Origin of the sequence: Bacillus cereus group sp. Bc061, from assembly GCF_027715825.1 — a bacterium.
Classification (GTDB): domain Bacteria; phylum Bacillota; class Bacilli; order Bacillales; family Bacillaceae_G; genus Bacillus_A; species Bacillus_A paranthracis.
Genome location: NZ_JAQFTZ010000008.1, coordinates 57,549 through 112,105, shown reverse-complemented (window position 1 = coordinate 112,105; position 54,557 = coordinate 57,549). Strand labels below are relative to the sequence as shown.

Below are 54,557 nucleotides of genomic sequence, written 5' to 3'. Positions count from 1 at the left end.
ATTAATTACACATAAAATTTTAGGACTTCCAATCTTTTTAGCAGTTATGTTTTTTATTTTTCAGGTTACGTTTACGTGGATTGGGACACCGTTATCTGATATGTTAGATGAGTTTTTTGCTGGACAGCTTACGGATTGGGTGATAGCTGGGCTTACAAGTGTTGGAGCTTCTGATTTTATTCAAGCACTCGTTACGGAAGGTATTATTGCTGGTGTTGGTGCCGTATTAGTATTCGTTCCACAAATCTTTGCACTATTCTTTTTCATTTCATTATTAGAAGACTCAGGATATATGGCGCGAATTGCAGTTGTTATGGATAGAATTATGGAGTTCTTCGGTTTAAACGGAAAAGCGTTTATTCCGATGATTATCGGTTTTGGATGTAATGTTCCAGGTATTATGGCAGCGAGAACGATTGAACAAGAAAAAGAACGTTTACTTACAGTTCTTGTAACGCCATTTATGTCTTGTTCGGCACGTTTACCTGTATATGCGTTATTTGCGGGAGTATTCTTCCCTCATAGTCAGGCAACTGTTGTGTTCTCCCTATATGTTGCAGGGATTGTCCTTGCGTTATTAGTTACAAAAATTATGTCTCTTACCATTTTAAAAGCGGAAAAATCTATTTTCGTTATTGAACTACCGCCTTACCGCGTGCCGCAAGCGAAAACGTTATGGCTAAGTACGTGGGAGAAAGGGAAAGGATTTGTTCGTAAAGCAGGTACATTTATCTTTGGTGGTTCTGTTGTCATTTGGCTATTAAATTATGCAGGGCCATCAGGATTTGGTGTTGATATGGGAGACAGTTTCTTAGCAATGATTGGTGGATTTATCGCACCACTATTTGCGCCGCTTGGCTTTGGAACGTGGCAAGCTGCAGCTTCCCTTTTAACAGGATTTTTAGCGAAGGAAGTGGTCGTTTCTACAATGGCCATTATTTATGCGGTGAAAGAAGATGTGCTTGGAAATGTAATGGGAGCACATTATACAGCATTATCAGCTTATGCATTTATGTTCTTTATTTTATTATATGTTCCGTGTTTAGCGACGGTAGCTGTTATTAAACGTGAAACAGGATCAGCGAAATGGACGATTTTCTCAGTCGTGTATCCACTCGTAGTTGCTTATGTATTAACGCTCATTATATACCAAGTTGGATCCCTACTCGGATTCTAGAAGGAGATGTATTGTGATGATGGTCAATATTATAATTGGAGCTATCATTTTTGGTTATGCAGCATACACGTTAGTTAATTTTGTAAAGAGAAGTAAAAAAGGAAAATGCGCGGCATGTTCTTTAAATAAGTCATGTCAGTCGAATACTTGTAGTCCGGATATGGAGCAAATTGCTCATAAATAGAAAAAAGCTTTTCGAATTTGAATTGAACCCAAAAAGTTAGGCAAATATATTAAGCAGCTAGCTACTAAGGATTGAACTCTGTATTGCACAGGGGGCAATCCTTTTAGTTTTGCTTTAATTCTTTTGTGATTGTAGTAATAAATATAAGTTTCTAGTTCTTGCTTAAATTGTTCCATTTACTGCTTGTATTTTATCCTTTGAAGAAAATTTAGCCGTAAAAAATGCACCTCCAATTGTTAATTATGTGTCTAACAATTGGGGTGCACTTCATTACAGGCAGTCTTTTTAATCTACTTCAATATCTCGGCCTTCTGTCATCACTTTATTTCTCCAAAGCAAAAGTAATCTCCTGAATTCTGAAGTTTCTAATTTACATTGATTATTTGGTGGGCTAATGTAATAATTAATCGCGCTTGTATATTTAGGTTCAATAAATACAGCAGCAGCATTGTATTCTAGTTCATAACTAGGGTACTTTCCTTCTACGACATGGTCTAAAACTTCTATGTATTCATCCGCTTCATCTTCATCTAGATTTTCTATAAAGTCAGATACAATAGCAATTTCTTTTGGTAAACGAATTCTTAGTCCACCAAATGGGTCACGCCAAAATTCATGTGAATAATTCATTAATACAACCTCACTATCTTCTCGTATATTTTGGATAAGCAGTGGTAATTTCTCCATTTTCAATAATCATCTCAACCTTAAATCCAGAAGAAGTTTGCCCTACGTATTTATTTGGAGCGATTTGAACACGATTGGTATATGCTTCTTTAATAGAATCAACTACCTGGACTCTATTCCAATCCTTAGGGAAAAATGAAGATTTAGCTTGTTTTACAATACCATCAATCTTTACCTCTGCAACATATAATCCTGCAGGATTTGGTGGCCTAGTAACGCGAATTATCTCTCCCCCATCATATTCTCGTGAATAGTGTCTTTTATTTTATTCACATCTTTATACGCTGCATCGATACCATGTTTAAATTTATCATATAAAGACTCATCGGAATTTTTTACTTTACTAAGATCCTCATAAGTTTCCTTGAGACCATGCCAAACCTTGTCACGTAAAAATCCATCATTTTTCTCACTATTTAACTTACCACACATTGCTCCTTCTTCAAGATTTCCATCATATGAAGCATCTGCGGTACGGAATTTTTTCGGCAATTCTTTTCAAATTCTCTTCCACTTTTATAATCGAATTGATAGATGTAAAAGCTTTTGGTCTTGCATCATTGAACATTTGAATGAACTGTTGGTTAGAGGCACCAATCCATTGAAAACATAAATGATCTATTTCATTACATAAATTATTATGTATAGTTTCTCATGCGATGCTGGTATTATTTGCACAATTAGCAACTTCTTCTAGCATTTCAGTTGTTACTTTGATTTGAACCATTTCTTTCCTCCCTTTCCCCAAATTAAAATTATGAGATAAAAAGAAAAAATGTAAATACGGAAACTTTAGATTAGCATAATAATATTTGTGTTAAATAATGTTAAAAGGTGCACTCATATTTAAGTGCACCTTTTAACATTATGTTTAATCCGCCATATTTAGAGCGTAGTCTACATTTATCTTACCATTACCATATTCAAAAGCATTACCAAGAGAAATAGCCGCTTTATTCATAATCTCTCTAACTTGTTTATTTGATAAATAAGGGTTCTTTTCAAATATTAATGAAGCAACGCCCGCAACGTGGGCTGCTGCCATAGATGTTCCGCTATCTAATCTGTAATTTCCATCTTTCCATGTACTTAAAATATCAACACCAGGTGCCATTAATTCAAGTTCATCACCTTTACTTGAAAGAAAACCGCGTGCATCATTTTTATCTAAAGCTCCGACAGCAACTACTGATTGGAATTTTGCAGGATAAGAAATTGTATTTCCGTCCTTATACCCCTCATTACCAGCTGAGGCAATTAATAAGATACCCTTTTGATAAGCCTTGTCCATAGCTTCTTTAAAAAATGCTGACTCTTTCTTTCCTCCTAAGCTCATTAAAACAATATTTACATTATGTTCAATGGCCCAGTCTATTCCCTTTACAACTGTACTGTATTTTCCATTTGTATATTTATCTAATACTTTTACGGCATATAAATCTACATTAGGTGCTATACCTGTCATTCCTAATTCATTATCTTGTGCTGCGACAATTCCTGCTAAATGTGTCCCGTGACCGTTATCATCATCAAAACTTGGGTGATTCTCTACAAATGAAATACCGTCTTTTATTTTTAAATCTGTATGTTCTGTATCAATTCCCGAATCCAATATAGCAACAGATACCCCTTTTCCAGTGAAAGGAATAGTGTTGATGGATTTTGATTGTGTCATTGAGGGATTAGTTTGAGTATTACTATCCCCAAGGGCTTTAATAGTTTGATCTACTTCCACTTCACTAACATTACTATTATGTTTTAAAACTTTTTCAGGATTATAGGAGAATTCAGCTTTAATAATAGGTAAATTTTCAAAGGTTTCCTTAATAACACCACCATGTTTAATGATAAGTTGTTCGTCAACTGTGTTATTAAACATAATTAAGTAGTCTTTTTTTATATCATGTTCAGCAGCAAATACGTTTTTTTCATTTAATCCACCAATAAAAAAGATTAATAAAGAAAAAATAGTAAAAGCAAATAAAGGTAAATTATGAATAGTTATTTTTTTCATCGAATGTTAGTCCTTTCAAACGTAAAAATAAGGCGCATATTGCGCCTTATTTTTGTGATTCTGAAATTAAATACTCACAAATGTCTGTATGTATACCTTGTCGATTCGTACGCTTTAATAAAATTAAAGGTTTTACATCTTCAGGTAAAAATGGAGTAATAAGAGATGAAAATGCTTCAAAAGTTGGAGCATTTTCTATAGATAGTCCATTAAAACCTGTAGTATCTAAATGAGAGTATTTAGATAACATGGCTTCTTTATGAGATTCAAAATATTTAATTCCATCTTTTTCTAATTGCTCTGATTGACGTCTTAATTGAAGAGAAAAAGCACTTAGAATATCTACAAAAATATTATGTTGTTCTCTAGAAAAATTATAGTCAATCATATAATCATAGAGAGGGTTGTCATCAATATTAACCATTTTTTTCAATAGTTCAATTTGATATTTTAATAATTCGAATTCATTCGTGTTCATGTATATCATCTCCATACTTCTATAAGGTATCAATACTATTATTACACATTATAGAATAACAAATAAAATTCCTTCCGCTACTACATCTGCTGTAGAAGGTGTTATGCCGCAATCATCAATTAAAAAGTTTTTTAATCCTCGTTTAGCTACATTTTCTGTGTACTCTAAATAGTGGGCAATTGATAAACGATTTTCTTTTACAGCGTTCTTATATTTTGCTTTACCTAAGTATCCAAGAAGGCTTTCTAACGCTTCACCGCCCCATTTTAAACCGTAAATTAATCCTTGCTTTTTCCAACCTTGAGCAGATACCTCGCCGTCTTCATCTATATCAATTGTTGGATTTTGATTTAAATCAGTCACATTGTAGTTTGTTTGTGGGAAATTCACAACATTATTTTTCACAGGTGCATCTGTTTCAGCAGCAAAAGAAGAAAGTGGTGCAACTGTTAAAAGTGCAGCGAATGCCATTGAAGCTGGGATGATTTTCTTGAATTTTGATTTTAAGTTTAGGTTTAACATAAGTGTATAATTCCTCCAAAAATGTTTTTTTAAAATAACGATTCCAATTGTTGCATATTTTATTTAGGGCGTCCATGCGATATGCAATATTGCATATATTTATAAATATATATATATTATTTATTGGGTAAAATATTATTTTTTATGTCTGTTCTTTATTAGAGGGGATTAAAATAAAAATGGTGTCATTTATTTAAGTGAAGTGAAGTTACATCCAAAAATCATTTTCTTTAACTGTTTTAAACCCTCTTCCGATTTGAAATAGTTATCTTCTTAATTAATCAAATCCGTTGTAACGTTATGACGGACGAAATTGTTTATTCTGCTAGTGAAGTATCCAAACGACTAGGAATAAGTGATAGCACTCTTAGAAAGTACATGGAAGTATTGCAGTGCGAAGTAATAAAGGGATATAAAGATGGTATGTATAACATTAATGGTAATTAGTGGATTTCAGGTGAGTGTGTAAGGTTCGAAAAATAATATTAACGTCATATTATTGTAAAATGCATCCGTACAAATTATAGATTTATTCAGCGGATCAATGTCAACGACAGTCATATAGTTAGTAAGTAAAAAACATCTTCAGTACCTTCTAGATATCGTTTTACTGCTTGTATTTTATCTTTTGAAGAAAATTTAGCCGTAAAAAATGCACCTCCAATTGTTAATTATGTGTCTAACAATTGGGGTGCACTTCATTTCGTGAAGCTTTTTTGTTTTACTTTTTAATTTTTACAAGTTGTGATGATTCTACACCATTCTTTCCAGGGAACTCTTTACTTGGATCTTTATCGAATTTTAATACACCTACAGATTTTTCTTCACCTTTTACATTTCCGTAAGTTGCATCATCAACAATTGCGAACATGTCGGCATATGCACGGCCACTTCCGATAATTGTGTTGCCTTCATATTTTAATTTTGCTCCATCAAGTGTAGCATTTTCTACTTTTTCTTTAGCAAATAATACACCTTGTTCTGCTGTTACAGCAGGTAATTTATCAAGTGGCTTCGTGTTGTCTTTTGCATCCACTTTGTTAAGTAATTCTTTCTTCACCAGTTCTTCACCAGTTTTCTTATCCATGACAAGAACTTTTTTACCTTCTAATGTTGTCATTTTCATTTTATAAAAGTCTTTTTCTTTCACTTCTTTTTTGTTTTTATCTGTAATTTGCTGAACTTGTTCTTCTGATCCGTAAATTACAAAACCGTTCGCTTTCTCTCCTAATAAAGAACAACCTGATAATGCCCCAAGTGAAATTGCTGCTGCTAACCCGATTCCTACTAATTTTTTCATGATGATTTCTCCTTTTATCTGTTTTATAGTAAATACAATTTTTGTATTAGTTCCGAAATGATGAGAAGCTTGTTTGTTGCTTCTGGTATTAGTGTATAAGAAATAGGGAGACGCAACTATCGAGTTAGCTTACAGTAACATTACACTTATGTAATTTAGTGAAATTGCACAAAAGCAAGTTAATTTTAAAGAGGGATAATGAGAATATATTAGAAATACAATATTATATATAGAATGTCATATTATAATGGATGTATTTTGGAAATAACATGTAAGGACATATTAGTTTTGTTATAATAAACACATAGGCTGTAAAAATGAATATTCTTTACTGTAAAGGGAGATTTTTCAGTTTTCCAAGTAGTGAATTTGAAATATGAGGTATATCATAGGAGGAATTTAGATGTCTGTATTTAAACGATTAAGAGATTTAACAATGTCGAACGTATATTCATTAATTGAAAAAGCGGAAGATCCAGTTAAGATGACGGATCAATATTTACGCGATATGCAAGCGGATGTACAAGAAGCTGAGAAAAGTGTAGCAGCTCAAATCGCACTTGAGAAGAAATTCAAAATCTTATTTGAAGAGCAAGAAGCGCTTGTGAAAAAACGTGAAGAGCAAGCTCATATGGCTGTTCAAGCTAACAACTTAGATCTTGCGCGCCGTGCTCTTGAAGAAAAACAAAGCGCAGAGCAAAAGATGAATGAATATAAAGCAAGCTATGAGCAAAATAAAGTTGCTGCTGATAATCTTCGCCTGAAGCTAGAAGAAATGCGCAAGCAATTAACTGAGCTGAAAAATAAACGTGAGACACTTGTAGCACGTGTAAATGCGGCGAAAGCACAAAAGAATATTAATCAGGCGATGTCTGGATTTGATTCAAACTCAGCGAAAGCTGGTTTAAGCCGTATGGAAGAGAAAGCTCTTCAATTAGAGGCTGAAGCAGAAGCAAGCGGTGAAGTGTACAAAAAAGAAAAATCATTAGATGATGAATTCGCAAGCTTAAACAAAAACTCTGCTGTTGACGATGAATTAGCTCGTATTATGAAGCAGTATGAGAAATAATATAGAATAGAGACAAATGAACCGACATGTCTAAACAAATTCATGTCGGTTTTCTATTACTTTTTAGAGGAGGTTTTGCAATGACATGGACAAATGTATTAGCCATGCTTGTATGGACTGGAGCGAGTGCAGTACTTTTATTTGCAATTATGTGGGTTGATTCGATTTTTACAAAATACAATGATTTAAAAGAAATAAAAAATGGGAATACAGCTGTAACAACTCGTTTCGTTATGAAATTATTCGCACAAGGGTACATTTTATCTCAATCGATAACGAAAGCAAATGACTTATGGCAAGCACTACTTGCATCAGCAGTTTCTTTCGTTATTTTATTAGTGGTAGAAATGTTTATCGAATTTGTGTTAAAGAAAATGGCTGGTTTAGATTTAGAAGAAGGTACGAAAGAAGGCAGTGTTGCGCACGCGATGTTGGCCGGATCATTACATATTGTGGGTGCACTTATTTTAGGTGCTTGTTTATAAAGAGAGAAGGAGGGGTAGCTCATGAGTTTATTTAAACGAATTAAAAATATAATGAAAAGCCCAGAACCGCCGAAACCAGAGAAAAGTTTGTTAACGTTAGCTCCTGGCGATATGGTTGAAGTTTCATTAGTCATGTATGAATTAATTGGGAAAACGAGTATGCATTCTCGTAAAGAAATTGTTTTAACACTGCAAGACGGGAAAGATATTCGTTATTTAAAAATTGAAGATCGTGAAAATACGTATTACAAATTATATAAACCAATTGATGGTCGTTTAGATTCGATTGATGAAATTCCGACGACAATTGAGATGGATGATACAGAGTACCATATGGAAGAGCAATATAACGGACGTGTTGTTGTGATGGGGAAAACACCATTCTCAGCTTCAGAAGAACAGTATGTATGGGAGTTCCAATCGGATAATCGAAAATTATTACGTATTGAATGGCAAAATGGTCGCACAATGATGTATGAGGGAGAAGCAATTATTCCTGCTGATGTACAAATTATAAGAGCAACGTAAGGGGGCGTAATCATGTCAAACCGATTGTTTACCATGATTAAATCGTTCGTGATCCCTATACTTGCTATCGTTACATTACTTGTTGTTGCTGGATATGCCTTATCAGGTTGTCAGGGCGGGCAGACAAAGTCGATTCAAGACCGTTATCCGCTTGAATCTGTCGCAAAGGAAGGTAAACAAGAATCTTACGTGTATAGGGCCGCCAATCGGTCAGTTCCTGAAGTCGCGAAGGAACTCATGAATGAAAGAGAACCGAAGCAAGCATCTAAAGAAGACGAAAATCAAATGTTCCTCGTTTATTCTGATAAGATTTATAATCTGCAAAAGGATAAAGAGAAGCCATCTGATACGTTAATTGAAATAAGTAATAAAGAGTTTGTCCGTCAAAATTACCAACCGTCCTTCCTGCAAGGATATATTATGGGTAGTATATTAAATGATATATTCGGTTCACGAAAATCATCGTACGGTGATTATCGCGGATATAATGACAGACAAAATCATAAACCAGTTATTCCAGAGAGACCGCCTACGAAAGAAGAAAAGAAAACCCCGCCTCCAATTACGAAGGAAGGGAAAGGGTCTATCATTAAGCGTGGCGATAATGTAGATTCGAAATCTTCTGTAGGAGATACAGGAAGTATTACGAAAAAAGGAAGCAGCACGCCTCCGCCTTCTACTGGAAGCAAAGGGAAAATAACGAAAACACCAGGTGGTTCGAGCGGATCAGAGGTGAAGCCGAAATCATCTATTAAAACGCCACCAAGGAATACATCTCCTCCGAAAACGAGGGTCGGTGGTTCAGGAAAGATTACGAAGAGAAGATAGTGTAGAGACCGAAAAGTGGAAGTGGCTTTTCGGTCTTTTTTTATTCTGGAAATTAATTCCTTGTAGCTGGTACAATGAAGTTATAAGGAGGAGATTATTATGACTATGTATAAAAGATTTAGTGTAATTATGTTCCTCGTATTATTCTTAAGTTTGTTTATTAGCACAACGATGAAATTTCACTTTGTAGTAGGTATTCTATGGATACTATGTACGTGTACTCTTTTTCTATATGTTCCGCTTCGTTTCCAACAAGAAGTGCCAGCCTTTCAAAAATACGTGGCATGGATTAAGAGCGGGGGAAGATGGGGGGAGTAAAAATATATCGACCACAACTCCAAATATATCAGCGATTATTGGAATATATCGCCCGCAACTCCAAATATATCAGCGATTATTAGAATATATCGACTTACCGACAAAAATTGACAACAATAAAAGAAGAGGGTGTGCCAACATATTGGCACACCCTCTTCTTTCATAATGATTAATGAATATCACGTTTCTTAAAGTTACCGCCTTTTACTTCTGCTACGTCATAAACTGTAATAAAGGCGTGTGGATCGATTTCATTAATAAGTTCTTTCATTTTACTTTCTTCTAAACGGTTAATTACACAAGAAATTTCTTTGAATTTCTCTCTAGAATAACCGCCGTATACTTCGTTATATGTTGCACTTCGGCCTAAACGATCACGAATGGTTTCTACCATCAATTCAGGCTCTTTTGTAATGATTTTAAATGCTTTCGAACCACTTAAACCAACTTCAACGATATGAATCACTTTCGAAGCAATAAAGTAAGCAATTGCCGAAAGGATAGCTCCTTGAAGACCGAATACGGTTGATACGAAAATAAATACGAACATGTTTAAGAATAAAATAAGGTCACTCGTTCCAAATGGTAACTTACGAGAAAGCAATACAGCTAGCATATCGATTCCATCTAATGCCCCGCCATTACGCAATGCTAGTCCCATACCAAAACCGATGATAATACCACCAACAACTGTAACTAATAATGTATCGCCTTCAATAATAGCTGGTATTCCGTGCATGACAACGGTACCTATTGCTAATGAAGCAATCCCGATAATAGAATAAATCGCAAAGCTTTTACCGATTTGCTTATATCCTAACCAAACGAAAGGAATGTTAATAACTGCGATTAGAGCTCCTAATGGTAATCCAAACAATCTTGAGCTAACGATACTTAAACCAGTTACACCACCGTCTGATACGTTATTTGGAATTAATACTGCCTCTAATCCGTACGCTGTAATAAATGCCCCAATAATAATCATCAAAGCTTTTGAAGCGATTTTAAGCTTATTGGGCTTGTTTTTGATAATTTTCTCCATATGATTTCCTCGTTTCAAACTAGTTTCTTATTTGTTACGTCATTCACACTTAAATTTTATTTTAACATTTTATTTGAAAAAATTCTCCTTTAATGGATGTATGCAGGGAATATTATGACCATATTATCTTTAAAATATTTTTGAAATGAGTATAAGAAATCCCATCCTTTCAAAGGATGGGATGCTATTAAGAAATGATAAAACTAAGCACGGATAGGAATAAAGCGAAGCCTAAAATAGTTCCACATATTTTCATATGGCGCTTACGTCCCATCACAACGATTGCAACATACTCACGAATCATTGCATTAGGCCAATAATAAAAGGCTGTCTTTGATCCAATTCCTTGGCTATTAAGACCAGCTTGTCTTGCATATATACCAGCGCGGAAAAGGTGGAAATTATTCGTTGTAAAAATACTTTTATACTTACCGTCTGGTTTTAAAGAATCCATAATTTCTTTAGAGAACAACATATTTTGATATGTGTTTACAGAGCGATTTTCTTGCACTGTATGTTCAAGCGGAATTCCTTTTTCAACAGCGTACTTTTGCATCGCTTCTGCTTCAGGAAGGCCTTCATCTGGACCTTGTCCACCAGAGAAAATAATTGTTGGTGGCGTATTCACAGCGGCTTGTTTCCAGTAAAAGTCGATCGCTTTATGAATACGACTGGCAAGTAAAGGTGGTACTTTATCATTAATTAAGCCGCTACCGAGAACGATAATGAAATCTTGATTACGCCTTGGTCTGTTGAATTGATATAAAAAATAAGCGCTTAAGAAGTTAGATAAGTGTATAAAGAAATATACGCTTATAAGAGAAATACCAGCAAAAATAGGCTGGAAATGTGATGAGACCAAACTTGCTGGATTTATGATAGGGAGTAACATACAGAATAACATCCCTAAAGCAGCAATTAAAGTTAAAGAGTTTGTGAAGCGTCTTCCTTCTCGCTTCATTAAAATTCTAGCATTCAGAAATAGTCCAAACATTAAAGCGACAGTACCGAAAGTAAGCATAAAGAGGAGTGCTAAAAAAGGTAAAAATATAATGTAGCGTAGGACAACACTATCTGAGTTCCAAGATACAATCACGCAAAAAATAAGGAAAAAACAGATAAAAGTATTAAATAAAAACCCATTTATTATTTTTCGTGGATCTTTTAAATAGGAGATAAGAAAAATAATAAACAATATAAGAGGAATAATTCCGAAAGACATAAATATAGTACACCTCAACTTGTATAAGAATTTGACATACCTTTTATATTACATGATTTTATAATTGAAAATGAAAAAAAAAGGATTTTGAATTTTCTCAATAAAATATATGGATACATATGTTACAATGTATGTAAAGCGATATATTAAAAGTAAAATGGTTGAAGAGGCACTCTATGGAGTGTCTTTTCTTTTTCATATGTAATTATGCATATTATATTTATTTTCAAGTGAAGAGGATTAAAATATAAGTGGTAGACATACTTTATAAAACAGAATGTAATACAAACATTTCCCTCTATTTTTTGTATCTAACAATCGTATAACAATAAATAATTCTGTTTTATAGTGTCTGTTTATGAAAGGCATCTTCTTTGAAGGCGCCTTTTTTTGTTTCATGTAGATACTTTTCACTGTTGATATAGTGGAAAGTATCTATACTAAACATTAGCAATCTTCCGTATAAATATTATCAATTTACTATATATTCCAGCGGTGTTAACCTACATATGAAAGGCTTTCTTTTTCAAAATATTACCCCTAATAAATTTTTGAAGAAGTCAACTGTCTCCAAAATTGCCATTCATGCTTAGCAAAAAAGAATCCTGCAGGATTCTTTTTTGTGTTCGACAGAATATGACAAAGTACATTTGAATAATTTGTTATATTGTTAAATGGTTATTATGGAAAGAGAAGGAGACTTAAGTATGAGATTTAAAAAATTAATTTTAACAGGTGCACTTGTTGCAACTACAGCATTTACTTCAATTGGAACAGCGGAGGCAAGCTCAGGTTTTAAAGATGTTCCAAACAATCATTGGTCTCATAAAGCAATTATGGATTTAGCAAATAAAAACGTTGTTGCTGGATACGGAAATGGGATTTTTGGATTTGGTGATGATGTAACGCGTGAGCAAGTTGCAGCTCTTATGTTCCGCCATTTAAAACCGACAGTAAAAGAACAGTATAACAATCCATATAAAGATGTTACGGATCGTTCAACTATGTTTAAAAAAGAGATTCTTGCTTTAACAGAGATGGGTATATTTGTTGGAGATAACACAGGAAAATTTAGACCGAAAGATTCGTTAACTCGTGAAGAAATGGCACAAATTTTGACAAGAGGATTCCAATTGCAAATTAGAGGGGATCATAATTTCCCGGATGTAGATAGAAATGGATGGGCGAATCCTGCGATTACTGCAATTAAATCAAATTATATTACGGCTGGAACTGGTGATGGTACATTCGCACCTAAAATGCATGTAAGTCGTGAGCAATACGTTCAGTTCTTATATAATGCAACGTTACCATTTGAAGAAAGACCAGGAGCAAAACAACCACAGCCACAACCGAAACCAGAAGTAAAACCGGAAGTGAAACCAGATCCGAAACGTTTTGCGAACTGTAAAGAAGCAAACGATGCGGGATATTATGACATTACAAGAGATAGCCCGTATTATGGTAAGCATTTAGACCGTGATGGCGATGGAATTGCTTGTGAGAAAAAGAAAAAAGGTAAATAAGAAAAAAGCACTCAGTCTGAGTGCTTTTTTCTTATGGAAACATGCTATTTTTTTAGGCGCTTTTCATAAAATGAAAGTAAGGAAATGAAAGTAGGTGACAAAATGCCGTCAGTTGTGGAAGGCGTTATTATTGAAAACTGCAATGGAACGATTAATTTAGGAGATAAATATAACGTGCAGCCGATTGAAAAAACGAAAGCTTATAATGGATCGGGATCATCGAATACAGGGATTAAAGTACAAACATTTAGCGGGATTAGTACATCAGATGTAGGGGATAGCGATGTGAATGATCAGGGAATACAGTTTACTTTATAGAGAAATATGTAAAATTGCATAAAATGATGAACTTGTCCTGTGCTACAATCTAGCTGTGAGCTGTTAATGATTCTTCTGTATTATAGTTGTTAGATTAGAAATATAACATCTTATCGAAAATCATACGTATAAAAAAGACACTTCAAACGAAGTGTCTTTTTTCATTTTAGTGATACCCTTTAGCAGAGTCTTTATGAATTTTATTTTTAAAGATACTGTAACTCCAAAGTTGATATCCAATAACAATTGGTACCATAACCATTGCAACGAAGAACATAATTTTTAAGTTTAATTGACTACCAGCTGCGTTGTATAACGTTGTACTATAAGCATCATTAATACGAGATGGTAACATTCTTGGGAACATACCCGCAAAGCCAGTTGTCATAAACATTGCGATTGTTAAGCAAACGAATGTGAATGCAAGACCGATTTTATGTTTGTACACCATAATAAGTGCGAGTACACTCATTAACATTGCAAGTACTGGAAGAATGAATAGTACCGGGTACTCTGTGAAGTTTTGGAATAAATTTGTACGATTTGCAGTTGCTACATAGAAAATAGCTAAAATGATAGCAGCTGCCATTGAAAATGGTCTTGCGATTTTATAAGCACGGTCAGATACTTCACCAGTCGTTTTAATCATAACCCAAAGGGCACCAGATACGACGAATATAGCAGTGAAGAACAGCCCTCCTAAAATACCGTAATGATTTAGTAAGCTAAGTAAATTTCCTTCATAGCCATTTTTTCCAATTTGTAGTCCGTAATAAAGATTAGCAAATGTAACACCGAATAGGAAAGCAATTAAGAAACTACCAATTGCAAATGCCCATTTACAAGTTTTTTGCCAAATTGGTGAATCATCTTTATGCATGAACTCAAGTCCAGCAGCACGAGCAAATAGTGCAAGTAATACTAAGAATAACGGTGTATATAAATAACTAAACATATTTGCATATGTGACTGGGAAGGCAGCAAATGTTGCGCCACCAGCTGTAATTAACCACACTTCATTACCGCCCCAGAACGGGCCAATTGCTTCTTGTAATTGATTTCGTTCTTGTCGGTCTTTCGTAACGAAAGGAAAAATCATTCCGTTACCAAGTGCATATCCATCAAGAATAAAGTAAACTGTCCAAATCACGCCCCATAAACCAAACCAGATAATCGCAAGCATATCATGAGACATGAGCCACGCCTCCCTCAGTAGCAGGTTCTTCTAATGCTGCTGGTCCTTTTTTGGCGAACTTCAGCATTAAGTATACATCTGCGATTAAAAGTAAAGTGTAGAACAAGATTAAACTAATTAATGAGAACCAAATTTGCGGGACAGATATAGGTGATACAGATTCTGCGGTACGCATGAGTTTATAAACTGTCCATGGTTGACGACCTACTTCGGCAACAATCCAACCAGCATTAATTGCGATATATGGTAGTAAAACAGACCATATTGTCATTTTTAAGTAACGTTTTGAGTTTTCCAGTTTTCCTTTTCGGTTTAAGTAGAAACCGTACCAAGTTAATGCCATAAAGAACATACCAAGTGCAACCATTAAGCGGAAGCTATAGTACACAAGGTTAACATTTGGACGATCTTCTTTCGGAATATCTTTTAAACCAACAATTTCCCCATCAAATGAATTTGTATAGAAGAAGCTTCCTAACTTTGGAATCGTTAGGAATTCAAAGTTCTTTTCGTTTTTTACATCAGGAATTTGAACAATCGAGAAGCCTTGTCCTTTTCCAGTTTCCCAAACAGCTTCCATTGCAGCACCTTTAGCTGGTTGGTATTTAGCTGCTGATACACCAGATTGATGTCCCATAAACGGTGTAATTGTTGCGGCGAATAAGCCTAACATTAAGCCAAATTTAAATGATTTTTTGAAGAATTCAACTTCATTCTTACGTAATAAGTGATAGGCACTAATTGCCATAACGAAGAAAGCACCAACAATATAACAACCAACTACAGTATGGAAGAACATATTCCAAGCGTATGGATTCGTAACGAGTGCCCAGAAATCATTTAATTCAGCGCGGCCGTTACGTACGACGTAGCCAACAGGGTTTTGCATAAAGCCGTTTGCTGTAATAATCCAAAGGGCGGAAATATTTGTTCCAAGTGCAACCATCCACATACAGAAGGCACGGAACTTTGGTGAAATTTTGTCTTTACCGAATAACCATATTCCCATGAAAGTAGATTCTAAGAAGAAGGCAACGAGTGCTTCGATTGCGAGAGGTGATCCGAAAATATCTCCCATATATTTGGAGTACTCAGACCAGTTTGTTCCAAATTGGAATTCCATCGTAATCCCGGTTATAATCCCCATTACGAAGTTAATTGTAAATAATTTACCCCAGAAATTTGCCATTTTGCGGTATGTTGGATTCAATGTGCGGGCGTATTGAGTCTCCATACACGCTACTAAAATAACAAGTCCGATTGTCAAAGGTACAAATAAAAAATGATAAAAAACAGTAATTGCAAATTGAAAACGACTCAGTAACAGAACGTCGGACATAATAAATATTCACTCCTTTTTTACATTATCTACAATCAGTTTATAGTGAAAATGCGTTTAAAGTATGTGAGACTTGTTACAAAGCTGTGTGTATATTTTGAAAGAATTATGTCGATTATCTGAAAATATCTTATTTTTACTATAAAGCGATATCCTTTTTGAGTTTTTCATATTTTGGTACACTATTTATGTAGTGTAAACGAGAGAAAAGAGGGCCTTTTACTATGAAGTCATTAGAAGAGATTTTGCAATACAATGAGAAATTTGTGGAAGAGAAAAAGTATGAAGAGTTTGTAGCGGGGAAATTTCCAAATAAAAAGATGGTCATTATTTCTTGTATGGATACAAGACTTGTTGAACTATTGCCGAAAGCGATGAATATGCGTAACGGCGATGTGAAAATTATTAAAGTAGCAGGCGCTGTTATTTCACATCCATTTGGAAGTATTATGCGTAGTATTTTGGTCGCTGTATACGAACTTGGCGCTGATGAAGTATGTGTAGTTGGTCACCATGATTGTGGTATGGCAAAAATTCAAGCAAGTAGTACGATTGAGAAAATGAAAGAGCGCGGTATAACAGAAGAGAAATTAGATATGCTTCGTTATTCTGGAATCGATTTAGAACAATTCTTGCGCGGTTTCTCTAGTGTAGAAGAAAGTGTAGAACATAGCGTATCAGTACTTCGCAACCACCCATTACTTCCGGAAGAAGTACCTGTTCACGGTCTTGTTATCGATCCTGATACAGGAAAATTAGATTTAGTTGTGAATGGTTACGACAATTAAGAATGTACTTTGTCATCCTTTTTATCTGGGACAGGATCAAATCCTCCTGGGTGGAAAGGGTGACATTTTAATATACGCTTACAAGTAAGCCAAAAGCCTTTGAGTGCACCATGCTTTTGAAACGCCTCTAATCCGTAATGAGAACAAGTTGGATAAAAGCGGCAAGTGGGTGGTGTCATCGGAGAAATGAACTTTTGATAAAAGCGTATAATCCCAATAAAAATCTGTTTCATAACGATCTCCTTTTCAGCATATTCTTAAAGTATTATAGCACGACTGTACATAATACTTTACTAATGTGCATTTCCGTTATATCATATTGGATATAACGGAATTAAATTAAAAGCGGGAGAGATGTTGTATGCCATCAGTAGAAAGCTTTGAATTAGATCATACGATTGTAAAGGCACCTTATGTAAGACATTGCGGAGTTCACAATGTAGGTAGTGACGGTATTGTAAATAAATTTGATATTCGTTTTTGCCAACCGAATAAACAAGCGATGAAACCAGATGTTATTCATACGTTAGAACATTTATTAGCATTTAATTTACGTAAATATATTGATCGTTATCCGCATTTCGATATTATCGATATTTCACCAATGGGCTGCCAAACAGGATACTACCTTGTAGTAAGCGGAACACCGACAGTTCGAGAAATCATTGATTTATTAGAATTAACATTAAAAGATGCGGTTCAAATTACAGAAATTCCAGCTGCAAATGAAACGCAATGTGGTCAAGCGAAGCTTCACGATTTAGAAGGAGCAAAACGCTTAATGAACTTCTGGTTAAGCCAAGATAAAGATGAACTTGAGAAAGTATTTGGATAGAAAGAAAACTGCCTGTAAAAGGGCAGTTTTTTTGTGTCATGATAATAAATAAAATTATATCGACGATTTTTCGAATATATCGACCGTAACTTGAAATATATCAACGATTTTTTTAATATATCGACGTTTCGACATGGAATATCGACTTACCGACAAAAACTGACAAAAAAATCATCCCTATTTTATTACGTGCTTGTAAATGCGAAATTGCTCAAGATTTCATTCTATACGTAGCGAAGGTAGTTTGATATGAGAACGAAGAGTGTAAGAATAGAAACGAAAAAAAAACGGAATGCTCATTGATTTTCGTCCGGATATAAATTTGTTAATTCCGACAAGAATAAAGAAACAACTGAGAATAAATTGTACGTATGGGAGAAGTGAGAAATGATCGGTAATCTGGATATATGTGCAAAGAAAGAGTATGAGAAGCGTGAAAAGTCCTAAAACAATCCGTAATCCAGTTAGCATGTAAATAGATTATTTATCGGAATAGTTCTGAGAAGCTAAGAAATAAAGCACCAGCTCCAGCTATGAAAGCAAATATACCACTAGATTTTCTGTCTTGTTTTATTTCTCCTAGTCCTATAGTGAAAGCCATTAATCCTAAGAAAATGAACATATAAGGCATCATTTCTCTATTACCAGTAAAATATCCGTAAATTACTATACATAATGCAATGAGTGCAAAAATAATCTGTAATCCCTTTAGCATATATATCCCCCTTGTTATTTTATATAGCTAATGATGAGGAAAATCTAAATAAATCCGGTTCCTGAATCTTTTTTCTTTATTTGTTCAAGGGCAATAAGGAATAGTAAAGCTCCTAATAGAAATTGTGAAAGTGGTAGAAAGTTATGTTGACCTGCTAGTAAACGAATACTGGATATGATGTGGCCTAAAATAAGTAGTAGTATACGAAGCGTATTATGAATTCTTCTTGCTGTTTTTTGTATACGGGTTATCTTCTGGTTTATCGACGGAATGTTTATAAGCGTAGCCTTTATTAATCGTCATGACGGAGAGTACTAATATGACTAGGACGATTATAATACCGATAATTAATATTTTAAACATGGAATCCCTCCTTTTCTTTATTTTACATAATTTTGTAATTGATGAAAACAATAGAAATAAAAAGGATGAAAGAAGGGTGTTACATGGAGCAGAAAAAAACATATTATATATCAATAGCAAACGGTCAAATTTCACAAGTGAAGACAGCGGATACGTATAATTTTGAGATTTCCGCAAATGATGAGGAAATTACGGAGTTAAGAGAGTACTTTGATCAAGCGTATGTAGAGGATTTAGGTTCATTTGTACGCTCCCACGTTCCATTTGTTGAGTATCATCATGATTCAAATAATGACCGATATGATGAACAACTACAAAAAGCATATAAAATGATTTACGATTTAGGAAATCATGAGACGAAAGAATTAGTCGCGCAAATGGGAATAATCAATGGATTATAATTGGATAATATTATGCAGAAAAGCGAGAATATGCTACAATTTGTGGTAGGAAAAACTTGTAACCATCAATAGGGGAGTAATGGCATGTACAAATTTAAAGATTATTACCACAACACTGTACAATTATCGTTTGAACGTTATCCATTTTCTCCTGAGCCAAAGCATGTTTGGGTTGTATGCCGGTACGGGGATCAATGGTTATTAACGCATCATTTACGTCGCGGTCTTGAATTTCCAGGTGGAAAAGTAGAACTAGGGGAAACACCGGAAGAAGCGGCAGTTCGAGAGGTTCATGAAGAAACCGGCGGCATAGTTTCTGATTTAACTTACTTAGGACAATATAAAGTATCTGGAAAAGACAAAATAATCATTAAAAACATTTATTTTGCAACAATTAGTGCGGTAGAACAACATACGCATTACGAAGAAACGAAAGGGTCTGTTTTATTAAAAAACATTCCTGACAACATTAAAACGGATAGAAAATTTAGCTTTATAATGCGCGACGATGTATTGGCGCGTACGATGAAACATATAGAAGAAATCGGCTGTTTTACGAAGTAAAGTGGCCGATTTCTTTTTTTATAAGATCAAATGTAAATATATCTTTACATTATTTTGGGTATATTATACAATTTTGTAAAGATATATTTACATTTTAGGAGGGGAAAGATGGATAAAGGGAAAGAAATGACTGTTACTGTTTCGATGGTTAAGTTAAATATCTATTCATTACTTATAATATTTGCGTTGGCGTTTGGAATTGGTTATTTGCATATATTTCTTTCAGGCGGGGTTCAAATTGAATTTACATTGCCCGTTATGTTTCTTTTGATTATTGGAATGATTGTTTTCGTTTGTATTCATGAGGCAATACATTTAATTGGATTTCGTTATATCGGAGGTGTTCCGTGGAGTGAACTAACATGGGGCGTCAATTGGAAATTAGGTGCTGCATACGCTCATTCTAAAAAAGAAATTACAGTAAAGCAAATGAAGAAAGTGTTAATGCTGCCGTTTTTACCGACTGGAATTTTGCCAATTGTATTGGGGTTAGCTATGAATCTGGAGCCACTCTCATTTTTAGGAATTCTACTAACAGCAGGTTGCATGGGTGACATTGCCTTATATCAAAAAGTTTCAAAGTTTCCAGATGATGCGCTAGTTAAAGATCATCCGAGTAAACCGCAGTTTACAGTATATGAATCATAAAGGAAGAGGAGGCGTCCGGGAAACGAAGCCTCCTTTTACTATTGTCTTGTTTTTGTCTCTATCTCTAAAAACGAAAGCACCTCCAACAAATCATCCACCACACGTGAATGCTCAAAATCACCCCAAAATGAATCTCTTTTCCAAACACCAAGAATCCCTACTTGTTCAGAACCCAGTACATCATTTTCAGGATGATCCCCAACGTAAAGACATTCTTCTGCCTTCACATCTAGCTTTTTTAAAGCTCTTTCGAAAATTTCAGGATGCGGTTTTTTTATTCCTTCCGCTTCTGAAACGAGAATTGTATTTGTATACGTATGTATGTTTAGTGCGCGAAGATTATTCATTTGAAAGTCAGTAAAGCCGTTTGTAATAATACCAATTTTAATATTTTGTTGTGTTAAACGTCGAAGTAATTCATGCATGTTTTTGAAAGGAATACAATGATGTTGAAAATTTGTAATGTAGTCGTGCAGCAGTTGCTCTTGCGTTAAAGTAGTAATGTTGTATTCGGAAAGGAGAGTAGCATATACTTTATCCTTCCACGTATAGCCATTATTATCTAGTTCGAGAAATCGAGAACAATACTCGGATTTTTCTATGTTCATTAAGTGAGAGGTAAAGCGATTATATTGATCATGAATAAATTGTTCTAAAGATTGATGACGGTCTAATAGTGTTCCATCTAAGTCGAATAGGACTGCTCGAATCATGGGTAACCTCCTTGCAATTTTTATAATTAATTATCGCATATTCGTTAAAAAGAGATTATTATATTTTTGTAGAATGGAATGATGGAGGAGTGTATGAAGAGACTGTATAAAAAGTTAGTAGTGGTTATCGTTGCAATCGGCTTACTAGCAGGATGCGAAAGTTCTATGAAGAGTGTGAAAGAAAAAGAAGTGTGTAAAACAGACGAAGAATGTGTGGAAATAGGAGATAAGAAACTTCAAAAAGTATATGAAAAAATAGATGGATTATCTGAGCTTGAAGCAGTAGAAGATTATGAAATAGAAGAGCATGAAAGTGCGGATATGAAAGAGGCAGAGCAGAAAAAAGAAGATGATGATGAAAATTATTTCTTTTTAGCTTCTTATTATATTGATGGTGATGAAATTGTAGATCCTTATTTTGAAAAAATAGAACGGAAACGTTTAAATAAAGTATTTGCTGAAGATAAAGAAGCGAAAGAAGAAGTACTGCAACAACGTCAAGATAGAGGGTATCATGAAGACTTGTGGGATATGTATCGCACGCTCATTCCAGCTAAATATCGCGAGAATATAACAGAATTTGATTTAATAACGGATGGTTATGACGGTGTTGTTGCTCACGTTATGCCTAGTATAGAGAATCCGAAAGACTGGACTCTTAGCTTAGATACGCTTGATTCTGCAGTAAATATCGATGAAGTGATGAAAACATTAATTCATGAGACAGCTCACGTGTTGACGCTCGGGCATAAGCAAATACCAGTAGATGAAAACTATATAAAGGATTTTGAAGAGGATAAAGATATTTTAACGTACAGAAATAAATGTGGAAATCTTTTCTTACAAGAGGGATGTGCGAAGGAAAACTCTTATATTAATCAATTTTATAATTCTTTCTGGAAGTCTATTGAGCAGGAGTGGACAGAAAAGAAAGTAGAAGAAAGTGAAGAAACGCAAATTGAATTTTTTAAAGAAAAGCATGATGAGTTTGTCTCACAGTATGGAACGTCAAATGTAGCGGAAGATATTGCAGATACGTTTACAGCGTTTATTTTACAAGATTCAAAAAAGGTGAAGGAAGGAACAGAGTTAAAATATAAAAAAATTGCCTTTTTCTATCAATTCCCTGAGCTTGTAAAAATGAGAGCGGAAGTGTTGTCTGGATTATATGATATTTCGAAAACGATAGAACAACAAAGTGGAAACTAATGTGAGTTATATATGTTAGTTAAGAAAACGTAAAGAATTTTAGTTCTTTGCGTTTTTCATGTTGATAAAATTGAAAATTCTGTATTTTTATTAAAAAGAAGAAGGAACTATCACTATAAAATAGAATTAGTATAAAAATGTCACAATTTAGACACAATTATAATGCGCGTGTTATAGGGACTATAAGTTTACTCTCGAGGAGGTAATGAAACGTATGAAAACGATTCTTGCTGTCGCTGGTCTCATTTGGGTAATGTCTCACGGTTTTCCGATTTTTGAAGGGGAGCAAATTCGTAGTGCATTGGATAAAAAGTTTAATGATTATCATGTAATAGATCGAAAAGATAATGTCGTTACAGTACGTGTGAAAGATTGTTTCCATACAGTTACGGTTGCGGATGGAAATGTTAAAAATGAAACAAAGATGTGTGATAAAAAGTAAAAGAAAGAAGCTGACTATAGTCTATCGCTCTAAGTCAGCTTCTTTTTCGTTTCCCAATTAGAAGTTTTTCAAATGCCTCAACAAACACATACATAAGTGTTGCGAGGACGCATGTGAGTAGTACGCTTAGTAAGACAAGTGTGAAATTAAATACTTGGAATCCGTAGCTAATTAAGTAGCCAAGGCCTTGTTTAGAGACGAGAAGTTCGCCGAATATAACACCGACCCACGATAATCCAACGTTCACTTTTAATGTTGAAATAATGGCTGGGAAAGATGCAGGGAGAACGACTTGTTTATAACATTGCCATTTATTTGCGCCAAATGTGTCCATCACTTTTATATAGTTAGAATCGACTTCTTGAAATGCGCTGTAAATAACGAGAATGGTAATGATGATAGAAATGATTACTCCCATTGCAATTGACGAAGAAATATTTGGGCCGAAGATTACAATGATAATCGGACCAAGTGCTACTTTTGGCATGGCGTTTAGGACGACGAGATATGGATCAAGTACGCGGGCGAGAAGTGGTAGCCACCAAAGGAAAGTAGCGATAATGGCTCCGAGCACTGTTCCAAGAATGAAACCTACTCCCGTTTCAAGTAATGTCGTCCATATGTGGACCCAAAGCGAACCGTCCATCCATTTATTAAGGAAGAGATCCCAAATGCTTGAAGGAGAGCTAAAGAGTAAAGGGTCAATCCATTCTTTTTTGCTAGCGATTTCCCATAGTGCAAAGAAAAGAATGAGCAGTAAAAGCTGCAAAGAGCGTGCTAACCATGCGCGCCTGCGTTCTTTTTTCCGAAACTGTTCATGTAGTTGCTTTATATTATCCAAGACGCTCCAACTCCTTCCATATATTTTGGAAGAGGGATGGGAAGTCATGGTGGTGGCGTGATTCTAACGGTGATAAGGAACGGATGCTTTCTGGGACGATAAATGTTTTTGCAATTTTTCCAGGATTCGCTTGTAGTAAATAAATACGATCACTCATCGCAATTGCTTCTTCAATATCATGTGTTACGAGTAGTGAAGTTTTCTTATATTTGTGTAGTAAGCTGAAAACGAGATTTTCTAGTTTCAATTTTGTTTGATAATCGAGCGCCGAAAAAGGTTCATCTAGCAATAAAATTTTTGGATCGGTCGCTAACGTTCGAACGAGGGCGGCACGTTGACGCATACCACCGGATAGTTCACGAGGGTATTGCTGCTCTACATCATGTAGACCGACTTGCTTTAAAAGCTGTAAAGTATGTTCTTTCGTCTGTTCATCGTAAATGTTTCGGATATGAAGTCCAAGCATAATATTTTCTTCAATTGTCTTCCAAGGGAACAAGTAGTCTTGCTGCAACATATACCCCATAGATGAAGTTTTCGTTGTAATGGGCTCACCATCTAAAAAGACGATACCTTCAATTGGATCAAGCAGCCCGGCAATAATGGAGAGGAGTGTCGTTTTGCCGCAACCACTTGGACCGAGTATCGAAATGAATTCGCCTTCTTCCACTTGTAAACTCATATCTTCGAGAATCAATTTGGCATTCTCTTTTGCGAAAAAGCAGTGAGAAACGTTACGTATTTGTAAAAAGCTCATACACTTCGCCTCTATTTCTTAATAACGCTCTCGGCAATTTTTGTATTGACGAGCGCTTCATGTGGAACTTCTTTTTGTAATTCGCCAGCGTCTTTCATAATCGTTTGGAGCTGTTTCCATTCTTCAGCATCTAATAGCGGATTTGTCGCATAAGAATGTTGCTTTTTATACCGTTCAATTACTTTTACTGTAATGTCTTTTGAAGTGTCTTTAAATACCGGAGAAACGGCATCAGCAATTTCTTCTGGACTATGAGTATCAACCCATTGCTGCGCTTTATAGAGAGCACGTGTGAACTTTTCAGCAGCAGCTTTATCTTTCTTTAAGAAACTTTCTTTTGCCATGAACGATGTATACGGAACAGTACCAGATTCATTTCCGAACGAAGCGACGATATAACCTTTACCTTCTTTTTCAAATATACTTGCAGTCGGTTCAAAGAGCTGGACAAATTCCCCTGTACCAGATGCGTAGGCATTTGCGATATTAGCAAATTCAATGTTTTGAATTAAGTTTGTATCTTTGTGAGGATCAATGCCATTTTTCTTTAAAACGTATTCTCCAACCATTTGCGGCATACCGCCTTTACGCTGTCCTAAAAACGTAACACCTTTTACGTCATTCCAATTAAAAGAGTCTAATTTTTTACGTGAAACTAAAAATGTTCCATCTGTTTGTGTAAGTTGTGCGAAGTTAATGACGGGGTCTTTTGCGCCTTGTTGATGAACGTAAATGGACGTTTCAGAACCGACGAGAGCAATATCAATCCCGCCAGATAATAAGGCAGTCATCGTTTTATCTCCTCCAGCTGTTGTTTGGAGGTCAACATGTAATCCCTCATCTTTAAAAAATCCTTTTTCAATCCCGACATATAACGGGGCATAGAAGAGAGAGTGGGTAACTTCGCCGACTCGAACATTTTGAGTTTGTTCTTTCGTATCTTCTTTTTTACTACTGCAAGCAACAAGTGTGAAGACAGCTAGTAACATGATACAAAAAACAGCTATTAATTTTTTCACTATATAACACCTCCTAGAAGTCACTCTACAAGCATGATATGTAGGTAAGTGCCCACATGTGAGTGTAGATAGCAGGAATTTTTTTGGTGATAAAGAAGTACAAATATAAGGGGTGATAAAATGGAGTACGAATATGATGATAGCGTACATTTACATCTTGACTATTTCGGAACAGAATGTGATATGGAATCGATTGCTTATAAACGGAAGAATGAAGACGTGTGGGATGTATATTTTAATTTTGGAGCATATGGTCTTCAGAAAGATGGGATCGAGACGGGTAAATTTATGGACGAATATGCTGGCTATTACGTTTTTTCTGTACATGCTCGTGATCTTAGTTGGGAATTTGGAAGTGCTCAATTTGAAGAGTGGGTTTTGAAAAATCATATAGTAGAAAAATCGCTGCAAAAATAAGGAGGAATTTTGTGGTCGATTTTCTCATTTTCTTATTCATTTTTGTAGTGGGATTTTTTATTATGCAAGTGCTCATTTACCGATTTGCAAAGAAAAACATCCAAAAATATACAAAAACAAAATGGATTCATATGTGGCTAGAGATGAATATGAAAAAGGGTCCGAGATTAGATTTTTTTGATTTTGTAGTTATTGTACTCGTATGTATCGTATGGAAAATATGGCTGTTTCCTTTTATATAATACACATGCTAATGATTTTTTCTTTTATCATAAAATAACGAAAAGAACCTGTCTTGTGGCGGGTTCTTTTCGTTATAGTAATAGTTGTAAAAAACTTGCATTTATAAGTGAAATAGTGAGTAGTATTGTGAAAGATATTTTGACAAATACAGAAACATATACATACGGAATTAAAGTGTGATTACAGAATGGACAAATTGGCTGTGTGCAAAGTGTGGGGTAATAAGAAAGAGGTCGTCCACCGTTGGACGACCTCTTTCTTATTATGCTTGGTTCGTGCGGAAGAATGGAAGCTTCTGCACAATGTGAATTAATCCGTATGCAAGAATTAAGCACATAAGAGGATTAATGAAAAATCCATAGCGATTAATTGCTAAGAATAAGTTTGAGAAGATAATGTAAATAATAGAACTTGCTACTAGCATCATAACGCGTTTATGTTTAAATGAATTTAGCATGAAGCAGAAGCTGCTCAAGAATGTACCGATGATAAACACTCTATGACATAGTTGCATAAAGTTGTGAATACGGTATTGGTCTACAGCAGGAGCTGTTTTGAATAATTCAATTGTTTTACCGACAGTGAACCAAGAGAACCAATAAGTGAAGTCCGTCTTAAAGCCGTTCTTGATTAATTCTTTTGCGTATGCCCCTTTGTCATCTAAGCCTTTGGCTCTCATTTCATTTACTATATTTTCATATCCAATTTTATTAAATGGATCAGCACCCGCAATTAGTGGATCAGCACCTTGGGTTGAGAATAAAATAAATTGGTTGAGTGCTAAATAGTTACGAACAACCCATGCACCAATAATAAAGAAAGGTCCGATAAACCATAACAATCCGATTCGAATGGAGTCTTTAAATCCATATGTAAATAACACAACAAGAACAGGAATGAGCATCATTGGAGCTGGATTTGGACGGAACATAAGTAAAATTGAAACGACAATTCCAAACCATATATGGAATTTCACTTTATTGTATTTCCATGCGAGAACAAATACATATACACATAACGCTAATAAGAATATGGATGGAACTTCTGTTAGCAATGTACGGAAGTATGTATAGTTACTTGGATAAATAGCATATAAAATACTTGCAACAATTCCATAAATGTTTTTTTCGAACAATTCTTTTCCTATTAAGAATACTAATAGCACTGTGCATAGGTTCATAATCATGTTAATAACAGTTGCTACGTAATAGTAAGGAATTGATGTAATATCAGAAATAATCATAGCGCCAGCTAATAGTAATGGCTGACCTGGTGTGATATATGCATTTTTCCCTGGAACTTCACTAGGTTCTAAATACACATAACCAAATACACCATGTTTTAATAGTTGTTCAGCTGTTAACGAATAGTTAAAGGCATCATTTGCACCATATGTTACTTTGACTAACTCTCCATCTAATCCTGGCTGTTTTACTAAACAAAAAACGTGCAACAGGAAAGAAAGCGCCAAAATTGCATATACCGCTTTAGGCAAACTCTTAAACTTAGTAAGCAAAAATGAGCAACTCCTTTTTTATTAATTCTTTCGTATTTTCATGTGAAATCTTTAATAGTATTAAGGATTTCCAAAACATAGTTATTATATCATAAAGTGGAATGCTGAAATTAAGTTTTTCAAGAATGAGTAATTTGTATGCCATAATTTAACTGTTTACTAAGGGAATATTAAGACAATACATTTATGATAGAATCAACTATGCAGACGAAATATGTCATATATGTTATTTTAATAGAAATAGTTCTTTCGATGCGGGGGAAATTAAGACATAGAAACGAGGGAATGAATTGAAGTATGGCTCTACACTTTTTGATCTTCCAAAAAGAAATATATTAATTTCTAGCATTATAAGTAGTATGGTGACTTTATTAGTAATAACTATGCTGTTTATGCTTTTAAAGGTTTTTAATTTAGACATAATGAAAGCTCATTTAAATCAAAATCTTGTTTTAATTGTTATGATGATTTTCATATGGGGCATAACATTTTATATTTCACATTTTAATAAAAAAGAGATGTCTACACTTAGGGCATCCCTACGAGTGCATTTTGTATTATTTTTACTAGCTCATACAGTAGCGTTATTTTATATTGTCATGCAAGTTAATATGAGTTTCATAGAGGCAATGAATTGGATTTACTTGTATAACATGCAGTTTATATTAAGTTTTGTAGTAATTTATGCAATATACATTCTTGTTTATAATTTAATAGGCAAGGTTTTTCTAAGTATGATTTTAACGAGCTGTACGTTAGTCATTTTAGGTATTGTGAATTATTTAAAGCTTATTTTTAGAGGTGATCCGCTGTATCCTTCTGATTTCACACAAATTATGCATATGCAATCTGTTATACCGATGGTGATGGACTATTTTAGCTGGAGTTATATTTTTGTCATTATCTTAAGTATCGTGGCTTGTATTGTAGCAGGGATATATATGAGAAGGTATATTCAAAATGTAAAGACTCATCTAGGAATAAGAGCCTTATTAGTAGTAGGATCTATTTTTGTTCTATATGCGTACGGTAATTTTGCGAACACATTTATGAATAAAGTATTTCAAAAATCAGGTGTAGATTTTGTTTTGTGGGATCAAAATGAGAACTATGCTTCAAATGGTTTTGTACTTGGGTTTATTAGCAATTTAGATACAACAGTTATGGAAAAACCAAAAAATTATTCTAAAGAAAATATGCTTCAAATAGCAAACGATATAAAAAAACAATATAGTGGAAATATAGGGAGCCAAAAGAAAAAAGAGAAACCGAATATTATTTTTGTAATGAGTGAATCGTTTTGGGATCCGACGAAAGCAACTAACCTTTCTTTTAGTGAAGATCCTGTACCAAATTTACATCATTATATAGAAAACTTTCCTGGTGGACAAACTATTTCTCCTACATTTGGGGGAAATACGGCGAACGTTGAATTTGAGGCATTAACGAGTTATTCAATGAGTTTGTTAAAGCCAGGTTCTATACCATATCAGCAGGTTATTACAAATAAGAAAGAAATTCCATCAATCCCTACGGCGTTGAAAAAAGAAGGGTATTACACAAGTGCAATTCATTCATTTGGTCGCACATTCTTTAAACGTGATGATGTATATAAGGTGTTAGGATTTGATAAATTTAATGCAGCTGATACGATGGAAAATGTAGATGTTGATGGAGATTATATTAGTGATTTAGCGATGAGTAAAGAGATAATTGCTGAGTTAGAGAAACAAAAACAACCTACATTTATTCATGCAGTTACGATGCAAAATCATTTTCCATTTACAGAGGGCCGATTTGGTGAAAACCTAATAGAAATTAGCGGGCTAGAAAATGAAGAATCAAAGGGAGAATTAGAAACGTATACAGAAGGGTTAAGACGTTCAGATGAGGCCCTTCAATATTTAATAGAGCAACTAGATAATTTAGATAGACCTACATTATTAGTATTCTTTGGAGATCATCTTCCATCATTAGGAACAAATAAATCTTTTTATAAAGAGAATGGGTATATAACGAATGAAAAAACACCGAGCGAACGTTTAGCGATGGCCCAAACGCCGCTATTAATGTACGCAAACTTTGATATGCCAAATGATAATTTAGGTGTAGTAAGTCCAATTTATTTTTCTAATCTTATTTTTGATTATGCAGGATTAAATAAATCTTTATTTTATCAATTTTTATCGGGATTTTACAAGGAAATACCGGTGCTTAGAGATGAATTAAAAGTTGATAAAAATGGAGAAGTAATCAATGATTTAACAAAGAAACAAAAAGAAATGTTAGAGCAATATAAAATGCTTCAGTATGATTTACTTGTTGGAAATCAATATAGTAAAGATATCCTCTTTAAATAAAGTGAAACTTTAATCAGTGGGGGTTTTCTTCATCCCCCACTGATTATTAGCCTTCACCAATCGGACTTTTATGGGCAGCCCGACCCCCACCTAACTTCTTTGCTTTGCTGAATTTTGAGGTGGGGGTCTTACTGCCCGTTAAAGCGGGATAAAAGAAACAAAAAGAACTTGTATAACGATACAAGTTCTTTTTTATAGTATTTAACGGGGTAACCAGACAAGCTGGGTTTAGGGAGTATTACCTGTACATTTAGTATAAATGAAAATGTAACCGTTTTATCGAATGATTTGTGAGAAATGTGTGAATTTTAACCTTTTTAAAAACTACGTTCCTATCGATACATTTGGCATAGTTTTTTATGAATGCAAAAACTTTATAAGTTCTTCGTTTAATTCATCCGCTTGATCAATTGGAGAGCCGTGACCACTATTTGTGAGAGGATGTAACTGAGAATTTTTAATACGCTTTTGCGTAAGTTCAGCGCTTTTGTATGGGATAAGTTGATCATGAATACCGTGGAATATTTTTGTTGGCACGTTAATTTTACTTAAGTCTTTCGTTACATCTTCATTTGCGGCTGCTTGCAATATTTTGATGAGAGCATAAGAAGCAGACTGCATACCGAGATAAGAAAACCATTCTAGCGTAGCAGATCCTAAGTTTCTATTAAAAAATGATAAAGATACATCATTTAAAAATTTAGGCATATTGGCATACATTTGATTAATGAGAGTGTCTGCTTGTTCTTTTGGGACACCATAGGGAGATTCTTGATTTTTAACGAAAGAGGGGGAAACGGCATCGACTAATACAAGTTTAGAAATACGATGACCATTATAGCGAGACATGTACCGAATAGAAAGAGCACCACCTACTGAGAAACCAATTAATGTAGCATTTTCGACTTGAAGTGCTTCTAAAACGATGGCGATATCGTCTGCTAAACGATTGTATGTGTAACCAGTCCATGGTTTATCAGATTGTCCATTTCCGCGTATATCCATAGCGATGCAGCGGAAACCGTGTTGTGGTAACACGTTGAGCTGATATTGGTACATTTGATGATTTAAAGGCCAGCCATGGACGAAGAACACGGTTTTACTACCGGGGCCGGGATTAACGTCTTGCACAAAAATATGCACATCTTTTTCAACGGTAACAAACATGAATGAGCCTCCTATTCATACGCGAGGAGCGTATGATTTTGTTCTATTAAGACACTAAGCTTTCCTTCATTTTTTGCCGCTTATATAAAATCTCTCCCACATAATATACGTATTATTGTTTATAATTTTTATGATTGTATATCGTCTGAAAATATCACAGTTTTGGGATGATTTTCCTCAAATGTTCGATTTATCTTTGTTTGTATAAGAAAATCATTTATTATAATAAATGGTATTCTTCGAGATATTATGTTGAAGGGGTGTTGAAGTGAAAGAAAGTTTTCTATCATATAAAGAAGAAGAAAGAAATGCCAAAATCCTTTTGTGGGTGCTATACGTCATTGTTGTTTCATACCAAGTTTTCTATGCAATCGTATTAGAAAATAAATCACTAACGGATAAGGGACATAGCATACTATGGCAAGTTATTTGCGGAACTGCAATACTCGGTGTAAATGTATATTTAATAAAAAAAGAGAAAGTGAATTTTGTGAAATATGCATGTGTATTTGCATACATAGGAATAGAAATTGCTAACATATTTTCGTATATGCTTTATAATGAGGCGGCATTTGATGGGGGAAATATAGTAGAAATTATTCTTATCTTCTTTGTACCTATATTTTTAAATAAAAAATATTTTGTGTTTGTACTTTCAACTATTGTAGGGAAATATGTAATTTACTTATTTGTATTAAAAGAAGTAAAAGGATTTATGTTCCTCATTATGTATACACTCGTATTAATAGCAGCATACATCATTTTAAATCGATTTATACAATACCTTTCAGCGGTAAAGGAAAGTATTAAGATTGCTAGTGAATCACAAAAATTAGCAGTAATCGGAAAGATGGCAGCGACAGTGGGACATGAAATTAAAAATCCACTTGCTTCATTGAAAGGGTTTACGCAATTACAACGAGAGAAGCATGAAGAGGACCCTATTTATAAACAGATGATTTTTGAAATAGAAAATATGAATAATATGATAAGTGAATTGATGGAAGTTGCTACATGTAAACCTTCTATTTATAAAAAACATAATATAGGTGAAATTGTATTACAAGCAGTAGCAATTCTTCGAGAAAAAATGAATGAATCTAGTATCCAGCTTATTTCTAATATCGAAGAAAAGATGATAGAAATTGAATGTGATGAGCGGAAAATGCGAGGAGTTTTTCTATATGTCATAAAAAATGCTCTGGAGGCAATGGAGCAAGGTGGCACATTAGAGTTACGGTTAGAAAATAAAGGACAAGATTATGTAATGCTAAGTGTAATCGATAATGGTTACGGTATTAAGAAAGAGAATGTGGCTCGTGTTACAGAAGCTTTTTATACAACAAAACAGGATAAGATTGGTTTGGGACTTACGGTAGCAGATCGAATTGTCAACGAACACCTTGGTACGTTACATATTTCAAGTGAAAGAGATAAGGGAACGAGAATAGATATTATTCTTCCAAAAAAGTGTGGAAATAATGAAATCCAATTGAGAGAAAAGCTAGGAGTTACCATATGAATAAAGACGGTATATTTAAAAATGAAGAAATGAAGGCGCTGAAAATATATTTAAGTTTATTTTTCATTATATTTTTTGTATACGATCTTGCCTACGAATTTATTGTACCTTTAATAGGAGGAGAGCAAGAAGGAGTAGGACAATTTGAAGATGGTTTAGGTTTATGGCTTTATTTTCTGATGGTGGTTTTATTTTGCATTGGAATATACTTTATGAAATGGAAAAATCCATTTGCAGTAAAGTATATTATTCTAATTGGGTATAATATATTAGATTTTATCCATAATATTATGATTTACTACGGTAGTGATACTGAGTTTGATGGTGGGAATATAGTAGAAGGGTTTTTTATTTTATTTGCCCCACTTTTTGTGAATAAAAGATATTTTTGGTTAGTTCCGAGCATACTTGTTGGAAAATATGCTCTTATAGGAATCATGATTCACTCATCACTCGTTTTAATCCCGATGGCATTATATAGCGTATTTACTATCATATGTTGGATTATGTTTGTAAGGTTCCAATCTTACGTTCGTACGCTTGAGATGATGAATAAAGAAATACAACAAACAGAAAAGTTAGCAACTGTTGGGAAAATGGCTACAGTTATTGGTTCCAAAATTAAAAGACCTTTAGCTAATTTAGATAAATTTGTAAATAAGCAAGCGGTTAAATATCCAGAGGATAAAATATATAGTGATATTATGAAACAAGAAGTAGAACGAATTCATACAATCGCTACAGAACTTAGTGGATTTGAGAAATCTAAATCAATAGAATCAGAAGTTCATAATATAGAAGAAATTATCGCTTATGTTATTCGAGTTATGGGGAAGCCTGCTTTAAATCAAGGTGTGCACATACAAGGTATTTATAGTAAAGACATACCATCGATTACATGCGATGAAAAACGATTAAAACAAGTGTTTTTTAATTTAATTAAAAATGCGATTGAAGCAATGTCAGTTGGCGGAACGATTACGATTAAAGTGACTGTAGAAGATGCAATCATTGTTCAAGTTAAGGATGAAGGTTGCGGCATTCCAAAAGACAAAATCCCGAAGCTAAATGAAGCCTTTTACACAACGAAAGAAACGGGAACAGGTTTAGGCTTAGTAGTTACAGAAAAAATTATTAAAGATCACAACGGTAAAATAAGTTTTGAAAGTGAAGTTGGGGTTGGAACGACGGTGAAGGTTATGTTGCCGATACAATAAAAAATATATTTTAAAAAGGGAAATCATTTATTTGAGAGTGATTTCCCTTTTTTGTGAATAAAAATCCGGAAGTGTTTACACTATTGGTGCATTATATATAATTTTGAATCTAAAATATGGGTATTTTTATGATGGTAATATATAGTGAGTTTGTTAGTTGTTAACCCAAATTATTGGGGCTTTTTCTGTTGAATAAATTACTTTTAAGAGAGAACTAAATATTTGTGATTAGAAAAACAGAATATACAGCACTGGCAGTAATTCCAGGGTTAATATAAAGGGATATAGCATCTCCTCTTGAAATGAGGTTTCCAGTTGTAATACTAGTCCAAGTTACAGTAGCGGGACCTACTGCCGGAGTAGGATTAAATACTTGAATTTGTCCCGATCCAGTATCCGTCGGTTTAATGGAAAATACTATAGTTCCGGTAATTTTGTCTGTGGTAGTTAAAGTAATAGTAGTTAGAATGTAACTAGAGATAGGGGCAGTGAGGTTTGTGGGGACATTCCTACAAATATCAATCGTATAAACAGCAGCAGGTAAGTTATTTACATTTATAGATGCAGCAAAACCAACTATACTACCAGATCCAGCCGTGACATATGGAATAACATTAGAGTCAATTCCAGGAGAACCCGCTATACGTTGAAAACCAGCATTTGTTCCTTGGAACACAATACTTTTTGCTGAAGAACTACCAGCGGAGCCAGTGGGTCCGGTGATGCCGGTGCTTCCAGTGGGTCCGGTGCTTCCGGTAGATCCGGTGTTTCCGGCAGGTCCAGTGTTACCAGTGGGTCCAGTGCTTCCGGTAGATCCGGTGTTACCAGCAGGTCCAGTGATGCCAGTAGATCCGGTACTCCCAGTAGGTCCAGTGTTCCCGGTAGATCCAGTAATCCCGGCAGGCCCAGTATTCCCGGTAGATCCAGTGATACCAGTGGGTCCAGTAGCCCCACTTTCTACTAATACGATATAATCTGAAGAGACATTAGGAAATCCTTGAGGTGCATCCTTTTTTACAACATAGCCGCTGCTCGTATAAGTAACAACTTGTCCGGCTTTATAGTTGGGAGCGGCTGCAAGACTAAAGGCGGTAGTACTTTGTAAGCCAGCTCCTGTACCCCCAGTAGCGCCGGTAGCTCCAGTGGGCCCAGTGATGCCGGTAGGTCCGGTGATGCCAGAAGGTCCAGTGATGCCGGTAGGTCCGGTGATGCCGGTGTTTCCAGTGCTTCCAGTGGGTCCGGTGATACCGGTAGATCCGGTGTTTCCAGTGGGTCCAGTATTCCCGTTAGAACCACTGGGGCGTCTGCCATCGCAACTAAAACAATTACGTGGGTACATGTATGTTCTCCTTTCTATATTTTGAAAATCTAGTTTTTAAAATAGAACTACTATATGTATATTAGGAATTCTATATTTTTGTGTGGTTGATTGTATTGTGTGTTTAGATTTTAACAGTAGGGTGAAAGTGTATTGTATATCGAATTTTTTTCTATTTTAAGTTTAGTAAAAAGAGATAGCTAATTTAGCTATCTCTTTAAAAATTTATAACCACCATTTTTCCTGTGGAACCAAAGTAACATCCACTTCAAAATTCTCTTTAAACCAATCATACATCAATGTTTCTTTCACTAAATATTCAGAGGCAGAGTGTGATACACCGATGAGTGACATATTCGTTTCTTTTACGTAATCCATAATGAGCGAGTATTTCTGTTTACCGTAATCATTGTCGATATGGCAATGGATTTCCCCAGTAATATATGCTTCAGCACCTTTTGCTTCTGCTTCTTTCATGAGAGACACGACATCACCACATCCTGCAATAATTGCAATTTTTTTGATAGAATCATGTTGTTTACCTTCGAAGTCTGTATAAGGAATATGGAAGAGATTTTTGAGACGCTTTTGGAGTGCTTCTGTGGATGTTTCATCTATTTCACAAATAAGGCCAACTGGCTCTTGTTCTGGACCTTCATATGCAAAGCCGTCAACTACATGAGCATGTAAAGATTTTGCAATTGAAATGCTCGTTCCATGCGTTTGATGAATATCCATTGGTCCGTGACATGTATATATAGAAAGTTGTTTTTCTTTTATCGCTTGCAAATATTTTTCAGGTATTGGAATAAAACCACGACCTGATTTTCCAAGCGGATCACCGCATTCCATTACAAGTGGGTGGTGCATAAAAAGTAAATCACCAGATGTGGACTGTGAAATGAATGTTTCAAGAACGTCATTTGTAGGAAAAACAGCTAAAAATACTTTATTTACAGTTTCAGCTCCTCGTATCATAAGACCGTTAAATAGCTCTACAAAATTGGTTTCGAAAAATTGTTGCCACGGAAAGTGGATAGGATCATATACAGATGGGATAAATCGACTAAAGGCACTATCTTTTCCATATTTTTTGATTTGGAACAAATGATTGAGTGATTGTTCTATTTCTTTTAAAGCTGGCATGTTATGTTATCCTCCTTGAACTAATTAGATGTTTTTGTTCTTCACAGCGAAATAAGAAGCGGTTAGGAAACAAATAAAACCTAAAATCCAACCAATAGAAGGAGAATAAGGAAGTATATGTTGTAATATCATACCGCTAGAAATAAAAAAGCTACCGAGTAGACCTAGGAAGATGGGGTATCGCAGTAATTTGAGCATGAGTGATACAACCTCCTTTACTACATACATTGTATATTGTTCGTAATTTTCTGTATATATTTTTAAAGAAAAATGGTGGTACAATATATGAAGGATACGAGAAGAGAGGATGAAGATTAGAGTATGTACGTTACTGTAACAGAAGCAGCATATAAAAAGATTATGGATACGATTCCAAATGAAGCGAAATATATAAAGTTATTTTACGATAATGAAGGTTGCGGTTGTGTAATGAGCGGAATTATCGATTTAGTAGCTGTAGCAGAAAAAGATGAGCGCGATGTGGATATCGAATCTAGCACAATGAATTTTATCGCAGATCGCACAAAGCTTGTATTTATGGATGATAAATTAACAGTTGATTGGCATGAAGGTGGAGGGACGTTTCAGCTGAAGAGCCCGAGCCAATTTTATAATCCAAATATGAAGTTACACGTTCGAGTGTAGTAAAGAAAAGGTGGTTCCAAAACGTATTTTGGAACCACCTTTTTTATTGTATAAGTCGCTATTCTTGTCGTTTTTTGTTGATAAGTCGATATATTTAAAAAATCGCTGATATAATTCGAGTAGCGCCGATATAATCAGAGTTGCGCTGATATATTCAGAAAATCGCTGATATAATTTCATGCCCCAAAACGTTTCATACAATAAAAAGATTTTTTCACATAATGAAATGTACATGTGATTGAATTTTCTGTATAATCTTATTTGCGGAGGGGATACGCATGAGAAGATGGGGAATTGAGTTATTAATTTTAGCAGTCGTTATTATTTGGGGGATTAATTTTACGATTGCGAAATATGGACTTTTAGAATTTACAGCAATTGAGTTTACTGCACTTCGGATGATATCGGCGGCACCGCTTATGTTACTCCTTACATTTTTTATTGAAAAGTCGGTTTATATGGAGAGAAAAGATATACCTAGATTAATCATCGTTAGCGTTGTAGGTATTGTACTGTATCAAACGTTATTTATGGAAACTGTTAAATATACATCCGCTACAAATGCCTCTTTACTCATTTCTATTTCACCTATTTTTACAACTGTATTTGCGATTATCTTAAAACAAGAAAAGTTTTCTTCTCGAAAGCTTATCGGTTCGATTATTGCCTTTTGTGGTGCAGCCTTAGTTTTAGTAGCAGGGCATTCACTGGCTAGTTCTTTTTACGGGAATGGGATTGGACTCATTACATCAATATGTTGGGGGCTTTATCCTGTTTTAGCAAGCCCATTAATTAAAAAATATTCAGCGCTACGTGTTACCGCATGGTCAGCACTAGTTGGCGCGATTCCACTCTTGCTTTTAAGTGGACCATACGTATTTATAATGCCATTTCATATTACACATGGAATAACACTATTCGCTTTACTATATTCTATTTTCTTTGTAACAGTATTTGGTTTAGTAATGTGGTATGTTGGTGTTCAAAAAATTGGAGCATCACATACGATGGTATATATGTATATAACGCCACTTGTAGCTGTTTTATTTGCAACTGTATGGGCAAATGAATACGTATCGTTTCAACAAATAATCGGTGGAATTATTATTTTCTTCGGTTTATGGTTTGTGAAATCGGAGAAAGTAAAAGTGCATTCTACTGCGGGGGAACCTATATCAAAATAGGAAAACAGATCACCTATGATCTGCTTTCCTATTTTTTTATTTTTGGTAAGAAGATGAGAAATAAGATCGCAGTAATAAGTGGAATTAAGTTTAAAAATGGAATACGGAAGAGTGTAATAAGAATAATACCCGGAAGAAGGACACCGAGGACAGCGTAGAAAATACTATGGTTCTTCGTGTACCAATACAATGAAAGTCCAATAAGTGCAGGGATAATGAGGTGAATGAGAGCCATTAAAAAATAAATCATTAGACGCCCCCTTTATTTGTGTACTTATTACATCATATCCGTATGTTCATAGATTGATATCAATTTTTTCATAAATGGACGAAAAATGTTTGAAAAAACGTCACAAATTATGGGGGGATGATCTTTGAAATCTTGTATAATATTATTTTCTAAAAATATTTAAACAACATAAACATACCGTTTATGTTGTTTTTAATTTGAGTGAAATGAATGTAAGTAGTATAGACTTGAAAAAATTTATTGTTGGATAGATAAAAATTACGGAAGAGGAGAACATCATGATTAGTATGTCATTAAGGTCGTTTAAAATTCAATCGTATTATATACTAGGTATTCTTTTACTAGGCTGGATGGTAACGCCGTTTTCAGCACATTTTTTAGGTGCAGGAATTGGACTTATCGTAAGTATGTATTGCGTTTGGCTTTTAGGGAGACGAATTGAGAAGCTTGGAGATAGTATCGTAAAGAAAACGAAAGCGCCGACGCTCGGTATGTTTAATCGTTTTGCGGCTGCTATTTTAGGCGCTATTATTATGTACGAAATTGAGCACCATATGGTAATGTGGGCATTTGCAGTAGGGATTATGGGCGGTTATTTTTTAATCGTTGTGAACTTAGGTTATTATAGTATGAAAGATGAAAAGGAACTAACAAAAAGATAAAAAGCCTCTTTTTAGATGGAATAGAGGATCTAGCGAGGGATAGAAGCGTTTAAATCCTTTTTTAGCTCCATACGTTGTGAAACTAGAGGGATGTAATTTATATGTTCGAATCCGTAAGTTGTATGTGTAAAAATGAATTTACCCTAGAATAAGGAATCCAGCGATGAATAGTACAACAGGAAGCGAAACATTGCATAAAATACAGGTTTTTGCTTCCGATAAGTTAACATGAAATTACGTATTAGTATGACTTTTATGTTCTTTAAAAAAGTTGGATATAATACAAAAAACTATTCCGGTAATTAGAATAATATATTTTATCGTTTCACTTGTATGCTCAAATAAATTAACGTTAAGCATTACAAGTCCCCAAAACATTTGAATCGCTCCATAACTGAATAAAATTTTTCCTGTACGAGAAAAATTTTTCATAGGTTTCACCCCTTCCTATATATGTAAATTATATCATGAAAAACTAAAAATAAGTAAATATAAAGTGAAAATTCTGTAAAATAACAAACGAAGTCACAGATGAAGAGAGTAACGTTTTACTTTATATAAGATATAGAAAGAAGCTTACGTAAAAAACGTAAGCTTCTTTTTTATGTAAGTGTGTGTAACCGTTAAGCCGCATTGGGTTTTGTCGGTGAGTACGCGAAACTTTACGGTTACACGACACTTATTCATATGAGTAAAGGGTTATTCCAACAGAAAGTTTGCGCTTAAGCGATTGGGCCGCCTAAGTTAATAATGTCTTCAGATACGCTGTCGAACTTTTTGAAGTTAGCTTTGAATTCATTTGCAAGTTCGATTGCTTTTGCTTTATAAGCAGCTTTATCAGCCCAAGTTTGTTCAGGCATTAACACTTCGTCAGGTACACCTGGTACGTGAAGTGGAACTTCAAGACCGAAGATGTCATGTTTAGCTGTTTCAGTTTTCGCAAGTTCACCGCTTAATGCTGCTTGAATCATTGCACGAGTGTAACCTAAGTTCATACGTTTACCAACGCCGTATTCGCCACCAGTCCAGCCAGTGTTTACTAAGAATACTTTCGCATCGTGTTTCTCAATTTTTTCACCAAGCATTTCAGCATAGCGAGATGCATCAAGTGGTAAGAATGGTGAACCGAAGCAAGTTGAGAATGTTGCTTGCGGAGATGTAACACCGCGCTCTGTTCCTGCTAGTTTACTAGTGTAACCACTTAAGAAGTGATACATAGCTTGTTCTTTTGATAACTTACTGATTGGAGGCAATACGCCAGATGCATCAGCAGTTAAGAAGATAATTGTATTTGGGTGTCCTGCAACACTTGGCAGTACGATATTGTCAATCGCATGCATAGGGTATGCAGCACGAGTATTTTCTGTTAAAGTAGTATCGTTATAGTCTGCGATACGCGTTTGGTCATTAATGATAACGTTTTCTAAAACAGATCCAAATGTGATTGCATCGAAAATTTGTGGTTCTTTCTCGTGAGAAAGGTTTACACATTTCGCGTAGCAACCGCCTTCAATATTGAATACACCGTTATCAGACCAACCGTGCTCATCATCACCGATTAATTTACGGTTTGGATCAGCAGATAATGTTGTTTTACCTGTTCCAGATAAACCGAAGAATAATGCTACATCGCCTTCTTCACCTACGTTTGCAGAGCAATGCATAGAAAGGATATCTTGTTCAGGTAATAAGAAGTTCATAATAGAGAAGATTGATTTTTTCATTTCTCCAGCGTATTCTGTACCACCAATTAGTACGATACGTTTTTCGAATGAAACCATAATGAATGCTTCAGAGTTTGTACCGTCAACAGCTGGATCAGCTTTGAAATTCGGTGCAGAAACAATTGTGAACTCTGATTCATGAGTTGTTAATTCTTCTTCAGTTGGACGAATGAATAGTTGATGTACAAATAAATTGTGCCATGCATATTCATTAATAACTTGAATTGGTAGGCGGTAATTGCGGTCAGCGCCTGCAAATCCTTTGAAGACGAATAACTCTTCTTTCTCTTTTAAGTATTCTAAAACTTTCGTATATAATTTATTAAAATGTTCTTCAGAAATCGGTTGGTTCACTGCTCCCCAAGCAATTTTGTCAGCAACCGATGCTTCTTTCACAATAAATTTATCTTTAGGAGAACGTCCTGTATATTTTCCAGTTGAAGCAGAAACGGCACCAGTCGAAGTTAATTTCCCTTCATTTCGCATTAATACTTTTTCCACTAATTGCGGAACACTTAGTTGAATCTGTGCATTGCTTCCGTTCAATAATTCGTGTAAACCAATTTGGACATTCACAGTACTCATATTTATATACCATCCTTTTCATTTAATGAAATATTTCTCGTAATCCCCAACAAGAGTATAACACAATTATATAAATAATGTATACTATTTATTTCTTTTTGTTTGTGTGAATACATTATTTCCTTATTAATATTTCATTTTAGGCGCATTGAGAAAAACTTTCACGAAAATGTGAATATTAATTGACAAATGAATATCATTTCTTTAGTATAGGTTGGGACGGATACTCTCTTATCCCGAGCTGGCGGAGGGACAGGCCCGATGAAGCCCAGCAACCTCACTTGTATTGGTAAACACAAGTGAATAGGTGCTAAAACCTGTGCGAGGCTACAGGTCTCGAACGATAAGAGCGAAGGGCAAAAAGCAGTATGCAAGTAGCAAATTAAACCTTTCCTCTCTATTATGTAGGAAAGGTTTTTCTGTATGCTTGTGTGGGAGAATAAATGTATGTCGCAATCTGTGGCAAATTAAGGATGAGTTCCGTACAATATATACAATTACTGTAGGGAGGTTTACCACATGACAAAAAAACGTCATCTGTTCACATCTGAGTCTGTAACTGAAGGACATCCAGATAAAATTTGTGACCAAATTTCTGATTCAATTTTAGATGCGATCTTATCAAAAGACGCAAATGCACGTGTAGCTTGTGAAACAACTGTAACAACTGGTTTAGTATTGGTAGCGGGGGAAATTACGACTTCTACTTATGTAGATATTCCAAAAATCGTTCGTGAAACAATTCAAGGCATTGGTTACACACGCGCAAAATACGGATTCGATGCAGAAACTTGTGCAGTTTTAACATCTATCGATGAGCAATCTGCTGACATCGCTATGGGTGTTGACCAAGCGCTAGAAGCACGCGAAGGTCAAATGACTGACGCTGAGATTGAGGCAATTGGTGCAGGAGACCAAGGTTTAATGTTTGGTTTCGCATGTAATGAAACACAAGAGTTAATGCCACTTCCAATCTCGCTTGCTCACAAATTAGCTCGCCGTTTAACTGAAGTACGTAAAGATGATACATTATCATACCTACGTCCGGATGGAAAAACGCAAGTTACAGTTGAGTATGATGAAAATGGTAAACCAGTACGTGTTGATACTATCGTAATTTCTACACAACATCACCCAGATGTTACATGGGAAGAAATCGATCGCGACTTAAAAGAGCACGTAATTAAAGCTGTAGTACCAGCAGAATTAATCGATGGAGAAACAAAATTCTTCATTAACCCAACTGGCCGCTTCGTAATTGGTGGACCACAAGGTGATGCTGGTTTAACAGGACGTAAAATCATCGTTGATACTTACGGTGGATACGCTCGCCACGGTGGCGGTGCATTCTCTGGTAAAGATGCAACAAAAGTTGACCGTTCTGCAGCATATGCAGCTCGTTATGTTGCGAAAAATATCGTAGCAGCTGGTCTTGCTGAGAAAGCAGAAGTACAACTTGCATACGCAATCGGTGTAGCACAACCAGTATCAATTTCAGTTGATACATTCGGCACTGGTAAAGTATCTGAAGACGTATTAGTAGAACTAGTTCGTAACAACTTCGATCTTCGCCCAGCTGGTATTATTAAAATGCTAGACTTACGTCGCCCAATTTACAAACAAACAGCAGCTTACGGCCACTTCGGACGTACTGATGTAGATCTATCATGGGAACGTACAGACAAAGCTGCAGCTTTAAAAGAGCAAGCTGGTCTATAATATATGAAAAAAAGCTTTGCGCGGTGAGCGCAAAGCTTTTTTTTATTTCGTTTTATTTACAATTTGAATGCATGATTTGCAATATACTTCTCCATCTAGCTCAATATACTTTTTCATATTCGTCATGCCATTTGCCGGAAGCGGCATATGAATCCATGCTTTTTCATATGTTTGTATTTCTTTTTGGCATGATTTACAAACAGTTGGCTTTTTTTGAAACATGTGAAATCAACCTTTCATTTGACGTGCTTTGCCCGCACAAAATGCACTGCTTAATAAAAATAGCGTGGCGCATATAATACTTACTAATGTAGCGTATGGAATTGCGCCTTTTAGAGAAAAGCCGACAGTGATGGAAGCGATAAATAAGAGGATGAATGTTGTTGTTAATTTTTTGTATAGTTCCATAATAGGTAGACCTCCAATTTATTTTTTAGTACAAGTTTTAAAATTGAATTCTATGTATGTAGAAAATATAAAGAGTAGCTAAAGGTATGTAGTCTAAGGAGTATAAGAAAGTGCAGTTTCCTTTTTGTGGGTTAGTATATTTATATTGTATCATGGCGTATTGTTGGCTTCATACATAATTGTGTAAACATATGTATGATAAAATGAAGAAAAGTCTTTAAGGAAGGAAAGATGAAAAAATGAGCGTAACCGAACATAAAAAACAAGCGCCAAAAGAAGTGCGCTGCAAGATTGTAACGATTTCCGATACACGTACAGAAGAGACAGATAAGAGCGGACAACTATTACATACATTGTTAAAAGAAGCAGGCCATACAGTGACTTCTTATGAAATTGTGAAAGATGATAAAGAAAGTATTCAGCAAGCAGTGTTAGCTGGTTATCATAGGGAAGATGTTGATGTCGTGTTAACAAATGGCGGTACTGGTATTACGAAGCGTGATGTAACGATTGAAGCAGTATCAGCGTTATTACATAAAGAAATTGTTGGATTCGGTGAGTTGTTCCGCATGATTAGTTATTTAGAAGATATCGGAAGCAGCGCAATGTTAAGTAGAGCGATCGGCGGCACAATTGGGCGCAAAGTAGTCTTCTCGATGCCAGGATCTAGCGGAGCGGTTCGCCTTGCGATGAATAAATTAATTTTACCAGAATTAGGTCATATTACATTTGAGTTGCATCGCCAATGAGTAAGTATGCTGGAATTGTATTAGCAGGTGGTATGTCGAGTAGATTCGGTGAGCCGAAAGCGCTAGCGAGTTGGAAAGGGAGTACGTTTATTGAGCATATTTTGAAAGTGATGACAAGCACGCTCCAAGAAGTTGTAGTCATTAGTCATTCTCATATAAAAGAGCGAGTAGAGAAACTCGTACAAGTTCCTGTTATTGAAGATATTCCGCACTATAAAGGGAACGGGCCACTTGCTGGAATTGTATCAGGAATGGAATACATAGAAGCAGATTGGTATGCTATTATGCCTTGCGATGCGCCAAATGTTTCGCATGAATGGTTTACCATTTTACTGGAGCAAACAAGCAATGAGTATGATGCAGTTGTACCTATTATTAATGGAAGGAAACAACCGCTACTTGCAGCGTACCATAACCGCGTGAAAGAAAAGATTTATACTTTGCTTCAAGAAGAAAAAAGAAGTATGGGTCAGCTTTTATCACAATGTAATGTGAAATATATTGCTGGTGAAGATATACAAGCAAATGCGGATTGGTTTATAAATGTGAATACGAAAGAAGAATATGTGCAGGCTCAAAAAGACCTTTCAAATGAATGAAAGGTTTTTTTGTATACAGAAATTGGGGAACAATTACTGTATAAAGGTATGTGAGTAAGTTGATTTTAAGGGGAATTCTTAAAATCACTATACAGTTAAAATACTGTATAACCATATATTAATTTTTATGGGTTTTTATTACAAGTCTATTTGTTTATGTTTGTTTTTGTTATAATGAATATAGAAATAATATAATATTTCACCTTGTGTATCATTTATCCGACTTTAATGGGCAGTAAGATCCCCACCTCAACATTCAGGAAAAGCAAAAAAGTTAGGTGGGGGATCAACTGCACATAAAAGTCCGATTGGTGAGGGCTGATAATCAGTGGGGGATGAAGAAAACCCCCACTGATTAAAGTTTCACTTTATTTAAGTAAATTTTACAATTGTATAATAAACTCCCTTCGTTTTTTGAAGGGAGTTTTTCTGTTTAAGCAAGTAACTCTGATGCGTTATGCTGAAGTACTTCCTCATATTCGTTAAGCAAGCCACGAAAGATCTCATCCCAGCTTTTTGATTTCGCATAAGATAAAGCTGCTACTCCCATCTGCTCCAATTTTTCTTCATTTTGCAATAAAAAATAAATGGATGATAGAAATGCGTCCTCATTTTTTGGCGGGCAAAGAACTCCCGTTTTTCCATCTGTAATAATATTTTTAACCCCGCCACTATTTGCACCGATGACAGGTGTGCCGCATGCAAGCGATTCAAGTACAACATTTCCGAATGTTTCAGTAGCTGATGGAAATACCATCATGTTAGAACAAGCATATGCTTCAGCTAAATCCATGCCTTGTAAATAGCCAGTAAACGTGACATTTGTTTTCGGAACAGCTTCACGAAGACTTGTTGCTAGAGGACCGTCTCCTGCTATAAGCCAATGAATATCGTTTCGAGTATGCGCTGATTTAACGATAAGATTTTGCAACGTATCAATATCTTTTTCAGGAGCAATCCGTCCAACATAGGAAAGGACATACTTCGCTGTAATATTATATTTTTTCCGGAATACTTCTGTATTGTAAGCTGGATGAAAGAGTGTGCAATCTACACCCCGTCCCCAAATAGAGAGGGCCTGAAAGCCTTTATGTTTTAATTGATGTAATGTTTCAGGGGATGGAACGAAATTTTTTTGCATATGACTATGAAACCATTTTAAATAGTTCCAAAGCATATTGGAGAGAAATTCGATTTTGTAATAGCGTAAATAAGCATCGAAATCAGTATGATAAGAACCGACAACTGGGATGTTTAACTTTTTCGCATAATACAATCCACAAAGTCCCATGTTGAAAGGTGTAGCAATGTGAATTATGTCAGGTTTAAAGGAAAGAAGTTCTCGCTTAATGCGCGGAGTAGGAAAAGAAAAGCGACATTCTGGATATAATATTGTTAACGGGATACTTCTCATCTTGTTCACATTCGCTACGAAATTATCTTCAGCTGTATGCTGAGGTGCGAAAACAGAATAGGCGATATTTTCTTTCTGAAAATATCGTGTTAACCGCTCTAACGTTTTCGCAACCCCGTTCACTTGTGGCGTAAAAGTATCGGTAAAAATGGCGACTCTCATCATATCACTCCTTTATGTGAAAAGTGGGATGAATTGATAAAAAGAGATGATGCCAGAGCAAGTGCCGAGGCACATACCGACGAATACATCAGATGGATAGTGAAGCCCTAAATAAATGCGAGAAATACCGACGCATAATGCTAACGGTAATAGGAAAATAAGTAAGCTTGGATTATAGCAAATAAATGGAATAAAGACAGAGAAAACGGCTGTTGTATGACCAGACGGGAAAGAGTGGTCTTGTAATGGATGGACTGGATATTTTGCATCCTGAATTGTTAAATAAGGACGTTTTCGTGGATACCATCTTTTTAATATTTGCACAGGAATATGGCTAATTGCTAGCGAAATAGCAGTTGCAATTGCAGCTTGATGCAAAGTTCCACTTGCGAAAATTAAAAAGAACAGTGTGAGTGCGATAGAGAAAGTCGCGCCACCGATATGAGTAATATTGCTGAAAAAGAGATTTAACGTTTTTTGATCAAAGTAGCGGTTAATTCCTCTGAAAATGTAACATTCTATTTTATATAATCCACTGACCTTCATGAAAATTCTCCTCCCTCATCTACATATATATGGAGATATTAGCTTTTATTTTAATAAGATTTTGTTGAGGGAGTAATAATGTTTTGTAAAGAAAAAGTTAGATTTTATATAAAAAAACTGCCAGTATTATGGCAGCTGTAAAATCATTTTTGTAGTGATTTATAATATTGGCCTTTTTCAACGTATTGCGTGCGAATTCGCTCCATGTCTTTACGGTCTTCTTCTGTTAACTCACGAACGACTTTCGCTGGACGACCGAAAGCTAATGTATTCGGCGGGATTTTCTTTCCTTGTGAAACGAGGCTTCCAGCACCGATAAAGGCTCCTTCGCCAATTTCAGCACCATCTAATATAATAGATCCCATTCCAATTAAAGCATCTTTCTTAATATGGCAGCTATGTAAAATCACTTGATGCCCAATTGTTACGTCATCTTCTAAAATAAGAGGATATTGCGGGCTTTGGTGGAGTGTACATTGGTCTTGTACATTTACTCGGTCTCCAATAATTGTCGGTGACACATCACCGCGGATGACTGTATTAAACCAAATACTTGATTCCTCGCCAATTGTCACATCACCAGTAATGGTTACGTAGTCAGCGATAAAAGCACTACTCGCAATTTTCGGATTTTTTTCTTTGTAAGGATATATCATGTAAAGCCTTCCTTTCCTAGAGACTAGTTTCAGTGTATCAAATTATGAGAAAGAGTGAAATGGAGGAGAGCCGTATGTGGAATTATGAAGCTGAGCAAGCAAAGGCTGTCATCGTTATTGTGCACGGCGCAATGGAATATCACGGACGTTATGAAGCTGTTGCGGAAATGTGGAATCATATCGGCTATCACGTCGTGATGGGGGACCTTCCGTCACATGGAACGACTTCAAGAAATAGAGGACATATTGATTCGTTTGATGAATACATAGAGGAAGTTAAATTATGGGTGAAAGAGGCAAGAAAGTATCGATTACCTATTTTTCTATTTGGTCATAGTATGGGTGGTCTTATCGTCATTCGTATGATGCAAGAGACGAAGAGAGAAGATGTAGACGGCATTATTTTAAGTTCGCCATGTTTAGGTGTATTAGCTGGACCTTCTGCACCGCTTCAAGCTGCCTCAAAAATATTAAATATTATCGCTCCGAAGTTACAATTTGCAACGAATCTTACAGTGGAAATGTCAACGCGTAATCATGAAGTGAGAGATGCGATGGAGAACGATTCATTGTTCTTGCGCAAAGTATCAGTACGTTGGTATAGTGAATTGATTAAGTCTATTGAAATCGCTCATAAAAAAATAGATGATTTTCCAGATGTTCCGCTCTTGCTAATGCAAGCATGTGAGGATAAACTTGTAGATAAAACACGTGTCCGCACTTGGTTTAATAATGTTAAAATAAGTGATAAGGCTTTTAAAGAATGGCCGAATTGTTATCATGAGTTATTAAATGAGTATGAGCGTGATGAAATTTTGAATTATATTCAGTCATTTACTGAAATACGCATCAATAACATAATAGAAACAAATAAGTAAATTATTTGTACATTGAATAGAGGAGATGAAGGAAGAAGTGAACGTACCGAGTAATCCCATAACGCTCATGGCGAAAGTATACCGTGATGTGTTTCCGGTTGTACACCATGAGCTAGCGATGTGGAAAGAGCGTGCCTACCATATTCCGAATGATGAGCTTCATAGTCAGGCAATCGCAAGTATTGAGCATAAAACGTTTCATTGCGAAGGCGGTGGCATTTTAGCACTATTAGCAAATGAACACCGTGAGGAATGTATTCGTTTTATCGTCGCATATCAAACGATTAGTGACTACTTAGATAATTTATGTGATCGCAGTACATCACTTGATCCGAATGATTTTGCCGCACTGCATGAATCTATGTTAATGGCATTATCACCTGAAGTAGAAGGTGGCGGTAATTATTATCGCTATCGTGATGATCAAGATGATGGTGGTTATTTAGATGAACTTGTTGAAACATGCCAAGATGTTTTAAAGAAAACGAAGCACTATGACAAAATTGCTCCTATTCTTCATGAACTTGCTTGTTATTATTGTGATCTGCAAATTCATAAACATGTGAAATTAGAAGAAAGAGAACCAAGATTACAAACATGGTTTGAAGCACATAAAGAAAACTTACCGGAGATGAGTTGGTTTGAATTTTCAGCATGTGCCGGTTCTACGCTTGGAATCTTCTGTCTTGTCGCATATGCCTTTCATGATGAATTACATGATGAAGATATTGCGAAAATTAGACAAGGATATTTTCCTTACGTACAAGGACTTCATATCTTACTTGATTATTTCATTGATCAAGAAGAAGACCGCATCGGCGGGGATTTGAATTTCTGTAGTTATTATGAAAACGAGCAAGTGATATTAGATCGTATGAAACATTTTGTAGAAGAAGCAGAGAAGAGCATTGGTGATTTGCCTCATGCGAAGTTTCATCGTCTCATAAGCCGAGGATTACTTGGTATTTATTTATCAGACCAAAAAGTATCAGCACAAAAGAATATGCACAAAATGGCAAGGCGCATTGTAAAATACGGTGGTCTCACTTCACGATTCTTCTATTGGAACGGGAAGATGTACCGAAAGAAAACGGCGCAGTGATGAAGAAAACCACTCATGTAGAGTGGTTTTTTGTTATAATATGGTAAAGGTGGTGGCAGAAATGAAGCGATTGTTTCAAAAGCTATATGACCATATTGAGGTTACATTACTCGTGCTACTTTCCATTTCATTTGTAACTGGAATGTATATGATGATGAATAAAGCCGGCGGTCCTACAACGATGGATTATGTAGCTCAAGTTATTATTGTATTGATTATTATAGTAGATATTGTCTTTTTAATAAGTGATAGAAAAAAAGAAAATAGTAAATAAAAAAGCATTTGTACACGGTAGTACAAATGCTTTTTTACTATGAGCGTATTTTTGAAAATACATATATAAGAAGTTCAATCACAAAAATAGCTAAAACAGATAGTCCGAATAAAGGCATGACAGCGCCTAGTATAACCATCATGATAAAGAAAACGATTATGCTTTTCTTATCTCTTTGCTTTGGCGGTGCTGCTAATTTTCCTTTCGGCTTTCTTGCTAACCACATTTTTATTCCGTAATAAATAAGAAGTAATAAAGATAATGTCGTTAGTAAGCATAATATTTTATTTGGCCATCCGAATAAATGACCTTCGTGAAGCGGGATACCGTAAGTGAACCATTGCGCAAGTAATCCATAATCACGATAGTCCGTTTTGGAAATGAGCTCTCCGCTATATTGATCAAAATAAGCTGTTATTTCTTCATTTGGTGCAACATGCATACCTGTAATACCAGAACCGCTCGATTTCGAAACAGTGAACACACCTTTTGGATCAGCTGGTAGTGAAATAACATATGGTTTCTTTATTTTAATTCCGTTTCGCAATTCATCGACAGAAATTGCTTTTGGCTCATTCGAATTCGATTCAGGAGGTGCTTCTTTTCTAGTTGCCCACGGCAATTCTTTTACCTTCGATTCAGGAGGTGCCATATACAATTTTGGATATCCGAGTGATTCATTTGACGATGCAATTTTATAAATTTGGTTACCCATAAATCCTGACCATGGCAACCCAGATGCAACTAACAAAACGAGAGGAATTGTAAATATAATACCGATAATAGAATGACGTCGTTTTGCTTTTTCTCGCTTATTGGATGCCGGTGTATTTTTGAATTGGCGTATACTCATGTACAACCCAGTTACAATTAAAAAGATTGTCCAACATGCCGCAAGTTCTACCGTATAGTTAACGACAGTGCCACCAACTAAAAGAGAACTATGTAATTCCCTCATGATATTGGCAAACGTTTCACTTGCGTTTTGATCCCCAACAATTTGATTATTACTATCTAAATACACATATTTTTGTTGCCCAGTATACTCATTTGCAATCGTAAGTCTCGTATTATAATCCCCATTAAACTCACTAATTTTCGCCACACTATAATGTGGATATTTTTTCTCTGTTAAGGAAATAGAATCAGCCATCGAAATAGATTCTGTTTGAGCACTCTTCCCAAAATATAAATCTTTATAGATGAAATCCTCAACCTCTTCCCGAAATAAATACCCAATTCCGCTCAGTGACAACGTAATAAGAAGCGGCGTAATAAAAAGCCCAGCATAAAAATGCCAACGCCAAAAAATGTAATGAAGCGAACGATTTACTTTCATGCTCTTAGTTCCCCTAACCTTCCCTATATGAATAACTACTTATTTAATATAGCGAGATTAAGTGTGATTACTTTGAAAGAATTGTGAAGAAAGTTAAAAGTTTTGGAGAGCTGGCTGGGAATTTTGTTAGTAAAGCGATAATCTATTATGACAATAAAATTTTTAAAACGTTTTAAGATAGTTCAAAAGTAGACATCTTCAATTTTGAAGATGTTTTTTTATATACCATGATTAAATACTAGCTTGACTATAACGTAGCGTCATAGATTAAGTTGTTCTTAGGAGGTGGATTAATCTGATTACTACGGGGGATGTAAAGAAAGTTACAGGTTTAACAGAAAGGACAATACGATATTATAGTGAATTGAACTTAATTACGCCAAAAAGAAATAATATAGGACAAATTCATTTATCAAGAAAGGATTTATTAGACTTAATTAAAATCCTAAATCTAAAGATAGTAGGAAAAAATTTAAAATTTATCGGCAGTCTAAATTTAAATGAACTGAGTATTAAAGATACAAGTCTTCAGCTTGATGAAATGTACAATGATTTAGAGTGTGTACTTATATCTTTAAACCATCTAGAGAATAGCAACGATGAAGATAGTATATTAAATGCTCTTAAACTTGCTCACGTAGTTAATGATAAGTACATGATGAAACGGGGATATTTATGAAAATTTTTATAGAAGATACTATAAGTCAATATGATATATTACTTTCACTATCACCTGAAGAAAGGGAGAATTTTTTTAGGCATACAATGATGAAACCATTTGAAGGAATGTGGAATACAATTAATGTACCGATGAAATCTAAGGATCCAAAAGGTTATGACGTCATGATGGCAACACGAATGCTAGGGTATTTAGATATAAACGAGACAAAATTAGCAGAAGAAGCATTAAATGATTTGAAGAAGATGAATGCATTAAAAATTGCTGAAAAAACTTTAAAAGAATGTATAGATTTCTCTTCTGAGCATGATTTAAGAGTAAGTGCAGAGGAAATGAGATTTGGTATGTATATTGCAGACCCAAAAAAATTAAAAAATCAAAACAGTTATACTGGTTTTGGTGGTATTCCTGGTTATGTTATAGCAATAATTCGCCCGAATAGCTACAATGTTCCAAGATTTCCGGCACTCATTGCACATGAATTTCATCATAATTTACGATTCTCTTATTTTGAATGGAATCATGGAGATGTAACCGTAGCTGATTATATAATTATTGAGGGACTCGCCGATTCTTTTGCTACCGCATTGTATGGTAAAGAATTTTTAGGGCCATGGGTTACTTCAATTGACAATGAAGACCTTGAATACTCTATTTACGTAATAAAAGAAGGGCTTAATGTGAAAGGGTTTGCGGAGGTAAGTAGCTATATGTTTGGAGATGATTTCGCCAAAAAAGAAGGTTATCAACCAGTAGGCTTATCAACCGGTGCGGGTTATGCTGTAGGGTATCACATTGTGCAGTCTTTTATGAAAAATAATAATGTTACAATCCAAGAAGCTACATTGTTAAGTACAGAAGAAATAATAAAGGGGTCTAATGTTTTTTAAGGTAATTGTATTTTGAAAGACGCTATTGTTTCTAAAAGTTATGAATTCTTATGTGGATTTGGAAATTAAGTAAGCATAATACCATCCGTAAGAACGGTACTATGCTTATTTATAGTTTTAAATTTAATCAATTTTATTATAATTATACATCCATGTTCAATTGCCGAGACATACAATGTTCTATGCAAAGTGTAGTTGAATGAATCAGCTCTTCATTTCCTTTTTGTAGCCTAATTTGAAGTGCTTTTTGAAAACAAGTAAGGGCGGTTTGGAAGTCACCTTCATCTAATTTACTTTTTCCGTAATGTTGGTAGAAAAAATCTTCATAAGCGGGTAAGTCTGGCAGTGTTTGTAGAAGTTCGGCAAAGATTGTATTTGCAGCAGCAAACTTTCTTTCCCAATGATATGTATGTGCGAGGCGAAGTTTGTTAATAAAAAGCACTTGGATGTTATCTGTTTGTGTGTAATATTCAATAGCCTTCTGTAAGTAATACTCACTGTCAGAAAGGTTGCCAGCGATTCGTTCATAAACACCGATTAATCCGCAGTTTTTTCCGTATAACGAACTTTCATGTAAATGCTCTTTCAAAAATACAATCCCTTGCTTCATTTCAGCAAGGGATATAGGTTTTTCTCTAAGATTTTCATCAAATGTGTATCCCATTTCAAAAGGTATATTCATTTGGACCCCCTTATATTTTCTACATACATCCTAACAACCGCTTTTGCAAGACATTGAGAGGAATCAACAAAATCCTCACTCGCCACCACATTCAAATCGGTACATGCGATAATGGCGGTATCAACTTCATCTTTCAATTGTAAAACGAGTGCATTCCACAATTCACGAGCTTCTTCAACTTCTCCGCTTTTAATATAAGTAATAATTTGATTAATGCTTTCCTGCCATTGTTCGTAATGAATATACTCTATGTTACATTTTGCAATCCCATCTTGGTAAATACCAGCTTGAACAGTTGCTTCTGTTGCGAGAAGAGCGACTCTTTTTGCAGTTTCAGGAATCGCTTTTAACGTTTCATCAACTATATTCAAAATAGGAATAGAAAGAGATTGCTGTAATTCTTCAAAATAAAGATGCGCTGTATTGCACGGCATAGCGATAAAGCTTGCGCCAGTACTCTCGAGTTTTTGTGCTCCTTCAATAATCGCTTTTTTCATCGCTTCATGATCAATAGGGCGATCCATGTAAAACGGTGTTGGGCACGAATAGATCATCATATGAGGAAAGTCCATGTCATGCTTTGCTCCGTATATTGTTTGGCACTCTGCTACAACTGTATCAACGAATGGTCCAGTTGATTTTGGCCCCATTCCTGCTAGTATTCCGATCATTGTTTTGTCTCCTTCAATATGTAATTAAAAACGTTTTTTGCGAACGATAAAAAGAAATAAGGTAAATAATAAAAATGAATATACGATAGCCCAAGCTGTGAGCCATAGCGTGTGAGTCAGTATATTATATTTGTATTGTCCAAGCATTAGAAAGCTTTCGACAGGTGGTAAAAACCATAGTAACTCTTTTTTAAACCGGATAGATGCAATCGTTATAAGCAATATAAATGTAAGACTAAGCCAAGCGGTGCTTGCTTTTGGAATCATATTTCTAGTAAATAAAGATGCGATTGAAATTCCAAGTAT

At 35.2% G+C, this 54,557-nt stretch carries 69 protein-coding genes, 4 pseudogenes and 1 riboswitch (2 of these 74 cut by a window edge); of the genes and pseudogenes, 35 read left to right on the top strand and 38 right to left on the bottom strand.

The annotated features are described in order from the left end of the window. Positions 1-1,177, top strand: partial view of a ferrous iron transport protein B gene (gene feoB, locus PDQ40_RS21640; RefSeq protein ID WP_001044825.1) — the 3' portion only. The gene continues 812 nt to the left of window position 1, outside the view; 1,177 of the gene's 1,989 nt are visible here — the last part of the coding sequence; its start codon lies beyond the left edge, outside the window; the stop codon is at positions 1,175-1,177. A 16-nt stretch (positions 1,178-1,193) separates the two neighbouring features. Beyond that, positions 1,194-1,361 carry a FeoB-associated Cys-rich membrane protein gene (locus PDQ40_RS21635; protein WP_000989595.1) on the top strand — a complete coding sequence of 56 codons (168 nt, stop codon included), beginning with the start codon at positions 1,194-1,196 and terminating at the stop codon, positions 1,359-1,361. Positions 1,362-1,417: 56 nt separating this feature from the next. On the opposite strand, the pseudogene PDQ40_RS21630 reads toward PDQ40_RS21635, so the two are convergent. The 8 genes and pseudogenes from PDQ40_RS21630 to PDQ40_RS21600 form a co-directional block, all read right to left on the bottom strand. Next, a pseudogene (locus tag PDQ40_RS21630) lies at positions 1,418-1,537 on the bottom strand (IS3 family transposase); the annotation flags it as partial. Positions 1,538-1,646: 109 nt separating this feature from the next. After that, positions 1,647-2,048 carry a hypothetical protein gene (locus PDQ40_RS21625; protein WP_000413492.1) on the bottom strand — a complete coding sequence of 134 codons (402 nt, stop codon included), beginning with the start codon at positions 2,046-2,048 and terminating at the stop codon, positions 1,647-1,649. Further along, entirely contained in the window at positions 2,005-2,271 is a 267-nt protein-coding gene (locus PDQ40_RS21620) for an EndoU domain-containing protein (RefSeq protein ID WP_270691636.1), read from the bottom strand. The genes PDQ40_RS21625 and PDQ40_RS21620 overlap by 44 nt, the downstream gene beginning before the upstream one ends. After that, positions 2,271-2,480, bottom strand: coding sequence for a hypothetical protein (locus tag PDQ40_RS28270; RefSeq protein ID WP_370648076.1), 210 nt, complete (start codon positions 2,478-2,480; stop codon positions 2,271-2,273). Before PDQ40_RS28270 ends, PDQ40_RS21620 begins: the two co-directional genes overlap by 1 nt. Then, positions 2,454-2,775: pseudogene (locus tag PDQ40_RS21615) on the bottom strand (WXG100 family type VII secretion target); the annotation flags it as partial. The pseudogene PDQ40_RS21615 and the gene PDQ40_RS28270, both read right to left, overlap by 27 nt. Positions 2,776-2,919: 144 nt before the next feature. Then, positions 2,920-4,062, bottom strand: a complete 1,143-nt coding sequence (locus PDQ40_RS21610) for a S8 family peptidase (RefSeq protein ID WP_000724386.1) — start codon at positions 4,060-4,062, stop codon at positions 2,920-2,922. Between the two features lie 46 nt (positions 4,063-4,108). Further along, the gene (locus PDQ40_RS21605; protein ID WP_001095277.1) at positions 4,109-4,540 is read right to left on the bottom strand and encodes a hypothetical protein; all 432 of its coding nucleotides are present in this window, start codon (positions 4,538-4,540) and stop codon (positions 4,109-4,111) included. 48 nt (positions 4,541-4,588) lie between these two features. After that, complete coding sequence (locus tag PDQ40_RS21600) at positions 4,589-5,062, bottom strand: hypothetical protein (RefSeq protein ID WP_000933426.1); 474 nt, start codon at positions 5,060-5,062, stop codon at positions 4,589-4,591. Positions 5,063-5,362: 300 nt separating this feature from the next. On the opposite strand from PDQ40_RS21600, the pseudogene PDQ40_RS28265 reads away from it, so the two are divergent. Next, positions 5,363-5,482: pseudogene (locus PDQ40_RS28265) on the top strand (DUF3967 domain-containing protein); the annotation flags it as partial. Between the two features lie 301 nt (positions 5,483-5,783). On the opposite strand, the gene PDQ40_RS21595 reads toward PDQ40_RS28265, so the two are convergent. Continuing rightward, the gene (locus tag PDQ40_RS21595; protein WP_000737498.1) at positions 5,784-6,362 is read right to left on the bottom strand and encodes a lipoprotein BA_5634 family protein; all 579 of its coding nucleotides are present in this window, start codon (positions 6,360-6,362) and stop codon (positions 5,784-5,786) included. 403 nt (positions 6,363-6,765) lie between these two features. Here PDQ40_RS21595 and PDQ40_RS21590 point away from each other — a divergent pair, with 403 nt between their 5' ends. From PDQ40_RS21590 to PDQ40_RS21570, 5 genes are all read left to right on the top strand, one after another. Next, on the top strand, positions 6,766-7,431 hold the full coding sequence (locus PDQ40_RS21590; RefSeq protein ID WP_000110284.1) for a PspA/IM30 family protein: 666 nt from the start codon (positions 6,766-6,768) through the stop codon (positions 7,429-7,431). A gap of 80 nt (positions 7,432-7,511) precedes the next feature. Then, on the top strand, positions 7,512-7,916 hold the full coding sequence (locus PDQ40_RS21585; protein WP_000220322.1) for a DUF350 domain-containing protein: 405 nt from the start codon (positions 7,512-7,514) through the stop codon (positions 7,914-7,916). Positions 7,917-7,937: 21 nt separating this feature from the next. Then, positions 7,938-8,444 carry a DUF4178 domain-containing protein gene (locus tag PDQ40_RS21580; protein ID WP_000051756.1) on the top strand — a complete coding sequence of 169 codons (507 nt, stop codon included), beginning with the start codon at positions 7,938-7,940 and terminating at the stop codon, positions 8,442-8,444. A gap of 12 nt (positions 8,445-8,456) precedes the next feature. Next, positions 8,457-9,272, top strand: a complete 816-nt coding sequence (locus PDQ40_RS21575; RefSeq protein ID WP_000071212.1) for a DUF4247 domain-containing protein — start codon at positions 8,457-8,459, stop codon at positions 9,270-9,272. A 99-nt stretch (positions 9,273-9,371) separates the two neighbouring features. Beyond that, positions 9,372-9,590, top strand: coding sequence for a hypothetical protein (locus PDQ40_RS21570; protein ID WP_000180098.1), 219 nt, complete (start codon positions 9,372-9,374; stop codon positions 9,588-9,590). A gap of 169 nt (positions 9,591-9,759) precedes the next feature. Here PDQ40_RS21570 and PDQ40_RS21565 read toward each other — a convergent pair whose 3' ends face one another. Both PDQ40_RS21565 and PDQ40_RS21560 read right to left on the bottom strand, forming a co-directional pair. Further along, a complete protein-coding gene (locus tag PDQ40_RS21565) occupies positions 9,760-10,632 on the bottom strand; it encodes a YitT family protein (protein ID WP_000411240.1) in 873 nt (290 codons plus the stop codon). Between the two features lie 187 nt (positions 10,633-10,819). Next, positions 10,820-11,854 (bottom strand): YdcF family protein, encoded by a 1,035-nt coding sequence (locus PDQ40_RS21560; RefSeq protein ID WP_000007816.1) that lies wholly within the window; start codon positions 11,852-11,854, stop codon positions 10,820-10,822. Between the two features lie 707 nt (positions 11,855-12,561). Here PDQ40_RS21560 and PDQ40_RS21555 point away from each other — a divergent pair. Both PDQ40_RS21555 and PDQ40_RS21550 read left to right on the top strand, forming a co-directional pair. After that, entirely contained in the window at positions 12,562-13,380 is an 819-nt protein-coding gene (locus PDQ40_RS21555) for an S-layer homology domain-containing protein (RefSeq protein ID WP_270691629.1), read from the top strand. An 84-nt stretch (positions 13,381-13,464) separates the two neighbouring features. Beyond that, positions 13,465-13,698, top strand: coding sequence for a spore germination protein (locus PDQ40_RS21550; RefSeq protein ID WP_001998505.1), 234 nt, complete (start codon positions 13,465-13,467; stop codon positions 13,696-13,698). 166 nt (positions 13,699-13,864) lie between these two features. Here PDQ40_RS21550 and cydB read toward each other — a convergent pair whose 3' ends face one another. Together cydB and cydA are read right to left on the bottom strand one after the other, a co-directional pair. After that, entirely contained in the window at positions 13,865-14,893 is a 1,029-nt protein-coding gene (gene cydB / locus PDQ40_RS21545) for a cytochrome d ubiquinol oxidase subunit II (RefSeq protein WP_000017662.1), read from the bottom strand. Further along, positions 14,883-16,232 (bottom strand): cytochrome ubiquinol oxidase subunit I, encoded by a 1,350-nt coding sequence (gene cydA / locus PDQ40_RS21540; protein WP_061131999.1) that lies wholly within the window; start codon positions 16,230-16,232, stop codon positions 14,883-14,885. Before cydA ends, cydB begins: the two co-directional genes overlap by 11 nt. 224 nt (positions 16,233-16,456) lie before the next feature. Here cydA and PDQ40_RS21535 point away from each other — a divergent pair, with 224 nt between their 5' ends. Beyond that, the gene (locus tag PDQ40_RS21535) at positions 16,457-17,020 is read left to right on the top strand and encodes a beta-class carbonic anhydrase (RefSeq protein WP_000838159.1); all 564 of its coding nucleotides are present in this window, start codon (positions 16,457-16,459) and stop codon (positions 17,018-17,020) included. Here PDQ40_RS21535 and yidD read toward each other — a convergent pair. Next, positions 17,017-17,253, bottom strand: a complete 237-nt coding sequence (gene yidD, locus PDQ40_RS21530) for a membrane protein insertion efficiency factor YidD (RefSeq protein ID WP_000809333.1) — start codon at positions 17,251-17,253, stop codon at positions 17,017-17,019. The genes PDQ40_RS21535 and yidD overlap by 4 nt on opposite strands. 128 nt (positions 17,254-17,381) lie before the next feature. On the opposite strand from yidD, the gene luxS reads away from it, so the two are divergent. Next, positions 17,382-17,855 carry an S-ribosylhomocysteine lyase LuxS gene (gene luxS / locus PDQ40_RS21525; protein ID WP_001141369.1) on the top strand — a complete coding sequence of 158 codons (474 nt, stop codon included), beginning with the start codon at positions 17,382-17,384 and terminating at the stop codon, positions 17,853-17,855. A 484-nt stretch (positions 17,856-18,339) separates the two neighbouring features. On the opposite strand, the gene PDQ40_RS21520 is transcribed toward luxS, so the two are convergent. The 3 genes from PDQ40_RS21520 to ytzI are packed head-to-tail and all read right to left on the bottom strand — an operon-like array spanning position 18,340 to position 18,933. Continuing rightward, positions 18,340-18,570 (bottom strand): YczI family protein, encoded by a 231-nt coding sequence (locus tag PDQ40_RS21520; protein ID WP_061185174.1) that lies wholly within the window; start codon positions 18,568-18,570, stop codon positions 18,340-18,342. Positions 18,571-18,614: 44 nt separating this feature from the next. Beyond that, complete coding sequence (locus tag PDQ40_RS21515; protein ID WP_219993374.1) at positions 18,615-18,791, bottom strand: DUF3953 domain-containing protein; 177 nt, start codon at positions 18,789-18,791, stop codon at positions 18,615-18,617. Beyond that, positions 18,784-18,933, bottom strand: a complete 150-nt coding sequence (ytzI, locus tag PDQ40_RS21510; RefSeq protein WP_000472802.1) for a YtzI protein — start codon at positions 18,931-18,933, stop codon at positions 18,784-18,786. Before ytzI ends, PDQ40_RS21515 begins: the two co-directional genes overlap by 8 nt. Before the next feature lie 83 nt (positions 18,934-19,016). Here ytzI and PDQ40_RS21505 point away from each other — a divergent pair, with 83 nt between their 5' ends. The 3 genes from PDQ40_RS21505 to PDQ40_RS21495 all read left to right on the top strand — a co-directional run bounded on the left by PDQ40_RS21505 (position 19,017) and on the right by PDQ40_RS21495 (position 20,546). Beyond that, complete coding sequence (locus tag PDQ40_RS21505; RefSeq protein WP_000435818.1) at positions 19,017-19,334, top strand: hypothetical protein; 318 nt, start codon at positions 19,017-19,019, stop codon at positions 19,332-19,334. A gap of 84 nt (positions 19,335-19,418) precedes the next feature. After that, positions 19,419-19,898: an antimutator 8-oxo-(dGTP/GTP)ase gene (gene mutTA / locus PDQ40_RS21500; RefSeq protein ID WP_000276388.1), complete on the top strand. Its 480-nt coding sequence runs from the start codon at positions 19,419-19,421 to the stop codon at positions 19,896-19,898. A 108-nt stretch (positions 19,899-20,006) separates the two neighbouring features. Beyond that, entirely contained in the window at positions 20,007-20,546 is a 540-nt protein-coding gene (locus PDQ40_RS21495; protein WP_270691628.1) for a DUF3267 domain-containing protein, read from the top strand. 38 nt (positions 20,547-20,584) lie between these two features. Here PDQ40_RS21495 and PDQ40_RS21490 read toward each other — a convergent pair whose 3' ends face one another. Beyond that, a complete protein-coding gene (locus PDQ40_RS21490; RefSeq protein WP_061129329.1) occupies positions 20,585-21,259 on the bottom strand; it encodes an HAD family hydrolase in 675 nt (224 codons plus the stop codon). Between the two features lie 93 nt (positions 21,260-21,352). Here PDQ40_RS21490 and PDQ40_RS21485 point away from each other — a divergent pair, with 93 nt between their 5' ends. Both PDQ40_RS21485 and PDQ40_RS21480 read left to right on the top strand, forming a co-directional pair. Further along, positions 21,353-22,468: a hypothetical protein gene (locus PDQ40_RS21485; protein WP_048539008.1), complete on the top strand. Its 1,116-nt coding sequence runs from the start codon at positions 21,353-21,355 to the stop codon at positions 22,466-22,468. A 214-nt stretch (positions 22,469-22,682) separates the two neighbouring features. Then, positions 22,683-22,910 carry a hypothetical protein gene (locus tag PDQ40_RS21480; RefSeq protein WP_000849109.1) on the top strand — a complete coding sequence of 76 codons (228 nt, stop codon included), beginning with the start codon at positions 22,683-22,685 and terminating at the stop codon, positions 22,908-22,910. 34 nt (positions 22,911-22,944) lie between these two features. On the opposite strand, the gene PDQ40_RS21475 is transcribed toward PDQ40_RS21480, so the two are convergent. The 3 genes from PDQ40_RS21475 to PDQ40_RS21465 are packed head-to-tail and all read right to left on the bottom strand — an operon-like array spanning position 22,945 to position 25,527. After that, the gene (locus tag PDQ40_RS21475) at positions 22,945-23,751 is read right to left on the bottom strand and encodes an ABC transporter permease (RefSeq protein WP_000368785.1); all 807 of its coding nucleotides are present in this window, start codon (positions 23,749-23,751) and stop codon (positions 22,945-22,947) included. Then, a complete protein-coding gene (locus tag PDQ40_RS21470) occupies positions 23,744-24,508 on the bottom strand; it encodes an ABC transporter ATP-binding protein (RefSeq protein ID WP_000009050.1) in 765 nt (254 codons plus the stop codon). The genes PDQ40_RS21475 and PDQ40_RS21470 overlap by 8 nt, the downstream gene beginning before the upstream one ends. Positions 24,509-24,519: 11 nt before the next feature. Next, positions 24,520-25,527, bottom strand: coding sequence for an ABC transporter substrate-binding protein (locus PDQ40_RS21465; protein ID WP_000733214.1), 1,008 nt, complete (start codon positions 25,525-25,527; stop codon positions 24,520-24,522). Between the two features lie 120 nt (positions 25,528-25,647). On the opposite strand from PDQ40_RS21465, the gene PDQ40_RS21460 reads away from it, so the two are divergent. The 3 genes and pseudogenes from PDQ40_RS21460 to PDQ40_RS28260 all read left to right on the top strand — a co-directional run. After that, positions 25,648-25,944: a DUF3986 family protein gene (locus PDQ40_RS21460; protein ID WP_000455572.1), complete on the top strand. Its 297-nt coding sequence runs from the start codon at positions 25,648-25,650 to the stop codon at positions 25,942-25,944. Between the two features lie 11 nt (positions 25,945-25,955). After that, positions 25,956-26,186 (top strand): hypothetical protein, encoded by a 231-nt coding sequence (locus PDQ40_RS21455; protein ID WP_000227427.1) that lies wholly within the window; start codon positions 25,956-25,958, stop codon positions 26,184-26,186. Positions 26,187-26,292: 106 nt separating this feature from the next. Next, positions 26,293-26,367 (top strand): annotated as a pseudogene (locus PDQ40_RS28260) (YwbE family protein); the annotation flags it as partial. 82 nt (positions 26,368-26,449) lie between these two features. On the opposite strand, the gene PDQ40_RS21450 reads toward PDQ40_RS28260, so the two are convergent. Then, a complete protein-coding gene (locus PDQ40_RS21450) occupies positions 26,450-27,703 on the bottom strand; it encodes a glycosyltransferase family 39 protein (protein WP_000956217.1) in 1,254 nt (417 codons plus the stop codon). Positions 27,704-27,993: 290 nt separating this feature from the next. Here PDQ40_RS21450 and PDQ40_RS21445 point away from each other — a divergent pair, with 290 nt between their 5' ends. Further along, entirely contained in the window at positions 27,994-30,063 is a 2,070-nt protein-coding gene (locus PDQ40_RS21445; protein WP_000873612.1) for an LTA synthase family protein, read from the top strand. Positions 30,064-30,420: 357 nt separating this feature from the next. On the opposite strand, the gene PDQ40_RS21440 is transcribed toward PDQ40_RS21445, so the two are convergent. Further along, positions 30,421-31,230 carry an alpha/beta fold hydrolase gene (locus tag PDQ40_RS21440; RefSeq protein WP_000498295.1) on the bottom strand — a complete coding sequence of 270 codons (810 nt, stop codon included), beginning with the start codon at positions 31,228-31,230 and terminating at the stop codon, positions 30,421-30,423. A 268-nt stretch (positions 31,231-31,498) separates the two neighbouring features. On the opposite strand from PDQ40_RS21440, the gene PDQ40_RS21435 reads away from it, so the two are divergent. Both PDQ40_RS21435 and PDQ40_RS21430 read left to right on the top strand, forming a co-directional pair. Then, positions 31,499-32,752 carry an ATP-binding protein gene (locus PDQ40_RS21435; RefSeq protein WP_074531935.1) on the top strand — a complete coding sequence of 418 codons (1,254 nt, stop codon included), beginning with the start codon at positions 31,499-31,501 and terminating at the stop codon, positions 32,750-32,752. Further along, positions 32,749-33,969, top strand: a complete 1,221-nt coding sequence (locus tag PDQ40_RS21430; RefSeq protein WP_048557028.1) for an ATP-binding protein — start codon at positions 32,749-32,751, stop codon at positions 33,967-33,969. Before PDQ40_RS21435 ends, PDQ40_RS21430 begins: the two co-directional genes overlap by 4 nt. Positions 33,970-34,183: 214 nt before the next feature. On the opposite strand, the gene PDQ40_RS21425 is transcribed toward PDQ40_RS21430, so the two are convergent. Then, positions 34,184-35,125: a collagen-like protein gene (locus PDQ40_RS21425; protein ID WP_442866582.1), complete on the bottom strand. Its 942-nt coding sequence runs from the start codon at positions 35,123-35,125 to the stop codon at positions 34,184-34,186. A 49-nt stretch (positions 35,126-35,174) separates the two neighbouring features. Between PDQ40_RS21425 and PDQ40_RS28255 the strand changes: the two genes are divergently transcribed. Further along, a complete protein-coding gene (locus tag PDQ40_RS28255) occupies positions 35,175-35,333 on the top strand; it encodes a hypothetical protein (RefSeq protein ID WP_442866583.1) in 159 nt (52 codons plus the stop codon). A gap of 179 nt (positions 35,334-35,512) precedes the next feature. On the opposite strand, the gene PDQ40_RS21420 is transcribed toward PDQ40_RS28255, so the two are convergent. Then, entirely contained in the window at positions 35,513-36,433 is a 921-nt protein-coding gene (locus PDQ40_RS21420; protein ID WP_046198241.1) for a Nif3-like dinuclear metal center hexameric protein, read from the bottom strand. Positions 36,434-36,457: 24 nt separating this feature from the next. Then, positions 36,458-36,631 (bottom strand): hypothetical protein, encoded by a 174-nt coding sequence (locus PDQ40_RS21415; RefSeq protein ID WP_000916136.1) that lies wholly within the window; start codon positions 36,629-36,631, stop codon positions 36,458-36,460. A 123-nt stretch (positions 36,632-36,754) separates the two neighbouring features. Between PDQ40_RS21415 and PDQ40_RS21410 the strand changes: the two genes are divergently transcribed. Next, on the top strand, positions 36,755-37,078 hold the full coding sequence (locus tag PDQ40_RS21410; RefSeq protein WP_000289565.1) for an iron-sulfur cluster biosynthesis family protein: 324 nt from the start codon (positions 36,755-36,757) through the stop codon (positions 37,076-37,078). A gap of 278 nt (positions 37,079-37,356) precedes the next feature. After that, positions 37,357-38,262: a DMT family transporter gene (locus tag PDQ40_RS21405; RefSeq protein WP_101218747.1), complete on the top strand. Its 906-nt coding sequence runs from the start codon at positions 37,357-37,359 to the stop codon at positions 38,260-38,262. 28 nt (positions 38,263-38,290) lie between these two features. Here the strand turns inward: PDQ40_RS21405 and PDQ40_RS21400 are convergent, their stop codons facing one another. Next, a complete protein-coding gene (locus PDQ40_RS21400) occupies positions 38,291-38,512 on the bottom strand; it encodes a hypothetical protein (protein WP_000639042.1) in 222 nt (73 codons plus the stop codon). A gap of 278 nt (positions 38,513-38,790) precedes the next feature. On the opposite strand from PDQ40_RS21400, the gene PDQ40_RS21395 reads away from it, so the two are divergent. Beyond that, the gene (locus PDQ40_RS21395) at positions 38,791-39,174 is read left to right on the top strand and encodes an ATP synthase subunit I (protein WP_000624930.1); all 384 of its coding nucleotides are present in this window, start codon (positions 38,791-38,793) and stop codon (positions 39,172-39,174) included. A 234-nt stretch (positions 39,175-39,408) separates the two neighbouring features. Here the strand turns inward: PDQ40_RS21395 and PDQ40_RS21390 are convergent, their stop codons facing one another. Together PDQ40_RS21390 and pckA are read right to left on the bottom strand one after the other, a co-directional pair. Continuing rightward, positions 39,409-39,606 (bottom strand): hypothetical protein, encoded by a 198-nt coding sequence (locus PDQ40_RS21390; protein ID WP_000788116.1) that lies wholly within the window; start codon positions 39,604-39,606, stop codon positions 39,409-39,411. A 290-nt stretch (positions 39,607-39,896) separates the two neighbouring features. Then, positions 39,897-41,483, bottom strand: a complete 1,587-nt coding sequence (gene pckA / locus PDQ40_RS21385) for a phosphoenolpyruvate carboxykinase (ATP) (protein ID WP_000108804.1) — start codon at positions 41,481-41,483, stop codon at positions 39,897-39,899. 228 nt (positions 41,484-41,711) lie between these two features. Next, positions 41,712-41,833, top strand: a riboswitch (SAM riboswitch). Between the two features lie 169 nt (positions 41,834-42,002). Here pckA and metK point away from each other — a divergent pair. Continuing rightward, on the top strand, positions 42,003-43,202 hold the full coding sequence (gene metK / locus PDQ40_RS21380) for a methionine adenosyltransferase (protein WP_000163115.1): 1,200 nt from the start codon (positions 42,003-42,005) through the stop codon (positions 43,200-43,202). Between the two features lie 42 nt (positions 43,203-43,244). On the opposite strand, the gene PDQ40_RS21375 is transcribed toward metK, so the two are convergent. Together PDQ40_RS21375 and PDQ40_RS21370 are read right to left on the bottom strand one after the other, a co-directional pair. Continuing rightward, complete coding sequence (locus PDQ40_RS21375; protein WP_000486790.1) at positions 43,245-43,424, bottom strand: hypothetical protein; 180 nt, start codon at positions 43,422-43,424, stop codon at positions 43,245-43,247. Between the two features lie 6 nt (positions 43,425-43,430). After that, positions 43,431-43,610, bottom strand: coding sequence for a hypothetical protein (locus PDQ40_RS21370; RefSeq protein ID WP_000424795.1), 180 nt, complete (start codon positions 43,608-43,610; stop codon positions 43,431-43,433). A gap of 239 nt (positions 43,611-43,849) precedes the next feature. Between PDQ40_RS21370 and PDQ40_RS21365 the strand changes: the two genes are divergently transcribed. Both PDQ40_RS21365 and PDQ40_RS21360 read left to right on the top strand, forming a co-directional pair. After that, on the top strand, positions 43,850-44,359 hold the full coding sequence (locus PDQ40_RS21365; RefSeq protein WP_000117140.1) for a MogA/MoaB family molybdenum cofactor biosynthesis protein: 510 nt from the start codon (positions 43,850-43,852) through the stop codon (positions 44,357-44,359). Beyond that, positions 44,356-44,958 (top strand): molybdenum cofactor guanylyltransferase, encoded by a 603-nt coding sequence (locus tag PDQ40_RS21360; protein ID WP_270691626.1) that lies wholly within the window; start codon positions 44,356-44,358, stop codon positions 44,956-44,958. The genes PDQ40_RS21365 and PDQ40_RS21360 overlap by 4 nt, the downstream gene beginning before the upstream one ends. Positions 44,959-45,391: 433 nt before the next feature. On the opposite strand, the gene PDQ40_RS21355 is transcribed toward PDQ40_RS21360, so the two are convergent. The 3 genes from PDQ40_RS21355 to PDQ40_RS21345 form a co-directional block, all read right to left on the bottom strand. Beyond that, entirely contained in the window at positions 45,392-46,534 is a 1,143-nt protein-coding gene (locus PDQ40_RS21355; RefSeq protein WP_270691625.1) for a glycosyltransferase family 4 protein, read from the bottom strand. A 12-nt stretch (positions 46,535-46,546) separates the two neighbouring features. Continuing rightward, positions 46,547-47,080, bottom strand: coding sequence for a phosphatase PAP2 family protein (locus PDQ40_RS21350; protein WP_000868600.1), 534 nt, complete (start codon positions 47,078-47,080; stop codon positions 46,547-46,549). A gap of 143 nt (positions 47,081-47,223) precedes the next feature. Next, positions 47,224-47,736 carry a gamma carbonic anhydrase gene (locus PDQ40_RS21345; protein WP_000640211.1) on the bottom strand — a complete coding sequence of 171 codons (513 nt, stop codon included), beginning with the start codon at positions 47,734-47,736 and terminating at the stop codon, positions 47,224-47,226. Between the two features lie 74 nt (positions 47,737-47,810). On the opposite strand from PDQ40_RS21345, the gene PDQ40_RS21340 reads away from it, so the two are divergent. Genes PDQ40_RS21340 through PDQ40_RS21330 form a run of 3 tightly spaced genes read left to right on the top strand, consistent with a single transcriptional unit; the run spans position 47,811 to position 49,990 of the window. Continuing rightward, positions 47,811-48,614 carry an alpha/beta hydrolase gene (locus tag PDQ40_RS21340; protein WP_000267442.1) on the top strand — a complete coding sequence of 268 codons (804 nt, stop codon included), beginning with the start codon at positions 47,811-47,813 and terminating at the stop codon, positions 48,612-48,614. A gap of 37 nt (positions 48,615-48,651) precedes the next feature. Further along, positions 48,652-49,716 carry a tetraprenyl-beta-curcumene synthase family protein gene (locus tag PDQ40_RS21335; RefSeq protein ID WP_001102457.1) on the top strand — a complete coding sequence of 355 codons (1,065 nt, stop codon included), beginning with the start codon at positions 48,652-48,654 and terminating at the stop codon, positions 49,714-49,716. Positions 49,717-49,756: 40 nt separating this feature from the next. Beyond that, complete coding sequence (locus tag PDQ40_RS21330; protein ID WP_117611438.1) at positions 49,757-49,990, top strand: hypothetical protein; 234 nt, start codon at positions 49,757-49,759, stop codon at positions 49,988-49,990. A gap of 37 nt (positions 49,991-50,027) precedes the next feature. Here the strand turns inward: PDQ40_RS21330 and PDQ40_RS21325 are convergent, their stop codons facing one another. Next, positions 50,028-51,329, bottom strand: coding sequence for a PepSY-associated TM helix domain-containing protein (locus PDQ40_RS21325; RefSeq protein WP_000867806.1), 1,302 nt, complete (start codon positions 51,327-51,329; stop codon positions 50,028-50,030). Between the two features lie 289 nt (positions 51,330-51,618). Between PDQ40_RS21325 and PDQ40_RS21320 the strand changes: the two genes are divergently transcribed. Continuing rightward, entirely contained in the window at positions 51,619-52,008 is a 390-nt protein-coding gene (locus PDQ40_RS21320) for a MerR family transcriptional regulator (protein WP_306299033.1), read from the top strand. Then, on the top strand, positions 52,005-52,898 hold the full coding sequence (locus tag PDQ40_RS21315; RefSeq protein WP_000688526.1) for a DUF2268 domain-containing protein: 894 nt from the start codon (positions 52,005-52,007) through the stop codon (positions 52,896-52,898). The genes PDQ40_RS21320 and PDQ40_RS21315 overlap by 4 nt, the downstream gene beginning before the upstream one ends. Before the next feature lie 142 nt (positions 52,899-53,040). On the opposite strand, the gene PDQ40_RS21310 is transcribed toward PDQ40_RS21315, so the two are convergent. The 3 genes in view from PDQ40_RS21310 to PDQ40_RS21300 are tightly spaced (at most 24 nt apart) and all read right to left on the bottom strand, a layout consistent with a single transcriptional unit that may run on beyond the window. Next, on the bottom strand, positions 53,041-53,580 hold the full coding sequence (locus PDQ40_RS21310; RefSeq protein WP_001024985.1) for a hypothetical protein: 540 nt from the start codon (positions 53,578-53,580) through the stop codon (positions 53,041-53,043). Beyond that, positions 53,577-54,251 (bottom strand): aspartate/glutamate racemase family protein, encoded by a 675-nt coding sequence (locus tag PDQ40_RS21305; RefSeq protein ID WP_214328355.1) that lies wholly within the window; start codon positions 54,249-54,251, stop codon positions 53,577-53,579. Before PDQ40_RS21305 ends, PDQ40_RS21310 begins: the two co-directional genes overlap by 4 nt. Before the next feature lie 24 nt (positions 54,252-54,275). After that, a protein-coding gene (locus PDQ40_RS21300) for a hypothetical protein (RefSeq protein ID WP_000457763.1) crosses the window boundary here: on the bottom strand, positions 54,276-54,557 show its end. 399 nt of this gene lie beyond the right edge of the window; the window shows 282 of its 681 coding nt (coding positions 400-681); its start codon lies beyond the right edge, outside the window; its stop codon occupies positions 54,276-54,278.

What these genes read in the sequence shown, in the direction of transcription:
- PDQ40_RS21520 (WP_061185174.1), bottom strand. Translation starts at nt 18,570, where the DNA reads ATGCTAAAGGGATTACAGATTATTTTTGCACTCATTGCATTATGTATA.
- PDQ40_RS21470 (WP_000009050.1), bottom strand. Translation starts at nt 24,508, where the DNA reads ATGAGCTTTTTACAAATACGTAACGTTTCTCACTGCTTTTTCGCAAAA.
- PDQ40_RS21605 (WP_001095277.1), bottom strand. Translation starts at nt 4,540, where the DNA reads ATGAACACGAATGAATTCGAATTATTAAAATATCAAATTGAACTATTG.
- PDQ40_RS21415 (WP_000916136.1), bottom strand. Translation starts at nt 36,631, where the DNA reads ATGCTCAAATTACTGCGATACCCCATCTTCCTAGGTCTACTCGGTAGC.
- PDQ40_RS21390 (WP_000788116.1), bottom strand. Translation starts at nt 39,606, where the DNA reads ATGAAAAATTTTTCTCGTACAGGAAAAATTTTATTCAGTTATGGAGCG.
- PDQ40_RS21595 (WP_000737498.1), bottom strand. Translation starts at nt 6,362, where the DNA reads ATGAAAAAATTAGTAGGAATCGGGTTAGCAGCAGCAATTTCACTTGGG.
- PDQ40_RS21360 (WP_270691626.1), top strand. Translation starts at nt 44,356, where the DNA reads ATGAGTAAGTATGCTGGAATTGTATTAGCAGGTGGTATGTCGAGTAGA.
- PDQ40_RS21420 (WP_046198241.1), bottom strand. Translation starts at nt 36,433, where the DNA reads ATGCCAGCTTTAAAAGAAATAGAACAATCACTCAATCATTTGTTCCAA.
- PDQ40_RS21600 (WP_000933426.1), bottom strand. Translation starts at nt 5,062, where the DNA reads ATGTTAAACCTAAACTTAAAATCAAAATTCAAGAAAATCATCCCAGCT.
- PDQ40_RS21490 (WP_061129329.1), bottom strand. Translation starts at nt 21,259, where the DNA reads ATGATTCGAGCAGTCCTATTCGACTTAGATGGAACACTATTAGACCGT.
- PDQ40_RS21315 (WP_000688526.1), top strand. Translation starts at nt 52,005, where the DNA reads ATGAAAATTTTTATAGAAGATACTATAAGTCAATATGATATATTACTT.
- PDQ40_RS21305 (WP_214328355.1), bottom strand. Translation starts at nt 54,251, where the DNA reads ATGATCGGAATACTAGCAGGAATGGGGCCAAAATCAACTGGACCATTC.
- PDQ40_RS21370 (WP_000424795.1), bottom strand. Translation starts at nt 43,610, where the DNA reads ATGGAACTATACAAAAAATTAACAACAACATTCATCCTCTTATTTATC.
- PDQ40_RS21625 (WP_000413492.1), bottom strand. Translation starts at nt 2,048, where the DNA reads ATGGAGAAATTACCACTGCTTATCCAAAATATACGAGAAGATAGTGAG.
- PDQ40_RS21440 (WP_000498295.1), bottom strand. Translation starts at nt 31,230, where the DNA reads ATGTTTGTTACCGTTGAAAAAGATGTGCATATTTTTGTGCAAGACGTT.
- PDQ40_RS21365 (WP_000117140.1), top strand. Translation starts at nt 43,850, where the DNA reads ATGAGCGTAACCGAACATAAAAAACAAGCGCCAAAAGAAGTGCGCTGC.
- cydA (WP_061131999.1), bottom strand. Translation starts at nt 16,232, where the DNA reads ATGTCCGACGTTCTGTTACTGAGTCGTTTTCAATTTGCAATTACTGTT.
- yidD (WP_000809333.1), bottom strand. Translation starts at nt 17,253, where the DNA reads ATGAAACAGATTTTTATTGGGATTATACGCTTTTATCAAAAGTTCATT.
- PDQ40_RS21375 (WP_000486790.1), bottom strand. Translation starts at nt 43,424, where the DNA reads ATGTTTCAAAAAAAGCCAACTGTTTGTAAATCATGCCAAAAAGAAATA.
- PDQ40_RS28270 (WP_370648076.1), bottom strand. Translation starts at nt 2,480, where the DNA reads ATGTGTGGTAAGTTAAATAGTGAGAAAAATGATGGATTTTTACGTGAC.
- PDQ40_RS21590 (WP_000110284.1), top strand. Translation starts at nt 6,766, where the DNA reads ATGTCTGTATTTAAACGATTAAGAGATTTAACAATGTCGAACGTATAT.
- PDQ40_RS21635 (WP_000989595.1), top strand. Translation starts at nt 1,194, where the DNA reads ATGATGGTCAATATTATAATTGGAGCTATCATTTTTGGTTATGCAGCA.
- PDQ40_RS21565 (WP_000411240.1), bottom strand. Translation starts at nt 10,632, where the DNA reads ATGGAGAAAATTATCAAAAACAAGCCCAATAAGCTTAAAATCGCTTCA.
- PDQ40_RS21480 (WP_000849109.1), top strand. Translation starts at nt 22,683, where the DNA reads ATGAAAACGATTCTTGCTGTCGCTGGTCTCATTTGGGTAATGTCTCAC.
- PDQ40_RS21330 (WP_117611438.1), top strand. Translation starts at nt 49,757, where the DNA reads ATGGTAAAGGTGGTGGCAGAAATGAAGCGATTGTTTCAAAAGCTATAT.
- PDQ40_RS21560 (WP_000007816.1), bottom strand. Translation starts at nt 11,854, where the DNA reads ATGTCTTTCGGAATTATTCCTCTTATATTGTTTATTATTTTTCTTATC.
- PDQ40_RS21430 (WP_048557028.1), top strand. Translation starts at nt 32,749, where the DNA reads ATGAATAAAGACGGTATATTTAAAAATGAAGAAATGAAGGCGCTGAAA.
- PDQ40_RS21400 (WP_000639042.1), bottom strand. Translation starts at nt 38,512, where the DNA reads ATGATTTATTTTTTAATGGCTCTCATTCACCTCATTATCCCTGCACTT.
- PDQ40_RS21325 (WP_000867806.1), bottom strand. Translation starts at nt 51,329, where the DNA reads ATGAAAGTAAATCGTTCGCTTCATTACATTTTTTGGCGTTGGCATTTT.
- PDQ40_RS21405 (WP_101218747.1), top strand. Translation starts at nt 37,357, where the DNA reads ATGAGAAGATGGGGAATTGAGTTATTAATTTTAGCAGTCGTTATTATT.
- mutTA (WP_000276388.1), top strand. Translation starts at nt 19,419, where the DNA reads ATGTACAAATTTAAAGATTATTACCACAACACTGTACAATTATCGTTT.
- metK (WP_000163115.1), top strand. Translation starts at nt 42,003, where the DNA reads ATGACAAAAAAACGTCATCTGTTCACATCTGAGTCTGTAACTGAAGGA.
- PDQ40_RS21570 (WP_000180098.1), top strand. Translation starts at nt 9,372, where the DNA reads ATGACTATGTATAAAAGATTTAGTGTAATTATGTTCCTCGTATTATTC.
- PDQ40_RS21550 (WP_001998505.1), top strand. Translation starts at nt 13,465, where the DNA reads ATGAAAGTAGGTGACAAAATGCCGTCAGTTGTGGAAGGCGTTATTATT.
- luxS (WP_001141369.1), top strand. Translation starts at nt 17,382, where the DNA reads ATGCCATCAGTAGAAAGCTTTGAATTAGATCATACGATTGTAAAGGCA.
- PDQ40_RS21535 (WP_000838159.1), top strand. Translation starts at nt 16,457, where the DNA reads ATGAAGTCATTAGAAGAGATTTTGCAATACAATGAGAAATTTGTGGAA.
- PDQ40_RS21505 (WP_000435818.1), top strand. Translation starts at nt 19,017, where the DNA reads ATGGAGCAGAAAAAAACATATTATATATCAATAGCAAACGGTCAAATT.
- PDQ40_RS21580 (WP_000051756.1), top strand. Translation starts at nt 7,938, where the DNA reads ATGAGTTTATTTAAACGAATTAAAAATATAATGAAAAGCCCAGAACCG.
- PDQ40_RS21410 (WP_000289565.1), top strand. Translation starts at nt 36,755, where the DNA reads ATGTACGTTACTGTAACAGAAGCAGCATATAAAAAGATTATGGATACG.
- PDQ40_RS21585 (WP_000220322.1), top strand. Translation starts at nt 7,512, where the DNA reads ATGACATGGACAAATGTATTAGCCATGCTTGTATGGACTGGAGCGAGT.
- PDQ40_RS21460 (WP_000455572.1), top strand. Translation starts at nt 25,648, where the DNA reads ATGGAGTACGAATATGATGATAGCGTACATTTACATCTTGACTATTTC.
- PDQ40_RS21485 (WP_048539008.1), top strand. Translation starts at nt 21,353, where the DNA reads ATGAAGAGACTGTATAAAAAGTTAGTAGTGGTTATCGTTGCAATCGGC.
- PDQ40_RS21610 (WP_000724386.1), bottom strand. Translation starts at nt 4,062, where the DNA reads ATGAAAAAAATAACTATTCATAATTTACCTTTATTTGCTTTTACTATT.
- PDQ40_RS21355 (WP_270691625.1), bottom strand. Translation starts at nt 46,534, where the DNA reads ATGAGAGTCGCCATTTTTACCGATACTTTTACGCCACAAGTGAACGGG.
- pckA (WP_000108804.1), bottom strand. Translation starts at nt 41,483, where the DNA reads ATGAGTACTGTGAATGTCCAAATTGGTTTACACGAATTATTGAACGGA.
- PDQ40_RS21345 (WP_000640211.1), bottom strand. Translation starts at nt 47,736, where the DNA reads ATGATATATCCTTACAAAGAAAAAAATCCGAAAATTGCGAGTAGTGCT.
- PDQ40_RS21310 (WP_001024985.1), bottom strand. Translation starts at nt 53,580, where the DNA reads ATGAATATACCTTTTGAAATGGGATACACATTTGATGAAAATCTTAGA.
- PDQ40_RS21340 (WP_000267442.1), top strand. Translation starts at nt 47,811, where the DNA reads ATGTGGAATTATGAAGCTGAGCAAGCAAAGGCTGTCATCGTTATTGTG.
- ytzI (WP_000472802.1), bottom strand. Translation starts at nt 18,933, where the DNA reads ATGTTTAAAATATTAATTATCGGTATTATAATCGTCCTAGTCATATTA.
- PDQ40_RS21555 (WP_270691629.1), top strand. Translation starts at nt 12,562, where the DNA reads ATGAGATTTAAAAAATTAATTTTAACAGGTGCACTTGTTGCAACTACA.
- PDQ40_RS21395 (WP_000624930.1), top strand. Translation starts at nt 38,791, where the DNA reads ATGATTAGTATGTCATTAAGGTCGTTTAAAATTCAATCGTATTATATA.
- PDQ40_RS21350 (WP_000868600.1), bottom strand. Translation starts at nt 47,080, where the DNA reads ATGAAGGTCAGTGGATTATATAAAATAGAATGTTACATTTTCAGAGGA.
- cydB (WP_000017662.1), bottom strand. Translation starts at nt 14,893, where the DNA reads ATGTCTCATGATATGCTTGCGATTATCTGGTTTGGTTTATGGGGCGTG.
- PDQ40_RS21575 (WP_000071212.1), top strand. Translation starts at nt 8,457, where the DNA reads ATGTCAAACCGATTGTTTACCATGATTAAATCGTTCGTGATCCCTATA.
- PDQ40_RS21495 (WP_270691628.1), top strand. Translation starts at nt 20,007, where the DNA reads ATGGATAAAGGGAAAGAAATGACTGTTACTGTTTCGATGGTTAAGTTA.